Genomic DNA, 57151 nt, shown 5'->3' with positions numbered 1-57151 from the left:
TGCAGACGCCAAGGGCAAGAAGATCGGTTTCGCCGACCCAGATTCCACTTCTGGCTTCCTCGTTCCGAACGTCGCCATCCCGAAGGAAACCGGCACGCCGATCAAGGAATTTTTCGCTGAAACCGGCTTCGGCGGCGGCCATGAGAACCTCGTTCTCGCCGTTCTCGACAAGAAGTTCGACGTTGGCACCACCTTCGGTTCGGGCGTTGGCAAGTGGGAAGAAGGCTACTCGGGCGGCAACCTTCACCAGATGGTGAAGAAGGGCAACCTCGACATGGACGATATCGTCGAAGTCTGGAAGTCGCCGCTGATCCCGAACGGCCCGCTGATGGTCGCCAACAAGCTCGGCGACAGCATGAAGAAGAAGGTCGAAGACTTCTTCATGGAACTGCCCAAGAAGGACCTCGCCTGCTTCCAGGGTTACACGCAGGGCAAGAACACCGCTTACATCAAGGTTGATCCGTCCTTCTACCAGACGATCGTCGACGCCCGTAAGTCCGTTATCGGCGGCTGATCCTGACCCACCGTTCCGAAAGCGGCGGTGCCTTGCGGCATCGCCGTTTTTGCCAATAAAGGAAAGCGGCATGGCGACCACACTGCACCATGGTATCCTCACGCCCGAGGGATTGAGCGCATCGTCCCAGACGGTCATGCGCCACTATCAACAGCAGCTTGCGACGCGGCGGATTTATACTGCCATTTCGCTCGTGATCTTTCTCGTCATCCTCGCCGCCTCGCTGAATTTCGCCAATGCGGCCAATTCAGGCAAGTTCTTCGAGCGCCTGCCGTATTTTTTCGATTTCATGAAAACCTTTGTGCCCGATAGTCCGATGGAAATCGTCCGGGCGATGTTCGACCTGCCGTCGCCCTATGACAACGGCTCGATGAAATATAATTATATTGCGGATCGTGTTTACATCACCGACAGTTTCTACATACCGCATTTCATCTACCAGCTGATCATTACCCTCAACATCGCACTCGTCTCGACCATCATCGGTACAGGCTTCGCCTTCGTGCTCTGCTTCTTCGCCTCCACCAACCTCGTCGGCGCCGGCCTCGTGCGCTGGGTGGTGCGCCGGGTGATGGAAGTGCTGCGCGCCTTTCCGGAAATCGTCGTTGCCGGGCTGCTCACCGCCATCCTGTCGATCGGTCCGATCGCGGCGATCATCGCGATTTCGGTCCACACGATCGGTGCGCTAGGCAAGCTCTTCTTCGAAGTGGTGGAAAATGCCGACATGAAGCCGGATGAAGGTCTGCGCGCCGCCGGCGCCAACTGGCTGGAGCGGGTGCGTTTCGCCATCGTGCCGCAGGTTCTGCCCAATTTCGTTTCCTACGCCTTGCTGCGCGCCGAAATCAACGTACGCGCCTCCACCATCATCGGTGCGGTCGGCGGCGGCGGCATCGGTGAGGTCTTTCGGCTGTCGATTGGCAACGATCATGCGTCGAAAACCTATGCCATCATCATCCTTCTGCTGATCACCATCATCGCCGTAGACCAGTTTTCCAGCTGGCTGCGCCGCAGGCTGATCGGCCAGCAATCCTTCGAATTCGGACGGGGAGCGGCCTGATGTCGTCCAGCTTCATTCTCAACACCGCCGACCGCGAAAGATTGACGGCTGCACATCCGCAGGTGTTCAACCGCAGTTTCATGCAGCGATATGGTCTGCTCGTCGGCCTTCTCGCCGTCACTGCCTATCTCATCGGCTGCTTTTTCTTTTTCAATGTCGGTCCGGCTTTCATGCAGGGCCGCTGGGATCGCGCCTCGAGCTATATTCAGGACTGGTACTCCTGGCGCGCCCAGCCACGCCTTCGTTTCGAAGACGGCAAGGTTCAGCCGCAATGGTCGAGCCGCGGTCAATATCCGACAAATGCAAAGATCGACTGGCTGCAGCCTTTGCCGGATGGCGGCTATAGCGTCGTTTATGCGGGCTCGGACAACCGCCTCGACGTGACGCCGACACGGGTGGATGTTTATGTCGACGGCAAGAGCTACCCTGTTGTCATCAACGACGATGCAGCGGTCGCACCACAGGGCCTGCCCGACGAAATCCAGCAGGACGGCAAGAAGGTCCTCGTGCATTACGGTTTTGCTGGTCAGGCGGAAATCCGCGCCAGCCAGGTCTATGTGCAGCGCCGCTTCCTCGGATGGGCGAACTTCCTGTTCGACACCAAATCGGAATTCTGGGGCAAGGGTTATGGCGAACTCGCCGCTCTCGCACTGTGGGGAGAGAGGCTCGATCCCGAGCGCTCCAATATCGGCCACATGGTCGATGATTTCCTCGACAACAGCGTCTGGCAACATGCCGATATTCTTTCCAAGCTGATGCAGACGCTGGTCATGGCCTTTGTCGGCACGCTGTTCGGTACAGTCGTCGCCCTGCCGCTCGCCTTTATCGCCGCGCGCAACATTACCGCCAACAAGGCCGCAAACTGGGGCATGAAGCGCCTGTTCGACTTCCTGCGCTCGATCGACATGCTGATCTGGGCGCTGTTCTTCACTCGCAGTTTCGGCCCCGGACCGATCCCCGGCATTGCCGCGATCTTCTTCACCGATACAGGAGCGTTGGGCAAGGTCTATGCTGAGGCGCTGGAGAATGTCGATGACAAGCAGCGCGAGGGCGTCAAATCGGTCGGCGCATCCCCGATTGCCGTCAATCGTTTCGGTGTGCTGCCGCAGGTTCTGCCGGTCTTCATTTCGCAATCGCTTTATTTCTGGGAAAGCAACACGCGCTCCGCCACCATCATCGGTGCGGTGGGTGCGGGCGGCATTGGTCTTAAACTACTGGAAGCGATGGGCACCAATGCCGACTGGGACAAGGTCGCCTATATGGTTCTGCTTATCCTCCTGGTCGTTTTCCTGTTCGACCATATCTCTAACTCACTGCGTTCGCGCCTGATCGGCAAAACACAGCACTGAGCTTTGATGGGGTGGGATGACGAAAGTCGCAACGACGTTCGTCATCCCATCAGGACACTCGCGCAGTCCTTATTTCTGCCAGCCGCACCGCCTCGTCAGGTCCTTCTGTGTCTTCGGCATATTCTGAAGATTTGCCGCATTTCGAATGCGCTTTTTTCCTTCCGCATCATCATTCTGTCACGGAAACCGATTACCTCGCACTCCTGACCTTGCGGGAAGCGGGCGAGTCACGCCAAATAGCTTCTCATCCCTGGTTTCCCATGACACTGAAGAGTGCTTGCCGTGCGCTACGCCATCTATTTTTCTCCGGCTAAAGATCATCCGTTGACCGAGGCAGCGTCACGATGGCTGGGCCGCAATGCATTTTCCGGCACATTGCATGACGACCACGACGACTATGCCGAGATGACGGAGGAGCCTCGCCGCTACGGTTTCCACGCGACGCTGAAGGCTCCTTTCGAACTTGCCGAAAAATACAGCGAAGCGGAGCTGCTCTCGGCGTTTGAAGATTTCGCAGCCAGCCAGTCCGTCTTCGAGATTCCGCGCGTCGTTGTCGGTGCGCTAGGGCCTTTTTACGCACTGGTCCCCGACCGCATCTATCAGCCGCTGCAGGATTTTGCCGCCGAGATCGTCGACCATTTCGACCGGTTTCGTGCACCCCTCTCGGAGACCGATATTGCCCGTCGGCGGCCACAGATGCTGACGGAAAGCCAGCGGCAAAATCTGTCGCTCTGGGGTTATCCGCATGTCATGGATGATTTTCGTTTTCACATGACGCTGACCGGCCGCATCGATGAAACCGAACAGCCCGCCATGCAAGAGGTGCTTTCGGCGCGGTTTTCCGAATTCGTTGACAAGCCTCTCACTATTTCCGGCCTCGCTTTGTTCATTGAAGAAACGCGCGGCGCACCCTTTACCGTTCATAGCTGGCACCCCCTTGGCCAGCCACCAAAGAAAGATGCGAACCCATGACCGAGCACGCCCTTTCCAATGCCCGTATCGTTCTGGAAGACGATATTATTCTGGGATCCGTCCTGATCCGTGACGGCAAGATTGCCGATATCAGCGAGGGCGCTTCCAAAACCGGCGAAGACCTTGAAGGTGACTTTCTGATCCCCGGTCTGGTGGAACTGCATACCGACCATCTGGAACAGCATTATTCGCCGCGTCCCGGCGTGATCTGGGACAAGATTGCCGCCATTCAGGCGCATGACGCGCAGGTGGCCGCCTCCGGCATCACCACCGTGTTCGACTGCCTGCGGCTTGGTTCGGATGAGGATGGCGGCTTCGAGAAGGGCGAAATGCGGGAGATGGCTGACGCCATCGAGGCGGCAGCCGATCAGAACCGCCTGCGCGCAGACCACCTGCTGCATCTGCGCTGCGAAGTGGCGTCCGCCGACGTACTGGACCATTTCGAAGACTTCGAAACGGATCCGCGCGTACGGCTGATTTCGTTGATGGACCACTCCCCGGGTCAGCGCCAGTTCCAGTCCATGGATCAGTATATCTTCTATTATCAGAAGAAGCGCGGATTGAGCGACGAGGCTTTCGCCGAATTCGTGCGGCGCCGGCAGGCCGCGTCAGCGGAATATTCCACCAAGCACCGCGATTATCTGGCCGCCCGCTGCGCCGAACGCGGCATCACCGTTGCGAGCCATGACGACGCCACCGAAGCACATGTAGGCGAAGCGATCGGCCACGGCGTGAAGCTGGCGGAATTCCCGACCAGCGTCGAAGCCGCAAAAGCCTCACACAGCGCCGGCATGAGCGTACTGATGGGTGCGCCGAACATCGTTCGCGGCAAGTCCCATTCCGGCAATATCGCCGCCCGCGATCTCGCCGAGATCGGCGTGCTGGATGTTCTTTCTTCCGACTACGTGCCGTTCAGCCTGCTCTTCGCACCGTTCCTGCTTGCCGACCAGGTGGAAGCCATCACCCTGCCGGAAGCGCTGCGCATGGTCACCGCCACGCCCGCCCGGACTGTTGGCCTACTTGATCGCGGTCGTATTGCGACGGGATTGCGGGCCGATCTGGTCCGGGTTCACCGCGAGGATGGCGTGCCGGTCGCCCGTTCCGTCTGGCGTCAGGGCAAGCGCGTGGCATGACCGACGATGGGCATGATAGCCGGCGCGAACAATCGCCCGGTACGATGATCGTGGTTGTCGGCCCGAGCGGGGCCGGCAAGGACACGCTGATGGATTATGCGGCGACCCAGCTTTCCGGCCGGCCGGGTTTCCACTTCACGCGTCGCGTCATTACCCGCAGCGGCGACGCGGGCGGTGAAAATCACGATGCCGTTTCGATGCACGAATTCAACCGCCTGAAAGATGCAGGCGCCTTCGCGGTTTCCTGGGAGGCACATGGGCTGAAATACGGCATTCCAGCTGCCGTCTATCATCATCTCGACGCGGGAGACGTGGTCATCGCCAACGGGTCACGTTCCGCCCTGCCCCATTTCGGCACCGCCTTTTCCCGTCTCAAGGTCGTGAACATCGTCGCACAGCCGGACGTGCTGGCAAGGCGGCTGGAGCAGCGCGGACGGGAAAGCCGGGAAGATATTCTCCGACGGCTGGAACGCAGTTCCCTGACGGTCGTCGGCGACTTCGACGTGACGACCGTCGATAATAGCGGCGCAATCGAAGACGCCGGCAAAACCATCCTGCGGCTATTGCAGCAGAGTGTCGGCTCCAGCCGTACTTAGAATCCCGCAGCCGGGCTGCTCGACAAACGCTGTCTCAGGGCTTACCATCAGGCGACAATTTCCAAACATGGTACGCCAAGGCGAGGGATGCCTGAAAAAAGGGTCAGTGACGAGATAAGTGTGGTGGCCGGTCTGGCTGCCGGCGTCAGCAATTATGCCCGGTCACGGGGCATCGATATCACTCCCATCTGCAAGGCTCTTGATATTGATCCCGCCACATTCAGCAGCCTGACGGAACGCATCAGCCTCGATAGATTTTCCCGTCTGCTCGAAACCTGCGCACTGATTTCCGGTGACGACGCCTTTGGCCTGCAATGCGCCTCCGCCTTTCCAGCGGGTGCATCCGGCGCGTTCGGATATGGCCTGATCAGCGCGCCGACGGTACGGGCCTTCCTGCGCTTTCTTCAGGACCATGTCTATTACGCCACCAACAACAGCAATTTCACCATGGTAACGGATGCCACGCAAGTAACCCTGTCATGGTCCTTCGCACCGGTGATTGCCAAACGCGATCAATATGTGGATTTGTCGCTCGCCGTCCTGGTACAGCGCCTCCGTGATATTCTCGGAGATCGTATCAACCAGATCGAGATCGGTCTGGAGCGGCCGAAACCGAATAATATTCAGCTATTTAAAGAAAAAATGACCAGACGCGTCAGTTTTTCCCAGCCGATCCATACCATGCGTCTTCCGGTATCGCTTCTCGATGTGGTCAATCCGAATACGGATGAGCGGCTGTTCGAACTGATGAATCTGCAATGCCGCATGTTGCGACCGGAGACATCGGCGGATGCGACCCATTTCATCGACCAGGTGAAGCGGTATATGCAGATGCGGCTCTCGGATGCCGAGCTTTCGCTCAGCGAGATCGCTCCCTATTTCAACCTGTCGGAACGGAGTTTTCAACGGCGGCTCGCTGAGCTCGGCACCAATCTCAACGAGATAAAGGATGCCATTCGCAAAAACGCCGGTTTTAAACTCCTCGTGGAAAGCGATCTTCCGGTATCCGACATCAGTTACAGGCTCGGCTATTCGACGCCAGGTGCGTTTTCGCGTTCCGTTTCCCGCTGGTTCGGGGCAACACCGACGGACATTCGCAAGAAACACGCGCATCATTCCATCGGATGATACATGTTTACGGTATCAATATTTCGGAATGACGCATTTAATTTGAGAAATATGTCGCCTCTCATCGCAATATGTGCCGAAACATAACAATAAAACGAAAAACTTGGCGCGAGATGTTATTCTATCGGCGTAGTACATCGCCTATTAGAGCGCCGCATATCCCTAGGGTGTGGCCAAAAACATTCAGAGCTTGGAAGCTCCGCGCCGCGGCCTTTTACTGCATAATTCCCGATGCCAGATGAAACCTATTGGCGAAACTAACGTTTCTGTTCGCGTCTAGACAGAGCGGTTAGCGAGCTGGTTTCGGGGAATGAATCATTGCCTGATCGTGCCCCGGGAAGGTCAATCTCTTTTGAGGCTGAAAGAAATGTCTTCAAATACGCCGCATGAACATCGCCAGACACGCGAAATCATCCTTTCGGAGCGTGAGCGGCAATATCTCGGGCTGGTGGCGAGAGGCAAGCATCCCTCCCACGTCGCCTTGATTACAGGTGCGGACGAAGCAGACGTGAAGGATACTCTTGAACGCGTGCGCCAAAGGCTGGGCGCGGCCAATCTGCTGAATGCCGTCAGCATCGCACTGCTGCGCGGCCTGATCGAACAGGAAGCGTAGTCACCACCTGCTCAAGTCCAAGCTTACGCGAACGTCCCCTCCCGTAAGCTGAAAACCGAATGAGCGGCTTTCTGCGTCAAAATCCTTCCATATCAATGGCGGGATGGCGGACCAAAGGTGGGCTGGACATGATGTCCCGCCCTATCGACGCAGATGCAAAGCAGCCATTTACGGTTTGCCCGGCGGGTCCTATTCGACCCGCCGGGTTTTATTATTGTGGGGACTTTAGAGCGATTGAATTTCGGCCAGAATATCGCTTTCGATCACGATGCCGCTTTCCAGCGCCTGTTTGCGAATACCCTGACTGCGACGACCGGGCAGACGCACATTTTCCTGTTTTTCGATCTCGCCGGCGATAAGCGCCAGCCGCTCGGTAAAGGCCGCGCCGCCCGACGATACCGGGTCAATGGCGATGATCGTGTGGCCGAGGGAGGGCGGAGCGCCCTTGTCGTCCAGAAGCGAAGAAGCCTGGAATGCGAAATTCCCGCCGGTAATCGCGGCGGCCATGATCTCTACCATCAACGCCAGCGCAGCACCCTTGGCCTCACCTGCGGGCACCATAGTACCCTCTATGGCCTCTTCGGGATCGGTCGTCGGCCGGCCGTTTCTGTCGAGCGCCCAGTCGCCGGGGATCGTTTCACCCTTCTGGCGGGCGGCCATGATCTTCCCGCGCGCGACCTTTGAGAGCGCGAGATCGATGACCAGCGGATCGGCGCCGCCGACGGGGGTGGCGAAGGCGATTGGATTGGTTCCATAAAGCGGTTTACTGCCGCCCCAGGGCGCCATGGATGCGGGCGCGTTGGCGAACATGAGCGCTACAAGACCCATTTCGGCGAGCCGCTCGACGGTCAGCGCCATAACACCGGCATGATGGGAGCGGTGGATCGCGGCGAGCGCGATGCCCTGCTGCCGGGCCATTTCAGGCAACTCCCCAAGGGCGCAATCGATCGCCGGATAGGCATAACCGTGATTGGCGTCGATGGAGAGCACACCCGGCTTCACGCGCGTCGCCACCGGACGCGCCTTGCCATCAACCTTTCCAACCCGCGCCTGGCGGACATAGACGGGGATGCGACGAAAACCGTGTCCGCTCTGGCCAGCCGCCTCGGAGGCGACAAGTGCCTTCGCCACCGAACGGGCGTTTTGCGGCAGAACGCCGTTGCGCTCAAAGATAGAGGATACGAGATCCTCCGCCTCTGCGATTGAGAATTTCATTCCGGAATGCCTCTGCTTGTGAAGTCGACAAGACCTACACCATCAAAAACATTCGCGAAATGTTATTCACGCCCAAACCGGGCCGCGCGCGAGGAATAGTGAACATACCCAAGGGGTGACTTAAGCGGGCGGCCTAGCGGATGCTGATCGGCAATGTGATCGTTTTGTTTGCGTCCGGAGGCGGAGCAGGCACGGGTGAGGCGCTCTGAATCCATGCCGTAATCTGCTGGTCGATCGAGGAATCGCCTGTGGACTGCACAACGCTGACCCCGCTGATGGCGCCAGCATCATTGACCCTGAAGCGAACCGTCGCAGTCATAGCATCACTGCGCAGCGACCGGGGCTTGCGCCGTTGAATATGCGAACGGACCTTCGATCCCCATTTCGCCGGCGAGGCGGACGAGGACGAGAAAAAGCCGGCATTGCTGCGCGATGCCGCCGTCCGGTCGGACTGCTGGGCTTCTGCTTTCGCCGTTTCACGCAGTTCCGATGCCTGTTGCGGTTTGGGACGCTGGCGCTCGACCTTCTTTTTCTCTTCCGGCTCTTTCTTTTCCACCTTCTTTTCGACAGGTGGCGGCGGAGGCCGTATGACGGGCAAGGGAACCTCGACATTTTCGAGTTCCGCCATCATCTGCTCCTGGACGGGATCGATCGGCTCCACCGGCTCGGGAATTTCCTGCGGTTCGACGATCTCCTCGACCGGCGGTTCCGGTGGCTGCACGGGCTCTGGCGGCGGCGTTTCCGCCACCGGCTCCGGTGGCGGCGGCTCTTCGGGGGCTGCTTCCTCCACCGGTTCGCTGCTGTCGCTCTTTACCTCTTCGGCGTCTTCGACATCCTGCGCCTGCGTCGTTTCTTCGGTGTTGACGGCTTCCGGTATCGCCGCCATTTCGATCATGATCGCGGCAGGCGGCGGCCCGCCAGCATCCAGCTCCTCCGGCTCCTGCATCAGATAATAGGCAAACCCGGCATGAACGCTCAGCATGAGCACCGCCGCGGCGGACCACAGCGTCACTTCCCCGAGACGGGAATGCCGGGCCTGCGGATAGCCGTTTTCACTCATGGCGCGGTTCCCTGCCCCGCCGGCGCTGCTGGTTGGCCAGCGGCAGCGGGCTGCGATGCGGCAGCCGCGTTTTCCAGCCCTACAAGGGCGATCTTCAGATAGCCGGCATCTCTCAGCAGGTTCATGATTTCCATGAAGTGACCATAATCAACCGCTTTATCGGCGCGCAGGAAGATGCGCGTATCCTTCTTGCCACCCGTCTGCCGGTCGATAGCTGCCGCCAATGCTTCGCGGGCAACCGCATCATTGCCGAGATTGAGCGACAGATCGTCCTTGAAAGTCAGATAGAGCGGCTCTTCCGGGCGCTCCGCCGGTTTGGCGGTGGATGCCGGCAGATCGACATTCACATCAACGGTGGCGAGCGGTGCGGCCACCATGAAGATGATGAGCAGAACAAGCATCACGTCGATGAAGGGCGTGACGTTGATCTCGTGGTTTTCGGAGAGATCGTCTCCGCTATTTTCGCGAATGCCGCCAGCCATGACCGATCACCGTCCAACCAGCGACACGGCGGGCTTGCTGGCGCTGCCCGGCGGAATGCGGCGGAAATCGAGGTCGCGGCTGACAAGGCGTTCCACGCCGGCTGCGGCATCCGCCAGCAGATGGCGGTATCCGGTGATGGAGCGGGCGAAGACGTTGTAGATTACAACGGCCGGAATAGCGGCGACGAGACCGATGGCGGTAGCGAGCAGCGCCTCGGCAATACCCGGCGCGACAACGGCGAGATTGGTGGTCTGCGATTCCGAAATGCTGATGAAAGAGTTCATGATGCCCCAGACGGTGCCGAACAGGCCGACAAAGGGGGCGGTGGAACCGATGGTCGCCAGAACACCCGTTCCGCGCGACATACGGCGACCCGCATGGGTTTCGATACGCGACAGCGCCGAAGAGACACGTTCCTTGATGCCGCCGCCATCCGTGTGTTCGACCACCGCGTCGGAAAGCTGCATTTCATGGGTCGCCATACGCAACATCAGCGCTGCCGGGCCGCCCTTCTTCTCGACGGCCTCGGTGGCCTCGTTCAAGGTTTTTGCCCTGCGAATGACCTTGAGCGTCGCGCCGGCGCGCACCCGCGCACCCGCAAGCTCAACTGATTTTGCTACCCAGACCGTCCAGGTGACCAGTGATGCGAAGGCAAGACCGATCATCACGCCCTTCACGACCCAGTCCGCCGCCATGAACATGCCCCAGGGAGACAGGTTATGCGGGATATCCGCACGATGTTCGGCGCTTGCGGGCACAGCGCTGACAGGCTCTATCGGGGTCGCGGCTTCATTCGGCGCGGCCGTCTGGTTCGTCTGCACGGGCTGCGTCGGCTGCGGCGCGGTATCTGTCGCTGGCTGTGTGGGTGCAGGCTGGGCCTGTGCGGGTTCAGTTGACGAGGGCTGCGACGGTGCGCTAGCGGCCGGCTGTTCCGGCGCTGTCGCGGAAGGCTGAACGGGCGCGGTGGCCGGAGCACTCGGTGTTGCAGGCTGAACCGCTTGCGTTTGCGGTGCCGGCTGTATCTGGGTTTCCGATGCCGTCTGAGCGAAAACCGCGCCGGCGCTTAAGCCGGCCAGCAAGGTGACAGCCATGGCAAGGGAGAGATGCCGTGTTGTATTTGCCCTGTTGAAAGATGCGGAGGAAGTTGAGGTCTCAGCTGACATAATTTTTATCCCGGATTTCCGTCGATGAACTCATCCGCAGATTGACCGGTTCCTTAAAACCGGGGTCATGAACGGATGCCGTCGTGAAAGCTTGACGTTCCGATAATAAACCTGAGTTCTTTTGACAACTATTATATTGTCAAAAGACGACCCGTAAACTCTTCTTTACAAAAAATTGACCGTCCGGGCGGCCTCAGGCGTTTTGCGAAGGTGAAAACTGCGCCACCAGGGCATGCCGGTCTCCGGGATAGGTCACCCGGACGCTGGTGATGTAATCCGCACCATGCCAGGTGCGGCGATGGATGACGAGGCAGGCCGCACCGGACACAATGCCCAGCGCCGCCGCATTTTTACGGTCGGCGGAAACGGCGCTGATGCGATGTTCGGCGGCGCTCCAGGGCACCATTTTCAGCAGCCAAGTACCCGGCCCGATCTGTGAAAAATCCGCTGCCTCCGCCTCCGCAACGGCGGTGACATTGATGATGCGTTCCTCGAGGCAAAAGGGAACGCCGCCGGCAAAATGCGTGCAGGTGAGTTCCAGAACCGGGGCATCCGTGGCAAGCGCCATGGCCGCGCCATCTTCTTGCCCCGCAGGGCGCAGCCGCCGTCTGTCGAGACGGTAGCCGTAAACGAGGCCGAGGGCCTGCACCTCCCGCTCGATATCGTGGATTTCCAGCACAGCCGATTGCGCATGGGGCTGGCGAACGAAAGTGCCGAGACGACGGCGTCTTTCAATCAGGCCACGCTGCACCAATTCGCTGAGAGCCTTGTTCACCGTCATGCGCGAACAGGCATATTGCCGGGTCATCTCGTGTTCGAAGGGAATACGGTATCCCGGCGGCCATTCGCCCGACATGATGTGGCGCTCGACATCATTGCGGATGCGCTCGTGTAGCGATTTCTCCTGAAGATCGGCGCCTGTGCTCCTCATTCCGATGCTTCCATCCTCCCCTTTTGATGGATCAACTATCCATGGGCAGCGGCGGCAATCGCCTCGCTGCGTATTTCCTCCGTAAGCTTGGCGCGCAGCTCAGAAAATTCCGGGCTGGCCTTCACGGTGTAGTGGCGCGGATGCGGCAGGTCGACCGGAGTGATGGACTTGATACGGCCCGGCCTTGCGGACATGGTCACCACACGCGACGCCATGAAGACCGCCTCCTCGATATCATGGGTGACGAAAATGACCGTCTTCTGCTCCCGCTCCCAGATACCGAGCAACAATTCCTGCATCAGCCCGCGCGTCTGGTTGTCGAGAGCGCCGAAAGGCTCATCGAGCAGCAGGATTTTCGGGCCGTTCGCCAGAGCGCGGGCAATCGCCGTTCTCTGCTGCATGCCGCCGGACAATTGTTTCGGCCAATGGTTTTCGAAGCCGCGCAGGCCGACCTTGTCGATATAGCTATCGACGACCTCCCACTTCTCCTTCTCGGCCACGCCGCGCTCGCGAAGGCCGAAAGCAACGTTTTCGCGGATCGTCAGCCAGGGAAACAGCGTGTAGGACTGGAACACCATGCCGCGATCCGCCCCCGGGCCCGTCACCGCCTTGCCCGACAACAATACCTCGCCCGTCGTCGGACGGTCGAGACCGGCGATGATGCGCAGCAGGGTTGATTTCCCGCATCCCGACGGGCCGAGAACGGTCACGAAATCATTGCGGGGAATATCCAGATCAGTCGGCTGCAAGGCCAGCGTCGGCTGCCCGCCCTGAACGCCGGGAAAGGTGCGGCTGACGCCCTTGATAACGAGTTCGCTCATCAGGCAAGCCTCCAGGCGAAAAGCTTCCGGTTCAGCGATTTGAATGCAAAATCCGAAATAAGGCCGATAATGCCGATGACGATGATGCCGAAGATGATCTGGCCGGTCGCCATCAGCGCTTGGCTGTTGATGATCATATAACCGATGCCCGAGGAGGCGCCGATCAGTTCCGCCACGATGACATAGGTCCAGGCCCAGCCAAGGACGAGGCGGAGGATTTCGGCAATATCGGGCGCATTGGCGGGAATGAGGACACGACGCACCACGCCCCGGTCCTTCGCGCCCAGCGTATAGGCTGCCTCCACCAGATCCCGTCGCGTGCCGGCGACAGCCACGGCCACCATCAGGATGATCTGGAACACTGCACCGATGAAAATCACCAGCAGCTTCTGCATCTCGCCGATACCGGCCCAGAGAATGAGGAGCGGCACGAAGGCGGAAGCCGGCAGATAGCGCGCGAAGGAGACGAAGGGTTCAAGCAGCGCCTCGATGGGCTTATAAGCTCCCATGGCGATGCCAACCGGCACGGCGATGAGCGACGCCAGCACGAAACCACCCACCACGCGCCAGATCGTCATGCCGATATCGCTGGCAAACCCCTGATCGGTCAGAAGATAGATGCCGTCCTTCAGCATGGTAATGGGGTCGGCCAGAAAGGTTGGCGACACGAAGCCGCCCAGCGTGGCAAAGCCCCAGGCGGAGAAAAACAGCACGAAAAACAGGATGCCGAGAAAAATTCTCGTGCTGTTCCTGATGGGTTGAAGAGGTTGCATCTGTCGCCTGTCCGGAAAACCGGCGCGGCACTTTCGCCGCGCCATCAGAACGCCCTGCGCCTTTCGTGACACACAATCGACGCTCTCACTTATCTTTGGCCGCAATATTCCCCGCAGGGAATGCGGCCGCCTTTTTCTGTCACTTGATGAAGGAGGTATCCGCGAGTGTCGAAAGATCGGGTTTCGACTTTATCACGCCGATTTCCAGCAGCAGATCGGCCGATTTTTCAGAGAAGGTCTTAAATTCACCCTCGAAAAATTTCTGGTTGGCGGCCTTGTCCTGCCATTCGAGGAATTTTGCCGATGCGGCAAAGGCCTCGCCCGCCTGCTTCACATCCGCTCCCATCGTCTCATAGGACTTTTCGGGGTCGGACTTGATGAGGTCGAGAGCCTGGAAATAGCTGTCCGCCAGGGCTTTCGCCGCCTGCGGATTGGCCTTCAGGAAATCCGGCGTGCAGCCGAACGTATCCATGACGGCGGGGTAATCCAGCGTCGTCGCAAGGATTTTGCCCTTGTCGGGCGCGGCGCGCACTGTGGAGAGATAGGGCTCATAGGTCATGGCTGCATCGTTCTGACCGGCGACAAATGCCTGCGCGGCCGGTCCCGGCTCAAGGTTGACGACTTTAACGTCTTTGAGCGTCAGACCATTCTCCTTGAGAATCCAGGCAAGGAAGAAATAAGGGGACGTGCCCGGCGCAGACGCTGCAACCGTCTTGCCCTTGAGATCCGTGATCTTCGAGACATCGCTGCGCACCGCAATGCCATCGGCGCCGTGAGACTTGTCCATCTGGAAAATCTGCGTGGATTTCACACCATTGGCATTCCACGCGATCCATGTCTCCACCGTGGTGGCGGCACACTGGATATCACCAGAAGCAAGGGCCAGATGCCGGCTGGCCTGCGGTATCTTCTTGATATCGACCTTCAGGCCATTCTTTTCGAAAATGCCGGCCTGCTTGGCAAGCGTCAGCGGCGCAAAACCAGTCCAGCCGGACATGCCGATCGTTACCGACGTCTCGGCATAGGCTGAAGCGGATGAGACGAGCGCTGCAATGGCGGCGAGAACCCACGTTTTTTTCATGATCTGAACCCCTTTTGATTTATTTTTGTGCGATGTTGTTTTTCGCTTTATTTGAGGCATGGTAGGCAGGGATTTTATATTTGTCTAGACAAAATAGAAGCTTCCGAGCGCCTCCAGAACGATTGCAAACGCACCGCCCGGCATTCTAGACATAGGATAACACGGCCCTCTGCACGGGCATGCTGTTTTTCCATATCGAGCTCTTACCATGACCAGACAAAGACGTCGCAGTATCATCAGGGCAAGGCGAACCGGAACCGGAATTGCGCTGGTTGCCGCCATTTCCTTCATCGCCGGCATGACGGATGCGGTGGGCCTGCATATTTCAGGCGACTTCGTGTCCTTCATGACCGGCAACACCACCCGCGCCGCAGTCTCGATGGAGGCGGGCCTCTATTCCCATGCCGCAAAACTGCTTTTCGCGATCATCGCCTTCGTGGCGGGCAATGCCGGCGGCATCGTGGTGGCGCATAAGTTCGACCGGCGCATCTTTGCCGTCCTGATGGCGGTGGGATCGCTGGTGGTCATTGCCGCGCTGCTCGGCGGCGAGGCTTCCGCTCTCGCGCAATTTTATCTCGTCGTTTTCGCCATGGGAATGGTCAACGCCGCCGTCGAACATATAGAGGGACTACCGATCGGGCTTACCTATGTGACAGGCGCTCTTTCCCGCTTCGGCCGCGGCATTGGCCGTTTTCTTCTGGGCGAACGGAGCCTAGACTGGGGCATTCAGATCGTGCCCTGGCTCGGGATGATCAGCGGCGCGATCTGCGGCGCCATTCTGGGCGCCACGCTGCAGTCCAATGCCCTGTGGGTGGTTGCGGCCACGGTTTTCGCCGTCGCCATCGCCACCTTCATCATTCCGCGCTCGCTTCGGCAGCGCTACAATCAAAGGGTCAAAATACGGCGGATTACGCCATGACAATCGTCGCCGTCACTTTCGCGAGATGGTGACGAATTTCGTGCCGCGCACCCGCACCGTCATCAGGCAGGGCTCCTTGTCGGTCCGCTCGCAATAACGCGGGTGCATCTTCAGCACGAAAACCATGTTGCCGAAACGCTTGATGAAATCATAACCGTAAATCCGGGCGGTAGCGATCATCAGATAACCGCCCTCTTTCACCTGGACGTAGAAATTATAGGGGCATCCCTCTTCGTCGCAGGCACGGCCTTTTTCGCCATCGCAATCGAGAACGCCATGATTGACGACGGCATCCATCAGCCCGTCATTGTTGATATCCAGCCGCGTGACGAAATCGTCGCCGAACGCCGCCACCTTGCACTCGTTGCGGAAATGGTCCTTTTCATAAATCTCGGGATCACTCACCAGCTGCTGCTGCGCCGAGAGTGTCACCGGAAACATCAAGAGAACCAGCACCTGAAGCGCGGCAACGAGAGCGATTCGCACGGCATTTTCCTTTGCATCCGTTTCGGTTATGGATGTTGCGATCATCCGGGCGGCCAGCCTAGAGTTTAGTGCTTGCGCGACACTGACGTGTTCGCAGCCCGTGTTTCCGGGGGGAACCTTTTCATGACGCTTCTAGGTTTTCTCGATTATGCCGGCGTCGCCGTCTTTGCCGCAACCGGCGCGCTCGCCGCCTCGCGCAAGCAGCTCGACCTGATCGGCTTCCTGTTTTTCGCAGCCGCGACCGGCATTGGCGGCGGCACGGTGCGTGATCTCGTACTGGGCAGGACGCCGGTGTTCTGGGTGATAAACCCCACCTATATTCTCGTCTGCGTCTCGGTCGCGGTGCTGCTGTTCTTCACCGCCCATCTTTTCGAATCCCGTTACCGGGTGCTGATCTGGCTCGATGCGCTCGGCCTGTCCGCCTATTGCGTCATGGGAGCAGCCAAGGGTCTTGCCGCCAGCGGCTCCGCAACCGTCGCCATCGTCACCGGCATTCTGACGGCGACATTCGGTGGTGTACTGCGCGATATTCTCGCCGGGGAACCTTCCGTGCTCCTGCGGCCGGAGATCTATATCACCTGCGCGCTTTTGGGCTCCTCCACCTTCATTGTCGTCTATTTTTTCGGCGCACCGCTTTATGCCGCATCAGCGGCGGGTTTTCTGACGGCATTTGGCATCCGGTCCGGAGCGCTGATCTTCGGCTGGACTTTCCCGCCCTACAAGGCCAAGCCAGGCAGGCGGCCAGAAGATGTCATGAAGTGACATAAAACGACCGGTGAAAACAGAAATGGCGCCCATGGGCGCCATTTTCACATCCGTTATCGGACAAAGGGCTTCAGCCACGCTTGCGGCGAAGGCGGATGACCACGTCCACATGGGCGATTTCCATGCCTTCGGGTGCTTCCGGCAGATTGTCGATCTGGAGGTTATTGACGGGAATATCGAGAACCTCGTTCTCGCCCTCCACGAAGAAGTGGTGGTGATCCGAAACGTTGGTGTCGAAATAGGTACGGGCGCCTTCCACAGCGAGAACGCGGATGAGACCGGCTTCGGTGAACTGGTGCAGCGTATTGTAGACCGTGGCGAGAGAAACGGGCACGCCGGCGGTGACCGCCTCATCATGCAGTTCCTCGACCGTCAGGTGGCGATCACCCTTTGCGAAGAGAAGATCGCCCAAAGCCACACGCTGTCGCGTGGGGCGCAGCCCCGAGCGCCGCAGCCTTGTTCCGATATCCAATGTGGCGTCAAATGCCATGCAATCCCATTCCGAGCACAGGAGTAAAACTCATCAATTGCATTAGCATATATCTTTTGCAGCGAGCGCTTTCAATAGTTTCAGCGCCGTCAGGCGCGGCAAATGGCGGCAAACCGGCCATTCTTGCAAATTTCCTCTGGTTCCAGCCGGATGGTTCCTGTATGCGGACGGCATATTGAGGTAATGACTTCTGCAAAGAAGGTTCGAAGACAAAGAATGACGCCCGAGCGGCCTCTGCCCTTGCAGCGCTTCATTTTGAACCTAACTTGCTCTAGTGAAGTCGATCAACACCAGTAACTGGGGAAGTGAAAGCGGTATGGCAACGAGGCAATCAAGTTACAATTATGAGGAGATCCTGTCCTGCGGTCGCGGCGAATTGTTCGGCCCGGGAAATGCACAGCTCCCATTGCCCCCCATGCTCATGGTCCATCGCATTACTGAAATTTCCGAAACCGGCGGCGCCTTCGACAAGGGTTTCATCCGTGCCGAATATGATGTCAGCCCCGACGACTGGTATTTCCCCTGCCACTTCCAGGGCAACCCGATCATGCCGGGGTGCCTCGGCCTTGACGGCATGTGGCAGCTGACGGGTTTCTTCCTTGGCTGGCTGGGCGAAGAAGGCCGCGGCATGGCGCTTTCCACCGGCGAAGTGAAATTCAAGGGCATGGTTCGCCCTCACACGAAGCTCCTTCAATATGGTATTGATTTCAAGCGCGTGATGCGCGGCCGTCTGGTGCTCGGCACCGCCGACGGCTGGCTGAAGGCGGACGGCGAAACCATTTATCAGGCGACGGACCTGCGCGTAGGCCTGTCGAAGGAAAAGGCTGCCTGAGGCAGACGGAATAGTCCTGACAAACGCCGGGCGGCTTCGGTCGTCCAGCCGAAATCTTAAGAAAAGGTCCCTTTCATGAGACGAGTTGTTGTCACCGGCCTCGGTATTGTTTCTTCCATCGGCGGTGATGCCGCTGAAGTCACCGCATCCCTGCGCAATGCCAAATCCGGCATTTCATTTTCGCCGGATTTTGCCGAACACGGTTTCAAATGCCAGGTCTGGGGCAAGCCGTCTCTCGACCCGACCGATCTGGTCGACCGCCGCGCCATGCGCTTCCTGTCGCAGGGCGGCGCGTGGAACCATGTGGCCATGAAGCAGGCGATCGCCGATTCCGGTCTCGAAGAGAGCGATATCAGCGGTAATGAGCGTACCGGCATCATCATGGGTTCGGGCGGTCCTTCCACCCGTACCATCGTCGAAGCCGCCGATATCACGCTGAAGAACAACAGCCCGAAGCGCATCGGCCCCTTCGCCGTGCCGAAGGCCATGTCCTCCACCGCTTCGGCCACGCTCGCCACCTGGTTCAAGATCCACGGCGTCAACTATTCCATCTCGTCGGCCTGCTCCACCTCGGCGCATTGTATCGGCAACGCGGCTGAAATGATCCAGTGGGGCAAGCAGGACGTGATGTTCGCAGGCGGCCATGAGGATCTCGACTGGTCCATGTCCAACCTTTTCGACGCCATGGGCGCCATGTCGTCCAAATATAACGAGACGCCGGACGTTGCCTCGCGCGCCTATGACGTCAATCGCGACGGTTTCGTGATTGCCGGCGGTGCGGGCGTTCTGGTTCTCGAAGAGCTGGAACATGCAAAGGCGCGCGGCGCCAAGATTTATGCCGAAATCGTCGGTTACGGCGCGACCTCCGACGGTTACGACATGGTGGCTCCCTCAGGCGAAGGCGCGATCCGCTGCATGCGGCAGGCGCTTTCCACCGTCAAGGGCGATATCGACTACATCAATACCCACGGCACCTCGACGCCGGTTGGCGACAGCAAGGAAATCGGCGCGATCCGGGAAGTCTTCGGCGACAGGATCCCGCATATCCAGTCGACCAAGTCGCTCACCGGCCATTCTCTGGGTGCCGCCGGCGTTCAGGAATCGATCTACGGCCTGTTGATGATGCAGGAACGCTTCATCGGCGAAAGCGCGCATATTTCCGAGCTCGATCCGGAATTTGCAGGCGTCCCGATCGTTCGCAGCCGCATCGACAACGCCAAGATCGACACCATCCTTTCCAATTCCTTCGGCTTCGGCGGCACCAACGCCACGCTCGTCTTCCAGCGTCATAACGGATAATTGCCAATGAACGGCATCATGCAGGGTAAACGCGGCCTCATCATGGGCGTCGCAAACAATCACTCCATCGCCTGGGGTATCTCCAAGGCGCTTGCGGCACAGGGCGCGGAACTCGCCTTCACCTATCAGGGAGAGGCGCTCGGCAAGCGTGTGAAGCCGCTCGCCGCCGAACTCGGTTCCGATTTCATCGTGCCGTGCGATGTCGAGGATGTTGCCTCGGTCGACGCGCTTTTTGCGGCGATCCGCGAAAAATGGGGTGTACTGGATTTCGTCGTGCACGCCATCGGCTTTTCCGACAAGAACGAGCTGAAGGGTCTCTATGCGGATACGACGCGGGAGAATTTCAGCCGCACCATGGTCATTTCCTGTTTCTCCTTCACGGAAATCGCCAAGCGCGCCGCCGAACTGATGACAAACGGCGGCTCCATGCTGACGCTGACCTATAATGGTTCACAGCGCGTCATTCCGAACTACAATGTCATGGGCGTCGCCAAGGCGGCCCTTGAGGCATCGGTTCGCTATCTCGCCGCCGATTACGGCCCGCGCGATATTCGCGTCAACGCCATCTCGGCCGGTCCGGTCCGCACGCTGGCGGGCGCCGGCATCTCGGATGCGCGGGCGATCTACGCATGGAACCAGAAAAACGCGCCGCTTCGGCGGACGGCGGATATCGATGATATCGGCGGATCGGCACTTTACCTGCTGTCCAGTCTGTCGCGTGGTGTTACCGGCGAGTGCCACTATGTGGACTGCGGTTATAACATCACCTCCACGCCGACGCTGGAGGTTCTCTCCAGAGCGGATGCGGAATAATCGCCCATTTCAATTTCGACAAAAGCCCGGCCGTGCGCCGGGCTTTTATATTGCGGGTCGTATCAATTTCGGAATTCACTAAAGTATAATTCATCGGAGTAACTGAATTTAAACATCGGGTGGTTATGGTCCGCAACAAATTCAACGGTTGCGCTTGCCGCATATTCTTAGAGATAGACACCACCTCATGCGACTGGCCAGACTGAAGCCATTGCTGGAAAAATTCGGAGTCTCGCGCGACGGGACCGCAGCCATCGAATTTGCGATCCTCGCCATTCCCTATTTCCTTGTTGTTTTTGCGATCATCGAAACCTTCATCGCCATGATGGCAGAACAGGTGGTCGTCAATGCCACTGAAAACATGGCCCGGCGTCTGAGGACCGGGCAGATAAGCAGTTCGATTTCGAAAGAGGATTTTCGCAAGAGTTTCTGTAATGAAGTTTCAGTGATGATTACCTGCTCGGCGGATGAGATCAAAAAGGAACAGAAACTCTATATCGATCTTCGCTCCTTCACCGCCTTCAAGGATATTCCGACCAAGATACCGCTCAAAGCCTTTGGCGAATATTACGATCTTGATACGGCCCAATTCGGCTTCAAGCCGGGTGGACCGGAAACCATCAACATGTTGCGCGTCTATTATCGCTGGCGTGTGATCGCCGATATCATCCGGCCGTATCTGACCAAGATCCGACCGGCCGACGGGTCGATGCCCTCGCATTTCCTCATTGTCGCGACCGGTGCTTTCATGAACGAGAAATACATCACAAGCGGGGGCTCATGATGGCAGGGATGGTGTCCGTCGCGACGAAGTGCAAACGACGCCTGATGGCGCTCGCCTCAAGCTTTGCAAAAGACAAGCGCGGCGTGGGCGCGGTGGAGTTTGCGATCCTCTTCCCTATATTGCTCGCGCTTTATGTGACCTCTTTCGAGTTGACGATCGGCTATAATACCTACAAACGCGCAAGCAGTGCCGCCGCCACTATCAACGACCTGATATCGAAGACGGGTTCCGTCGACAAAACCTATCTTGCGGGCATGCAAGATGTCGCATCCGCCGTCTTTGCGCCCTACAGCACAAAGGGTCTGCAACTGAAGATCAGCGGCATCAAGATCGACGCGCAGAAGCAGGCCAAAATTGTCTGGTCCTGGAATGAGAAAAACCAGAGACCCTACGCGGTAGGATCAGCGGTCGCGGTTCCCACACGGCTGCTCGCGGAAAACAGCTTCCTCATCCATGTCGAGCTTTCCATCCCGCATGAATTGCTGATGTTCATGACAGATATTTCCTCATCCGGGGTAAAGTCGATCACCATCGGCCGTGATTATTTTTTCAAGCAGCGCGATACGGAGACCACCTGCACCAATTGCTGACGCAGTTGGGCGCAGACGGTATCTTTCATCCAGAGGAAATCTCTAATAGACATCGCGCAGATAGCGTTTTTCGCGCTTCAGCCGGTTCACATAATCGCTTGCCGCTTCGGCAGAAATGCCGACCTCATCGCTGACGATACTATGCAGGGCATCATCGACATCTTTCGCCATGCGGGTCGCATCACCGCAGACGTAGAAATAACCGCCCTCTTCAAGCCATTGATAGAGCGCCTTGCCGTTCTGCCGCATGCGGGTCTGGACATAGATCTTCTCCGCCTGATCCCGTGAAAAGGCGAGGTCGAGACGGGTCAGCACGCCGTCGCGGCTCATGTCGGCAAGTTCGTTTTCATAAATGAAGTCCGACTGCCGGTGCTGATCACCGAAAAACAGCCAGTTCTTGCCCTTGGCGCCGCGCGCCTGCCGTTCCTGCAAAAATGCCCGGAAGGGCGCGATGCCCGTTCCCGGTCCCACCATGATAACAGGCGCATCATTGTCCTGCGGCACACGGAATGACTTGTTCGGCGAGACGAAAATTCCGGCATTCCGTCCAGCCTCCACCCGGTCGGCCAGATAGGTGGAGCACACGCCGCCGCGCTCACGGCCCTCGGCGCGATAACGAACGCTGGCAATCGTCAGATGTACGCTGTCTTTCGCAACCAGAGGGCTGGAGGATATGGAATAAGCCCGGTGCTGCAGCGGCTTCAGCAATGTCACGAATTCAGCGACATCAAATAGCGGCTTTCCGCCGAGATTGATGAGGTCGAGAATATCCTTGCCCCAGAGAAAGGCGGCCATCTGCTCCTTGTCTCCGTTTGCGATGATGTGGCTGAGTTCCTCATGCCCCGCACGCTTGCCGATTTCGGCGACGAGTTCGCGCGAGGGAGTCGATATCTCGAACATGTTGAGAAGCGCATCACCAACGGGCCGGTCCAGCCCGCTGATTTGGCTGTCCGCGGCCGCTCCGAAGTGTTCCAGCAGCGCGCCCGCCAGTCTCGGATCGTTCAGGGGCACGACGCCAAGAGCATCACCCGCTTCATAGTCGAGCCCGCTTTCGCCGAGACCGAATTCGTAGTGACGAATCTCCTTGGACGATCCGGGACCGGACAGGCGGCGATTGACGCTCACCTCAGCCGAATAGGGATTCTTGCGGTTCCAGCCCTGCTTTGTCGGCACAGTAGGTTCGGCGACATCGGGCATGACAGCTGCCGCATTGCCGCCGTCGACAGCAAGCGCAAGCGGCAGGGTCTCGCCGATCCATGCGGCGGCCGCATCCTCGAAGTCGATATCGCAGTCGATACGCGTCTTCATCCGCTTGCCGCCAAGTTGCTCGAACCGCGTATCGATGAGCTTGCCTGCCTGGCAGAAACCGTCATAACCGGTATCGCCAAGCGCAAGCACGGCAAAATTCATCTCGTCCAGACGCGGCGCGGCGTCGGTGGAAAGTGCTTCCCAGAAAAGCTGGGCATTGTCAGGCATTTCACCTTCGCCGTAAGTCGAGGTGACGACGATGACCCGCTTCATGGCACCGAGACCGTCCATCGAGACATCATCCAGCGCAGCCACCACCGGCCGCATGCCCTGCGCACGGGCGGCGGCGGCGATATCCATGGCTAAGGCCTCGGCATTGCCGGTCTGTGTGCCGAAGAGAATATTCAGCACACTGGCCGCCGCCTTTGGGGCGGCGGCGGCAACAGAAGTCTCCATACCTATGGCGGCGCGGGAATGGAGCCCGGCCAGAAAACCGGAAAGCCATGCGCGCTGATCACCATTGAAGGGCGCGTCTTCGGGAATATAAGGTATCTTCATCATGCTGCCCTGTGGCTGGATGCGGTGGCGAGATCTGGAATGGCACGCACCGCGAAAAGCTCCTCGAAGCCCGGCAGACGGCCGATCCTCTCGATGTTTTTCCGGTTCTGCTGAATGATCCAGCCATAGGTGCCGGGGCTGTCCACCGACCAGATGTTGCGGCGCGCCAGCGCCTGCTTGTAGTCGTCGAGACGCTTGGCGGCGATCATCACCGCAAGCTGTTCATCGCTATGATCGGAGAGCGCCTCGCGGGCGTATTTCAGCAAACGCTGCATCAATGCGTAGTCTTCCGTGAGGATGAGATTGCGTACGGCTTTTTCGATTGCGGGATCGGAAGGGCCCGCCGCCATCGGCAGCCGCTGCAGGGCGATTGCCTGCGCCATGCTCAACACCGTGTAGTTGTTGAGAAGCGCATACATGTCCTCCGTGTCCGTCTCGCCATAACCCGGTACGGTTCCGTTCAAAACGGCCTTACGATCGCGGTAAGCGAGCTTGAACTTCCGCACCTGATGGGCGGCAAGCGCAGATGCCAGTTCCTCCAGCAGCTCCTTGCGGGGCTTCGCCTTCAGAATTTCATCGCTGTCCTGATAAAGCAGCAGGGCGCGCGGCATGCCATAGACGAAATTGTGCTGTTCGCTCTCCCAGTTTTCCAGAAGCCATGCGGCCTTGGCCGAGCCGGTCTCCGCGACATGCCAGGTCAAAAGCTGGTGGACGGCCTGATTGTGGATCGCGGCCTGTTCGTCCTCACCGGTGATCGAACCGAGCAGGATGGAATCGTGGCTGACCTTCTTCGGCAGATCGCCATAGGGATCATACTGATAGACGAAACCGCCGCTCATGCCGTTGCCGAAACCCTTGCCGAAACTGCCAAGGTTGAGAACGGCACCGTTGGTCATGTATTCGCAGGCGAAATCGCCCACGCCTTCGACCACGGCGGTCGCGCCGGAGTTACGCACCGCGAAACGGTCGCCCGCCTGACCCTCGACGAAAGTGCGGCCGCCAGTGGCGCCGAACAGCGCGAAATTGCCGACCAGCACATTGCCGCCAGCCTCTTGCGAACCGCCGCCCGGAGAGCGTACGACGATGGTGCCCCCGCAGGCGCTTTTGCCAACGCCGTCATTGCAGGTGCCGGTATGGACCATGACCATGCCGTCATTGCAGAAAGCGCCGAAGGACTGCCCGGCCGACCCTGAAGTATCGATGCGCACCGACCCAGCCTCGAGGAACCGGCGGCCACGGCTGTCCTGCTTCACTGCCGGCAGCGCATCCGCCTCTTCGTCGGAAAGCTCGTGGTTCAGCATGCGCTCGATATCGACGGCGAGCTGGCCGCCGACGCTCTTGTTGCAATTGTTGAGGAAACGATTGCCGCCAAGCTCGATGTTTTCCCGTCTGCTGTCGATCAGTGCCGAGCGGACGAGTTCGATGAAGGCATCGTCCAGCGCGAAGTCCTTTTCCATATAGACGGGGTTGTCGATCTTCACTTCCTCGACCACGGCAAGCATCGCCCGGAGGTCAAGCTGGCCGACGCTGGCCGGATGATCGAGAAGGTGAAGAAGATCGGAACGGCCCCGTGCTTCGCGCAGCGAGCGCAGCCCGAGTGCTGCCAGGATCTCGCGGGTCTCATGGGCGATGTTCATGAGATATTGCGCCAGCGCGCGCGGATCACCGTTGAAAGCTTCCTGATTGGTAGTGAGACCCGCTGGGCACTTGATGTTGCAGTTCTTCGCCATCACGCATTTCAGCATCATCAGCGCCGTGGTGCCGAACTCGAAACTGTCACCGCCGAGAAGTGCTGATTTCACCACGTCGCTCGCCGTCTGGTGCGCACCGGAGCAACGCAGCAGCACCTTGGCGCGCAGGCCGGTGGCGCAAAGCGCCTGATGCACCTCGGCAATGCCGATTTCCGCCGCACGGCCGGTATATTTGAGGCTGGTCACGGCGGCTGCACCCGTGCCGCCGGTATTGCCGGCGACGTTGATGACATCTGCTCCGGCCTTGGCGACGCCGACCGCAATCGTGCCGATGCCTTCCGAAGAGACGAGCTTGACGATGACGCGCACACGCGCCGCCTTTGCGTCATGGATGAGCTGGGCCAAATCCTCGATCGAATAAGTGTCGTGATGCGGTGGCGGCGAGACAAGCTCGACGCCCGGCGTGCCGCCGCGCGCGGCGGCAATTTCGACCGTCACCTTGGGAGACGGTAATTGCCCGCCCTCGCCTGGCTTTGCACCCTGGCCGATCTTGATCTCGATTTCCTCCAGCATCGGATCGGCAAGATAACCGGCCCAGACGCCGAAACGGCCGGAGGCGAACTGCTTGATGCGCGAGGCGCGGATGGTGCCGTAACGGGAAATATGCTCGCCGCCCTCACCCGAATTGGACATGCCGCCGACCATGTTGGTGCCATGCGCCACCGCCTCATGGGCGGCAGCGACCAGCGCGCCATGGCTCATGGCGCCCGATGCTAGGGTCTTGGTGATCTCGCTGGCCTTCTGCACGGCATCAAGCGGAATGCCTGCCGGCGCGGTACGGATGAGAGACAGGTAGGTGAATGCCTCGCCCTTTGCCTGAACCAGCAGCGCGCCGCCTTCCAGCCAATGGCCGGGGATATCCGTTCCGAAGCGGTCGAGCAATGACTGGCCGAGTGCGGCAAGCCGGGCAAGTTCATGACCGTGCGAGCCGGTCAATTGTAGCCGGAACGCACCGTCTCCCGCGCTCTCGCAAAGCAATCCGCGCACCATGAAGCTGTTATTGCCATGCCGGGAAAAGCGACCCATTTCCCGACGGAACTCTTCTGCCGAACCGGCGAATGTCACATCGGCCGGCAACTCCAGAACATCGCGCAGGGCAGCAGGACGGCGCGACCTTTCTTCCGCCATCATGCGGGCGAAGGCGCGATAGCCGGGCGTTACCTCGAAGGCGTCGATCGCCTCCGGGGTCAGCCGGTCGAAGCTATTGTGATAATAGGCCGCATCGTTGAGACCGAAGGCATCCTCCAGCCGGTTGAGCGGCAGGAGGCGTAGCGCCTCTTCATTATCGGTTCCCTTGTCGAAACCGATCTTTTCCTCCGTCATGTCCACGAAGCCGCGCACGGCCGTCGTGCCATAGGAATGGCCGGCCCCTTCGGCGCGCTCCTTGAAAAGACCGAGCAGGGGAATGTCATTTTCACCCTTCACGGACAGCGCCTTCCGGTGCCAGTCAGCCACCGCCTGCGCAATGACGGCGAAATTGACGCCGCCGACCGGCGTCTTCACATTCGGGAAATAACGCTTCAGCACCACGTCGTCGGTATCGAGGAAGTTCGGCTCGAAGAACTCGCCGCCAATATAGCTTTCCGCCGTACACAGCCCGACCTTGCCCATGGTCTTCATCAGCGACTTTTCGGCCGCCTTGGCGAAGCGCTTGAAGGCCTTGTCGGCATCAGCACCGAATTTCTCCTCGGCGCGGAATTGCACGCCGAGCGGATAGACGGCCGAAGCGCCGAAGCCGAGGCTCGCCGCAATGTGATGCGAAGAGGAAAACTGCCCGCTTTCAACGATCAGCGAAACACGCAGCCGCAGACCTTCCTCGATCAGTCGCTGATTGATGGCGGAGACGACCATGATCATAGGCAAAGCCGCGCGGCCTGCCGAGACATGCCGATCGGTGATGACGGCAATCCCGCCTTCCTGCGCCGCGAAAGCCACGACCTCGTCGCAGAGACCGTCGATCGCCTGCCGCAAGGCCGCTTCGTTGGCATCCGCGACATCGAGGACTGGCGTATAGAGCATCTCGAAACGGCGAACCGGCGTCTCGGGCTGTTCACGAATGCGCAGCATATCGAGGTGGGTCAGGATCGGCGAGCGCACGACGATCTGGCGAGCCTTCTTCGCGCCGCTGTTCGGCTTTGCACCAAGAGCGACGCGCAGCGTCATGCCGTCAGCCTCGCGAATGCTGTCGAGCGGCGGGTTGGTGACCTGCGCAAAACGTTGCGAGAAATATTTGGCAACCCCGCCTTCCTGATCGGAGAGCGCGTTGATGGCGTTGCCATAACCCATGGCCGAGATTTTTTCCGCGCCCGACGCCAGCATCGGGTCCATCAGGAACTTGAAGCTTTCCTGATTGTGCGAATAGGCGACGTAGCGCTGATGCCGTTCCAGATCGCCATTGTAACGAAGCGGCGAGCCCTGCTTTTCGGCGGACACTTCTGGTAAATCATCAAGCATTACCCGGGATTCGGACAGCAGCGCCGGATAGTCCCTCCGCGCTGCCAGAAGCTCCAACGCCTCGACGGTGGAAAAGGCGCGACGTTCGGCGTGATCGTAATAAAGCATGCCGCCCGCCTCGATGCGGCCGCGACGGATGACGCTTTCGGCCGGAAAGGCGATCTGCCCCGCCTCCGACATGACACAGAGATAATCCTCCGTCTCGACGGTGCGCAGCGGGCGCAGGCCGAGGCGGTCGAGCCGGGCACCGATGATGGTGCCGTCGCCGAAAATCAGCGCGGCCGGGCCGTCATTCTTCTCCTCATAGAGCGAGAAATATTCCAGCATCGCCTTGACGCCGGGCGACAGGGTGTCGTCGTTTTCCCATGCCGGCGGCATCATCGAGACCACGGCGGTGACGAGGTCGAGACCATCCTCCATCACCCGCGCCTGCAAGGTCTGGTCCAGCCGGCAGCTGTCCGACTGGCCCTTGGGCCTGACGATGCTGGCATTCTTCGCCAGCGCCACGGCCGCTTCCGACAACCGGTTCTTCTTGTCGGTGTTGAGCTCACCATTATGCGCCATCAGGCGGAAAGGCTGCGCCATGGAGGGGTGTGGATCGGTATTGGTTGAAAACCGCGTGTGGAAATACATCGTATGCACTTCATGGCGCGGATCGGTGAGGTCGCAGAAATAGGGCATGACCTCGTGCGAGTTCAGACGCCCTTTGAGCACCTGCGTACGCGCGCTGAGCGACAGCGGATAAAAGCCGGCGAGTTCCGGCACGGTATAAGCAAGTGCTTCGATGGCAAGCAGCGCCTTGTGGATGCGCCAGTCGAATTCGACGAGAGTTGCGCATTCCACTGGCGACGAAAAGACCCATTGCCGGATCGGCAACTGGTAAGGGATGGCAGCGGGGCGGATGGCCGCGTCATTCACCGGCACGTCACGGACGATGAGGATCGAAAACCCCTGCTCCTGCAGCGCGCTGCCGATAATGCCAACCGCCTGATCGTGGAATGCGGGGTTCTGCGGCAGGAAAAAATTGCCGACGCCGAACCGGCCAGTCTGCAAGGCGTCGTTCCCCGTCAGCTTCTGGAAAAAGGAGAGTGAGAGATCAAGCGAAACGCCGGCACCGTCACCGACACCTTCCGCCGACATGCCGCCGCGATGCGGCACGGCACAGAGCGCCTCGTGACCGCGCTTGAGCACATCATGCGTCTGCACGCCGTCCTTGCGGGTGATGAAACCGACGCCACAGCTGCTTTTTTCAAAAGCGGCATCGTAAAGGCCGAATTTTTGCTCCGTCACACTCAAGGCACTCTCCTCTCATTGCGCATTTCGCGCGGCATCACCCTCTTTTCCCGAAATCCGGCGCGGCAACCGGCACTCTGCGGGCGGAGCCGCAGGCGACCTGGCTGCTCCTCTTCTTTTCTGCTTATCGGCGTTTAATGGCGCGAACGGTCGTTTTGCGGCCGTCAAACGGCGTGGCGGCACTGGCCGCTTTTTCGCAAATAATGATCGTCGTCGTTCGCATCGCGTTCCCTGATGGCCGGCTTTCCGGCGATGAGACACACTCAATTATGTCAGTAGTACTTACATAATATTTCATGATCGACCGAGTCAAGATTAAAATCGGCCTTGCGCAATAAAAAAACAAAAACGCCGCGAAATCCGACAGGATTCCGCGGCGCGATGGCTGCAGGGATTTTTAAATTGCCGAAATCACTCCGACGGCATATCCAGCGTACGGCTGAACCAGAGGGCAATCAGGGTACAAAGAGCGCCCGACATCAGATAGATGCCAACCGCGAAAAGGCCGAATTTGGACGAAAATCCGAGTGCGACCAGCGGTGCGAAACCGGCCCCGATCAGCCAGGAAATATCCGAGGTGAGCGATGCGCCGGTATAACGGTACTCGCGACTGAAGCGGGAGGCGAGTGCGCCGCCCGCCTGACCGAAGGACAGGCCAAGCAACGAGAAGCCGATCAGCACGAACAGATAGCGACCGATATCGCCCGAACTCAGGAGAACGGGGGCCACGAGGCTGAAGAGGCCGATCAGCACCGCCGCGACAGCCAGAAGCTTCCGCCGGCCGATCCTGTCGGCCAGTATGCCTGAAACCACGATCATGCCGCCGGCGATGATGGCGCTGACGAATTGCACGAACAGGAAGTCCGAGACACGCTGGCTGGTGTTGAGCGAAACCCAGCTCAGCGGAAAGACCGTGACGAGATGGAAGAGCGCAAAGCTCGCCAGCGGCACGAAGGCACCGGTGGCGACCACCGGAAACTGCGAACGCAGCATCTTGAACATCGGGCGCGGTTCCAGCTCATGCTGCTCCAGCATGGCCTGGAATTCCGGCGTCACGATCATGCGAAGACGGGCAAACAGTGCGAGAACATTGAGCGCCAGCGCCACGAAGAAGGGGAAACGCCAGCCCCAGGCGAGGAATTCCGCATTGGAAAGCTGCGTGACGAAGACGATGAAGAAGGCGCTGGCGAGGCCAAAGCCCATGGCCGCACCGATCTGCGGCATCATGGCGTACCAGCCGCGCTGCTTCGGCGGCGCATTCATGGCGAGCAGCGAGACTAGACCGTCCCAAGCGCCGCCAAGGCCAAGACCCTGGCCGATGCGGAATACCGCCAGAAGACAGGGAGCAAGCACGCCTGCTTCCGCATAGGACGGAAGAAAGCTGATCGCCATGGTGGAACCACAGAGCGTGAAGAGGGCGGCCATCAGCTTCACGGCGCGCCCGAATTTTCGGTCGATCTGGAGGAAGATCAGCGAGCCGATCGGCCTTGCGATAAAGGCCAATGAGAAAACCGCGAAGGAATAGAGCGTGGCCGTCAGCGGATCGACGAAAGAAAAGAAGACATGCGGGAAAACGAGCGCGGAGGCGATGGCATAGATGAAAAAGTCGAAAAACTCCGTCATTCTCGCGAGAATGACTGCAATCGTAATGCGATCCGGATCGACCTTGACGGGACCGGCCCCATGTCCGTTCGCTTCCGGCGCCTGCCCAAAGGATGGAGCAGCATTCGTATAACTCATAATATCCCTCCTGCGTCATGGACGAACCATTTCCTGTAACGCGCCGGCTCCTCTTCCGTTGCGTTACGATGCGACGGATTGTCACACGCACCCTACGTAACGTCAATTGAAGTTTGGCAATAAAGGGTTGCCCAGTCGGTCGACCATGCGATAATGCACGCGCTCCGCCTTCAAACGCAGCTCTGCCCGAGACATGGTGCATCGCGAAGGTTTCGCTGCACCGCGACAATATACCTCATTTGAAAAATGATGTTCGGCAATTATTCGCGGCATAATCCAAACTGTACGAGTTCAAAGAACGTGCGCACGATCAAAAAAATCCTATCCGCCCTTCTGGCAATCCCGGCTCTGCTGCTGCTCAGCGGCTGTAACCTCGTGGTGATGAACCCTTCGGGCGACGTCGCCATCCAGCAGCGCGACCTTATCATCACGTCCACGGTTCTGATGCTGCTCATCATCGTCCCGGTCATTGCCCTGACACTGTTCTTCGCATGGAAGTATCGCGAATCGGGGAAAGCCGAAGACTACGATCCCGAGTGGCACCACTCCACGCGCCTTGAAATGGTTATCTGGTCGGCTCCGGTCGCCATCATCCTGATGCTCGGCACCGTGACCTGGATTTCCACCCACCGTCTCGACCCCTATCGCCCGCTGGAGCGTATCGACGAGACCCGCCAGGTAACCGCCGAGACCAAGCCGATCACCGTCGAAGTGGTGGCCATGGACTGGAAGTGGCTGTTCTTCTATCCCGAACTCGGCATTGGCAGCGTCAATGAATTCGCCGCTCCGGTTGATGTTCCGATCAATTTCAAGATCACCGGTACGACCGCGATGAACTCCTTCTTCGTTCCAGCGCTTGCGGGCCAGATCTATGCCATGGGCGGCATGCAGACCAAGCTGCATGCGGTCATCAACAAGGAAGGCGTCTACGACGGCTTCTCGGCCAACTTCTCCGGCCCGGGCTTCTCCCATATGCGATTCAAGTTCCATGGTCTGAGTCAGCAGGGCTTCGACCAGTGGGTTGCGAAGGCGAAGGAAGGCGGCAAGGGCTTTGGCCGGCAGGAATATCTGGAATTCGCCAAGCCTTCCGAGCGTGAGCCGGTGCAATATTTCGCTTCGGTCGATCCGGAGCTCTACAGCGCCATCCTCAACCGCTGCGTTGAGCCGAACAAGCTCTGCATGCGCGACATGATGCATATCGACGCCAATGGCGGCGGCGGCAAGGAAGGCATCGACATCGCCAAGGCGCTGAACTCCGTCGTCTGTACACCGCTTGCGCCTTACGGCGTCGCCAGCGGCCCCCAATCCACTCCGGCTGCGATCGAAGGTCAGACTTTCGAGCCTGCGGCGCTGCCGGAAAAGAAACAAGTCGCTGGCTGACGATACGTCCCGGCATTCTGCGGCGCGGCCTGTCCGCGCCGAATTTACGTTTTCGAATCGCAAGAGGCTAAAATGATCGTCAATTCCGATCAAACGTCGTTCCTGTTCGGGAAGCTGACATGGGAGTCCATCCCGCTTCACGAGCCCATTCTTGTCGCGACCTTCGCGGCCGTGGCTCTGGGCGGCATCGCCGTCGTCGGCGCGCTTACCTATTTCCGCCTATGGGGTTATCTCTGGAACGAATGGTTCACGAGCATCGATCACAAGAAGATCGGTATCATGTACATCATTCTGGCGCTGGTCATGCTGTTGCGCGGTTTCGCAGATGCCATCATGATGCGCGTCCAGCAGGCGATCGCCTCCGGCGGATCGGAAGGCTATCTTCCGCCGCACCATTACGACCAGATTTTCACGGCCCATGGCGTCATCATGATCTTCTTCATGGCCATGCCGATGATCACCGGTCTCATGAACTTCGTCGTGCCGCTGCAAATCGGCGCCCGCGACGTTTCGTTCCCCTTCCTCAACAACTTCTCGTTCTGGATGACCACGGCCGGCGCCGTCATCACCATGATCTCGCTGTTCATCGGTGAATATGCGCAGACTGGCTGGCTTGCCTATCCGCCGCTTTCCGGCATTGATGGAAGTCCGGGCGTGGGTGTGGATTATTACATCTGGGGTCTGCAGATCGCCGGTGTGGGCACGACGCTCTCTGGTATCAACCTGATCGTCACGATCATCAAGATGCGCGCACCTGGCATGACCATGATGCGCCTGCCGATCTTCGTCTGGACGTCGCTGTGTTCGAACATCCTGATCGTGGCATCCTTCCCGATCCTGACCGGCACGCTCGCCCTTCTGACCCTTGACCGTTACGTTGGCACGAATTTCTTCACCAACGATCTCGGCGGCAACCCGATGATGTATGTCAACCTCATCTGGATCTGGGGCCATCCCGAAGTTTACATCCTGGTGCTGCCGGCCTTCGGCGTCTTCTCGGAAATCGTCTCGACCTTCTCCAACAAGCGTCTTTTCGGTTATGCCTCGATGGTCTATGCGACGGGTGTCATCACCATCCTCGCCTACATCGTTTGGCTGCACCACTTCTTCACCATGGGTTCCGGCGCAAGCGTCAACGCTTTCTTCGGCATCACCACGATGATCATATCGATCCCGACCGGTGCGAAGATCTTCAACTGGCTCTTCACCATGTACAAGGGCCGCATCAAGTTCGACGTTCCGATGCTGTGGACGATCGGTTTCATGATCACCTTCGTCATCGGCGGCATGACCGGCGTTCTTCTCGCTGTTCCGCCGGCGGACTTCGTGCTCCACAACTCGCTGTTCCTCATCGCCCACTTCCACAACACCATCATCGGTGGCGTGGTGTTCGGTGTGCTTGCGGGTATCGTTTACTGGTTCCCGAAGGCGTTCGGCTACCGCCTGGATCCGTTCTGGGGCAAACTGTCCTTCTGGTTCTGGTTCATCGGCTTCTACTTCGCCTTCATGCCGCTCTACATTCTCGGCCTGATGGGTGTGACCCGCCGTATCAGCCAGTTCGAAGACAATTCGCTCCAGATCTGGTTCCTGATCGCAGCCTTCGGCGCCTTCCTGATCGCGCTTGGCATCGCTTCCTTCGTCATCCAGCTCATCGTCAGCTTCTTGAAGCGCGATCAGCTCCGTGACGTGACAGGCGATCCCTATCATGGGCGTACGCTGGAGTGGTCGACCTCGTCGCCTCCGCCTGCCTACAACTTCGCTTTCACGCCGGTTGTGCATGATGTCGACGCCTGGGCGGACATGAAGAAGCGCGGTTACGACCGTCCCAAGGAAGGCTTCATCCCGATCCATATGCCGAAGAACACCGGTGCGGGCGTAATCATCAGCGCCATCAGCGTCGTGCTTGGCTTTGCATTGGTGTGGCACATCTGGTGGCTGGCGGCTCTGTCCATGCTCGCCATCATCGCGGTCTCCATCGCCCATACCTTCAACTACAATCGCGATTACTACATTCCTGCCTCCGACGTTTCGACGGTCGAGGCGGAACGTACGAAGCTGCTTGCTGAACAGGCGTAACGAATATGGCTCATACACCTGCACAAAGCGTCGACGGCGCTGAACCGGTCTTCTACCTGAAGGAAGACCACCACCCGGAGAACGGCACCTCGCTGGGCTTCTGGCTCTATCTGATGAGCGACTGCCTCATCTTCGCAACGCTGTTTGCCACCTATGCCGTTGTCGGCCGCAACTACGCGGCCGGCCCTTCGGGCGCCGACCTGTTCGATCTGAAGCTGGTGGCGATCAATACCGGCTTCCTGCTTTTCTCCTCCATCACTTATGGCTTCGCCATGCTGGAAATGGAAAAGCAGAAGGTGAAGACCACGCTGGTCTGGCTCGGCGTCACCGGTCTCTTCGGCCTCGCCTTCCTTGCCGTGGAACTTTACGAATTCCACCACCTGATCGCGGAAGGCGCCGGCCCGCAGCGCTCGGCGTTCCTGTCAGCCTTCTTCGCGCTGGTCGGTACGCACGGACTGCACGTCACCTTCGGCATCATCTGGCTCGTCACGTTGATGGTTCAGGTTACCAAGCATGGCCTGATCGCGGCAAACAAACGCCGCCTGATGTGCCTGTCGATGTTCTGGCACTTCCTTGACGTCATCTGGATCGGCGTCTTCTCCTTCGTTTACCTCATGGGAGTTCTTTGATGAGTTCCGAAGCACACGCACATCACGACGCGCATGGCGACGACCATCATCATGATGGCGCCAGCCACGGCACGTTCAAGAGCTACATGATCGGCTTTATCCTGTCGGTTATCCTGACGGCGATCCCCTTCTGGCTGGTCATGGGCGACGTTCTTGAAAACAAGACCCTGCTGGTCATCGCGATCATGGGTCTCGGCGTCATCCAGATCTTCGTGCATATGATCTACTTCCTGCACATGGACACCAAGTCCGAAGGCGGCTGGACCTTCATGGCGCTGATCTTCACCGTCGTGGTGCTCCTGATCACGCTCTCCGGCTCGCTCTGGGTCATGTACAACATGAACAAGAACATGATGCCGCTGCACATCGAGGATGTGAAGAACCTGCCCTGAGCAGCAGATATCAGCGGCCTGCCGGTTTTCCGGCGGGCCGCGTTCCGCGCCAACACATAACCCCATGAATCCCGGTGCGATTTATGGGGTTATTTGCTGGAGGAAGCCCCCGGTGGACGCCAAAGCAGATGGCCTTTCCCGCCAGCCGCCCTTCGCAAGGACCGTGACATGAGTGACACCACACCCCACAACCGGCGTATCCGCCCCGCCGCGATCATCGTTCTGTTTCTGACCGTTGTCCTGACGGGTCTGCTGCTGGTGCTCGGCACATGGCAGGTCAAACGCCTTTCCTGGAAGCTCGATCTTATCGAGCGCATCGAAGCCCGCGCCCATGCCGACCCCGTCGATGCCCCTGCCGCCGGCGAATGGCCAGCCCTCAAAGACCCCGCGGAATACGAATATCGCCGTGTGAAACTGTCCGGCACCTTCCTCAACGACAGGGAGGTTCAGGTCTATACGGTCACAGACCTCGGTCCCGGCTATTGGGTGATGACGCCGCTCAAGCGCGACGATGGCTCCAGCATCATCGTCAATCGAGGCTTCGTGCCGTCCGACAGGCGTGACCCGTCCTCCCGCCGGGAAGGCGAACCAGCCGGCAACGTCGAGATCACCGGGCTGATGCGCGCGCCCGAAACCGGCGGGCTTTTCCTGCGCACCAACGATCCGGCAAATGGCCGCTGGTATTCCCGCAATATTCCTCAGATTTCGCAGGCATCCGGCCTTTCCGATGTCGCGCCGTTCTATGTCGACGCCGACGCAACACCCAATCCGGACGGCCTGCCGGTCGGCGGCAAGACCATGCTCACCTTCCCCAACAACCACCTCTCCTATGCCGTTACGTGGTATATTCTGGCGGCCATGGTGGTGGCCGCGGGCTGGTATGTCCTGCGCAATCTCAACGCTCCCAAACCGAAACGGGGCGAGGATTGAACGGCCGGTTTTACCGGATGGTTCATAAAAGCACTTCCTTCTTCACGTTTTGCTGATCTATAACGACAGTTCGGCCTGACATTGCCCGTCGGCGCATTTTGTTTCGGTGAGTTATGGCAAGAGCATTTCTTCTCGTTCTGGATTCCTTCGGTGTCGGCGGTGCACCCGATGCGGAACACTATGGCGATCTTGGCGCGAACACGCTTGGCCATATCGCGGAATTCTGTGCCGCAGGCGCTGCCGACAAAGCCGGGCTTCGCTCCGGTCCGCTGAAACTGCCGAACATGTGTTCGCTCGGCCTGCTGGAGATCGCGAAACAGGCAAGCGGCGACATTCCCGCGGGCATGGAACCGCCTGAGCGTATTTTCGGTCTTCACGGTTCCGCCAGTGAAATCTCCAAAGGCAAGGATACGCCTTCCGGCCATTGGGAGATCGCCGGCACGCCGGTAACGTTCGATTGGGGATATTTCCCGACGGAGGGCGACGCCTTTTCTCCCGATCTGGTGGAGGCCATTTGCGGGCAAGCCGATATTCCCGGCATTCTCGGCAATTGTCATGCTTCCGGCACAGAGATCATCGCGAAGCTCGGCGAGGAGCATATCAGGAGCGGCAAGCCGATCTGCTACACCTCTTCCGATTCCGTATTCCAGATAGCCGCGCATGAAACACATTTCGGGTTGCAGCGGCTCATCGCGCTCTGCGAGACGGTGCGCAAGCTGCTAGATCCGCTGAATATCGGCCGCGTCATCGCCCGCCCCTTCATCGGCGAAACGGTCGCAACCTTCGAACGCACCGGCAACCGCCGCGATTTTTCCGTTCTGCCACCGGAACCGACCCTGCTCGACAGGCTTGTGGAGGCCGGCCGCAAGGTGCACGCGATCGGCAAGATCGGCGATATCTATGCCCATCAGGGTATCTCGCGCGTCATCAAGGCAAATGGCAACAGCGCCCTGATGGACGCAACGTTGCAGGCCATCGACGAAGCTGAAAACGGCGATCTCGTCTTCACCAATTTCGTCGATTTCGACATGCTTTACGGCCATCGTCGCGACGTTGCAGGTTATGCGGCGGCGCTTGAGGCCTTCGATGCGCGCATCCCCGAAATCCATCGCAAGATGGCGCCTGGCGATATCGCCCTTCTCACCGCTGATCACGGCTGCGACCCCACATGGCGGGGCACCGACCATACGCGGGAAAGGGTGCCGATCATGGCATTCGGACCGGGTATCCGTTCCCGTGATGTCGGCATCCGTTCAAGCTACGCCGATATCGGCGAAAGCATCGCCCACCATCTTGGCATCGAGGCCGGTTCACACGGCAGGAGCTTCATTTGACATCCCATTTGCTGAAAGCGGAAATCCACTGCCATCTTGAAGGGGCGGCATCGCCCGCGCTTGTCGCACGACAGGCGGAGAAATACGGCATAGACACCAGCGGCTTTTTGCGCGATGGCCAATATGTCTGGTCGGATTTCGCCGAATTTATCCAGTGCTACGATGCGGTGGCGCAGGTGTTCAAGACGGACGAAGACTACGCGGTTCTGACGGAAACCTATCTGACTGAACTTGCCGAGGCCAACACGATCTATAGTGAACTGATCGTCTCGCCCGACCATGGTGACCGCATCGGGCTCGGTGCAGACGCCTATCTCGCCGGCATTGCCGAGGGCATCAGGATCGCCAAAGAAAAGACCGGCATCGAGACCCGCATCATCGTCACCGGCGAGCGCCACTTCGGTCCTGAACGGGTGATCGCAGCGGCGGAATATGCAGCACGCGCCCGGCATCCACTGGTGACCGGCTTCAACATGGCGGGCGAGGAGCGCATGGGTCGCGTCGCCGATTATGCGCGCGCCTTCGATATCGCCCGCGATGCGGGTCTCGGGCTGACCATTCACGCGGGCGAGGTTTGCGGCCCTGAAAGCGTTGCCGATGCGCTCGATCTCGTCAAACCAGCCCGCATCGGCCATGGCGTGCGCGCCATCGAAGATGCCGGCCTCATCGCCCGGCTGGTCGAGACGGGAACGGTTCTGGAGGTCTGCCCCGGATCGAACATCGCACTCGACGTTTATCCCGATTTCGGCAGCCATCCACTCAAAGCGTTGCACGACGCGGGGGTGCGCGTCTGCATCAGTTCCGACGATCCGCCATTCTTTTTCACCTCGCTTGCACGGGAATACGCGCTGGCCGCGGACGAGTTCGGTTTCAGCGATGCCGAGATCAACCGCATGACCCGAACCGCGCTGGAATGCGCCTTCGTGGACGAGGAAACGCGCAACCAGCTGCTCGCAAAACTCGATTGTGCGTGACGCTGCGGTTCGCGAGGTAAAACCGCGAAGAAGGCTTGCGAAAAGCGCACTTTCGGTGAATGACAAGGACACAAGATAAAAAAGGAAGGCCAGTTTCATGGACGGCGTCACAGTCATCGAACATCCGCTGGTGCGGCACAAACTTACCATCATGCGCAAGAAAGAAACCTCGACGGCCGGCTTCCGCCGCCTGCTCAGGGAAATCTCGACGCTGCTCTGCTATGAAGTGACGCGCGACCTTGAAATGACGATGGAAACCATCGATACGCCGCTCGAAACCATCGAGGCTCCGGTGCTGGAGGGCAAGAAGCTGGTTTTCGCCTCCATCCTGCGCGCCGGCAACGGCTTGCTGGAAGGCATGCTGGAACTCGTGCCTTCGGCGCGTGTTGCCCATATCGGTGTGTATCGCGATCACGATACGCTGGAGGCCGTCGAATATTACTTCAAGGCCCCCGAAAGTCTCGATGCGCGCCTTATCATCGTTGTCGATCCGATGCTGGCAACCGGAAACTCCTCGATTGCCGCCGTGGAAAAGCTGAAGGAACGTGGTGCGAAGAACATTCGCTTCCTGTGTCTGCTGGCCGCCCCCGAGGGCATCAAGAATTTCCGTGAAGCGCATCCCGATGTGCCGATCTACACCGCCGCAATCGACAAGCAGCTGAACGAAAAGGGTTACATCGTTCCTGGCCTCGGCGATGCCGGCGACCGCATGTACGGCACCAAGTAATACCGTTCATCATTGCTTAACCGCTTGAGCCATTCGCCGCACGCAACGCGGCGGATGGCTTTTTCTTTTAAGATTTCAGCATATTTTGCGCCTATGCTGCATGTGGATAAACCTTGCGATTAGGAGCAATCACTTGCTGGCGCGTGCGATTTTTCTGCTTGTCGGTCTTTCGGTCAGCGCCACGCAGATCCCGGCGCTGATGGAAAAATTTCAGCCACGCCCGGAAACCGGCGCGGCAAAATCCGATGCCACCACCGAACTTGCCAAACCGCAGCCGGTGTCACTGGGCAGCGTCAGTCTGAAGGCGGATGCGCGCGGTCATTTCAATGCCACCTTCCGTATCAACGGCAAATCTTTCGACGGGCTTGTCGACACAGGCGCCTCCACGGTCGCCATCAACGAAACGATCGCCCGGCGGCTCGGTTTCGGCGTCAACAGCCTCGATTTCAAATATCCGATCTCGACCGCCAACGGCCAGACCATGGCGGCCTATGTGAAGCTCGACCGGGTAGAAATCGGCACGATCCGTGTCCAGAATGTCGATGCCATGGTGCTCAAAGACAATGCGCTGAGCAACATGCTGATCGGCATGAGCTTTTTGAAGCAATTGTCGTCATTCAAGGTGTCGAACGGCGAAATGCGGCTGGTCAGATAATCCGCTCAAGAACCACGTTGCCGGTCTCTGTCACAGAGTCCCCAATCCCGTAACAGGCCGCAATCCTTTCGGCGGCGCGTTCCGCTTCTTCTTTCGAAGCCGCGTGGACGAGGGCGATAGGTTCGCCCTTTTCTACTTTTGTGCCGAGCGGCAGGATGTCCGAAATACCGACCGCAGCGTCGATGGTATCCGACGGTTTTCTTCTGCCGCCGCCAAGCTCCACGACGACCATACCGAGATCGCGCGTCGCGCAGGATGAGAGCCAGCCGCTGTGCGGAGCCGGAACAGGGAGAATGACCGGAGCGGACGGCAGGTAATGAGACGCGCGCTCAACGAAATCCGAAGGCCCGCCGAGTGCTGAAACCATCCGCGCAAAGACCTCCATCGCCCGGCCGGACGAAAGAGCGGCCACAGCGAGCGCCTCGCCTTCATCCAGCGTAGTCGCGCTTCCGGCCTGCACCAGCATTTCTGCAGCGAAAGCGAGTACGACCTTTTCGAGACGGGTTCCCGCCTTGCGACCAGCCAGAAAATCCAGGCAATTGACGATTTCGACCGCATTGCCTGCGGCATCGCCAAGCGGCTGGTTCATGTCGGTTATCAGGGCCGTCGTCGGCAAGCCCGCACCATTCGCCACATCGACCAGCGCGCGGGCGAGATTGCGGGCATCCTCCACGCTCTGCATGAAAGCGCCGTTGCCGACCTTCACATCCAGAACCAGCGTTTGCAGCCCGGCTGCAAGCTTCTTCGACAGGATGGAGGCGGTGATCAGCGGTATGGAATCCACCGTCGCGGTCACGTCGCGGATGGCATAGAGGCGCTTGTCGGCGGGGGCCAGATCGCCCGTCTGGCCGATGATGGCGCAGCCGACCGTTTTCACCGTCTGGCGAAACAGCGCCTCGTCCGGCATGACGTTATAACCGGGGATCGCCTCCAGCTTGTCCAGCGTGCCGCCGGTATGGCTGAGACCCCTGCCGGAGATCATAGGCACGGCGAGACCGCAGGCGGCAACGATGGGAGCAAGCATCAGGGAGACATTGTCGCCGACACCGCCGGTCGAGTGCTTGTCCGCCACCGGCCTGCCGATATCGCTCCAGGACAGAACATCGCCGCTGTCGCGCATGGCGAGCGTCAGCGCCACCATCTCGTCCCGGTTCATGCCGCGGAAAAACACCGCCATGGCAAAGGCCGCCGCCTGGCCTTCCGATATGCCGTCTTTCGAAAGCGCGCTTATGAAAGCGGCGATCTCCTGCGGTTCCAGAGACAGGCCATCGCGTTTGCGGCGGATGATTTCCTGCGGGATCAAGCTCAATACCCGCTGGCAGCCTTGGCCGGCTCACCGCCAGCCAGCACGTTCAATACGTCGTCGAGGACGCCGGAAGCGCCGAAACGGAAGGTGGACGGCATGGCCCAGTTGGGCGCCATGATGGTTTCCGCCAGCCGCAGATAAAGCGTGGCGTCTTCCACCGTACCGATGCCGCCAGCGGGCTTGAAGCCAACCTTTTGCCTGCTGTCGCGGATCGCCTGCAACATGATGTCGGCGGCTTCCAGCGTGGCGTTGATGGCGACCTTACCTGTTGAGGTCTTGATGAAATCGGCACCTTCGGCAATGGCGAGTTCGGAAGCACGACGAATGAGAGCCTTGTCCTTCAGCTCGCCGGTTTCAAGAATGACCTTGAGAAGAACGGGTGCGACACAGACCTTGCGTACGGCAGCCACCATCTCGGAAACAGCCGTTTCATCGCCTGCTATGAACTTACGATAGGGGATGACCAGATCGATTTCGTCGGCACCGTCGCGGATAGCCGCCTCGGTCTCCGCCACCACGGTCGCAACATCCAGATCGCCCGACGGAAAATTGACGACCGTGGCGATACGGATCGCATGGTCTTTTCCGAAAGCGGCACGCGCCTGGGCGACGAAACGCGGCCAGATGCAGATCGCGGCGGTATTGCCGTATTCGGTATGAGCCCTCTGGCACAAAGCAGCAATCTGCTCGGGCGTGCAGTCTTCCTTGAGGTTGGTCAGGTCCAGCAAGGATAGTGTCAGGGCAGCCGCTTCGCGCGGACGCTGGAGTTCCATGGTCACGCTCCTCCTGCGATCATTTCTTTCAAGATGGCGGCAAGCCTCTTGCCGCCTACCGGAGCCATGTCCTTGGTTTCCTCATGGCTCAGTTCAGCGCCAGTCATGCCGGCACCGTAATTGGTAATAACCGATGCGGCGGCAACGCGCATCCCGAAAAAGCGGGCGAGGATGACTTCCGGCACGGTGGACATGCCGACGGCATCCGCACCCAGCAGCCGCGCCATGCGGATTTCCGCCGGCGTTTCGAAGCTCGGGCCGGAAAACCACATATAGACGCCGCCGAACAAGGGCACCGTCGCGCGGATCGCGGCATTACGCATGGCGAGCATCAGGTCCGGATCATAAGCCGTGGTCATGCCGACGAAGCGGTTGTCGCTCTCTTCGCCAATCAGCGGGTTCATGCCGGAATAATTGATATGATCGGTGATCTGCATGACCGAGCCGGGCGGTATGTCCTGCCTGACCGAGCCTGCAGAATTGGTGAGGATGAGCGACTGCACGCCAAGACCGGCGAGCGCCTCAATGACCGCGCGCATGGCGGCCGGATCGCCTTTTTCGTAATAGTGCACCCGGCCGGACAGCATCATCACCGGCTCGCCACCAAGATATCCGGCCACCAACTCGCCCGCATGGCCAGAAACGCCGCTTGCAGGGAAACCGGGAAGTTCGGCATAGGGCACGCGGATCGCATCGCTGACCTCGTCCACAAGCGACCCCAGGCCTGAGCCCAGCACGATGGCGATGCGCGGCATCAGGCCATTCAGACGCTCCACCAGAATATCGATCAGCGTATCCGGCATCAGGGCAGCTCGGTCTTGAAGCTGAAGGGCAAAAGTTCATCCATGGTCATGACCTTCTGAACACCGGTTTCGTCACAGAGATAGACCTTGGTGTCTGGCGAGGCGAATTCGGCGATCTTCTGCCGGCAGCCGCCGCAGGGCGGGCAAAGAGCAAGCTTTTCCGCGATGACGGCGATCTCGCTTATCTTCTTTGCTCCACCCATGATCATGGCGCTGATGGCCGAAGGCTCGGCGCACCAGCCTTGAGGGAAGGAGAGGTTCTCGATATTGGCGCCCTTGTAGATCTTACCGTCTTCAGCGCGGATTGCCGCACCGACAGGGAATTTCGAATAGGGCGCATGGGCAAAGGCCATGGCCTCCACCGCTGCCTCGAACAACTGATGGGACATTGGTTCACGGGACATGGATTTAACGCTCCTTCGCATAGGCAACGCCACCGGCCTTGGGGGGCTTGGCGACGCCGATGAAACCGGCAAGCAGGATGCAGGTCAGAATATAGGGCATGGCCTGGAAAATCTGCACCGGCACCTCGCCGATGCCGGGCACGGATTTGCCCTGCATGAAGTTGGCGAAAGCATCCAGGAAACCGAAGAGCAGGCATGCGAACATGACCGGCACCGGCTTCCATTTCGCGAAGATCAGCGCGGCTAGTGCGATATAGCCCTTGCCGGCCGACATGTTGGCGATGAAGGCCGCCGATTGCGCAACGGCGAGATAGGCGCCCGAAAAACCGCAGAGGAAGCCGGCAACGATGACGGCGCGGTAACGCATCCATGTCACCGAAATGCCCGCCGTATCGACCGCGCCCGGATTTTCACCCACCGCGCGCAGGCGAAGGCCGAAACGGGTGCGGTAAAGCACCCACCAGGACAGCGGCACCGCCAGAAAGGCGAGATAGGTCAGGATATTGTTGCCGGAAATGACATTGGCGTAGAGCGGGCCGATGAAAGGCACTTCGCGCATCGCATCCGCACCGGGCAGGATGATCGGTGCGAAACGGCCTTCGCCCGGCAATTGCGGCGTGCGCCCGCCCTGCCCGAACCACGCCTGCCCCAGAACCACCGTCAGACCGGCGGCAATGAAGTTGAGCGCCACGCCCGACACGATCTGGTTGCCGCGATTTGTGATGACGGCAAAGCCGTGGATCAGCGAAAACAGGATGGAGACGGCAATGCCCGCAAGCAGGCCGGCCCAGGGATTTGCGGTGAGATAGGCGACACAAGCCGAAGCAAAGGCTGCCGCCAGCATCTTGCCTTCAAGGCCGATATCGAACACGCCCGCGCGTTCGGAAAAAAGCCCGGCAAGCGCCGTGAACAGAAGCGGGATGGTGAGACGGACGGTCGAGCCGAGAATGCTGACCAGCATATCGAAGAAATCCATATCAGCTCACCCCTTTGCCAAGCGCTGGTAGATGCGGACGATAGCCGGCCGGTACATGTATTCGAGCGCGCCGGCAAACAGGATAACCAGACCCTGGATGACCACGATCATCTCGCGGGTAATGTTCGGCATCTCGAAAGAGAGGTCTGCGCCGCCCTGATAGAGAATGCCGAACAGCAATGCCGCGAAGATGATGCCGAGCGGATGGCTTCGCCCCATCAGCGACACGGCGATGCCGACGAAACCTGCGCCACCGACGAATTCCACCTGCAGGCGGGCGGAAGCGCCCATGACAGGGTTCAGCGCCATCATGCCCGCCAGACCACCAGAAATGAGCATGGCGATGATGACGGTGCGCGCATAGGGAATGCCGGCATAAACGGCCGCTGAAGGGCTGACGCCGAGCGTGCGCATCTCGTATCCGAGCTTGGTGCGCCAGATCAGCACCCAGACGAGGAAACACATGACCAGCGCGATGATGAAGGAGACGTTGAACGGCGCCGGCCCGAGCTTGAGGCCGAACAGCGCCATCAGCCAGTCCAGCTTCGGTAATTGGCCACCGGCCAAGAAAGTGCGCGTTTCCGGGGCCATCTTGCCCGGCACGATCAGCACATTCACCAGCAGATAGACCATCAAGGCCGCGGCGATGAAGTTGAACATGATGGTGGTGATGACGACGTGGCTGCCGCGTTTTGCCTGCAGCCATGCCGGAATGAAGGCCCAGGCCGCGCCGAAAAGTGCAGCACCGATGACGGCGAAGGGCATCGTCACATACCAGGGCACATAACGGTCGAGCGCAAGCGCCACCAGTGCGGCACCCAGCCCGCCAATATAGGCCTGACCTTCGGAGCCGATATTGAACAGGCCGGCATGGAAGGCGACCGCAACGGAGAGGCCGGTGAAGATGAAGCTAGTCGTGTAAAACAGCGTGAAGCCGATGGCGTCGCCACGACCGAGGGCGCCTTCGATGAGCAGGCGAAGCGCCGCGAGCGGATTTTCACCGATGGACCAGACGACGAGGCCGGAAATCAGAAAGGCGGTGACGACGTTCAGCAGCGGCAACAGGCCGTAGCTGATCCAGTTTGGCAGGGGAGTGGAAGCGGTGCTCATTCATGCCTCATGCGGCGATGCCGGCCATCATCAGGCCCAGCGTCTGTTCTTCGGCTTCCGCCGTTTTTTCTCCAACGACACGCCCGGCGAACATGACCATGATCCGGTCCGAAAGGGAACGGATTTCATCGAGTTCAACCGAAACCAGCAAGATCGCCTTGCCGGCATCGCGCATTTCGATGATGCGGCGATGGATGAATTCGATGGCGCCGATATCCACACCGCGGGTCGGCTGACCGATGATCAGCATCTTGGGGTCACGCTCGATTTCGCGGGCAACGACGATCTTCTGCTGGTTGCCGCCGGAAAAATTGGCGGTCTTCAGCTGCGGGTTCGGCGGGCGGATATCGTATTTCTCGATTTTTTCGACCGCATCCTTGCGGATGGCTTCGGGATTGAGGAACGGTCCCTTGCCGTAACGCTCATCGTGGTGATAGCCGAGGATGGAGTTTTCATATTCCTCGAATTTCAGCACCAGCCCCATATGGTGCCGGTCTTCCGGAATATGCGCGAGACCGAGCTCGCGCAAAATGGCCGGATCGGGACGGTCGACCTTCTGCCCGGCCACCCATATCTCACCCGAGTAAGGCTTGCGGATGCCGGCGATCGCCTCAAGGAGTTCGGACTGGCCATTGCCGGCCACACCGGCGATACCGACGATTTCACCGGCGCGGACATCGAGAGAGACATCATCCACCATGGTGACGCCACGGCTGTCCTTGACGGTGAGATTGCGGATGGAGAGGAGAACTTCGCCCGGCGTCGTCTCGCCCTTTTCCACCCTGAGCAGCACCCGGCGGCCGACCATCAGCTCGGCCAGTTCCTCGACGCTGGTTTCGGAAGTCTTGCGGGTCGCCACCATTTCGCCACGGCGCATGACGGAGACGGAATCCGTGATCGCCATGATCTCGCGCAGCTTGTGGGTGATCAGGATGACGGTCTTGCCCTGCTCTCGCAAGACACCCAAAATCTTGAAAAGGTGATCGGCCTCAGCCGGTGTGAGAACGCCGGTCGGCTCATCGAGGATCAGGATTTCGGCGCCACGATACATGGCTTTGAGGATTTCGACGCGCTGCTGCAGGCCAACGGGCAATTCCTCGATCACCGCATCGGGATCGACTTCCAGCCCGTAATCGTCCTCGAGGCGCTGCAGCTCCTTGCGCGCGGCTGCCCGACCCTTGGCGAGCGATGCTCCGCCTTCCGCGCCCAGCATGACGTTTTCAAGCACGGTGAAATTTTCCACCAGCATGAAGTGCTGATGCACCATACCGATGCCCGAACTGATCGCGGCCTGACTGTCACGGATCGAGACCGGCGCACCATTCACCCGGATTTCGCCAGCATCGGCCTGATAAAAACCGTAGAGGATCGACATCAGGGTCGATTTTCCGGCGCCGTTTTCCCCGATGATGCCGTGGATCGTACCCTTGGCAACGGTCAGGTTGATATTCTTATTGGCGTGAACGGCACCGAATTTTTTATCGATGCCCACGAGTTCGATTGCTGGGTCCATACTCAAACCGAAACCTCTCCGAAGGCTGGATATGAAAAGGGCGCAAGGTGAAAAATCACCATGCGCCCCAGACACATATCATATCATATCATTTCGGGCAGGAATTGTCCGCCATATAGTCATGAACCTTGATGGTGCCGGCAATGATGTCGGCCTTCGCCTTGTCCACGGCGGCGGTCATTTCCGGCGTGATCAGGGCCTTGTTGTTGTCGTCGAGAGCATAGGCAACGCCGTCTTCCTTGACGCCGAGAGCAACGATGCCGGGGGTGAACTTGTCGTCCTTGGCATCCTTGTAGGCGTTGTAGACGGCCAGATCGACGCGCTTGACCATCGAGGTCAGAACCGAGCCGGGGTGCAGGTGGTTCTGGTTGGAATCGACGCCGATCGAGAATTTCTTGTTGTCGGCAGCGGTCTGCAACACGCCGATACCGGTCGCACCGGCTGCCGCGTAGATCACGTCAGCGCCCTGGTCGATCTGGTTCTTGGTCAGTTCGCCACCGCGCACCGGATCATTCCAGGCCGCACCGGTGGTGCCGGTCATGTTCTGGAAGACTTCGATCTTGTCGTTGGCAGCCTTGGCGCCCTGCGCATAACCACAGGCGAATTTGCGGATCAGCGGAATATCCATGCCGCCGATGAAGCCGACCTTACCGGTCTTGGAGGCCATGCCTGCCAGAAGACCGACGAGATAAGAGCCTTCGTGCTCCTTGTAAACGACTGAGCGGACATTCGGCAGCTCGACGACGGAATCGACGATGACGAACTTGGTGTCAGGGAATTCGGCTGCAACCTTTTCCATGGCCGACGTCCAGGCGAAGGACACGGCAACAACCGGGTTAAAGCCCTTGCTGGCGAAGTTGCGGATAGCCTGCTCACCCTGCGTATCGCTGGTCGGTTCAAAATCGCGGAACTCGATGCCCGTTTCCGCCTTGAACTTTTCAGCGCCAGCCGCGGCGGCTTCGTTGAACGACTTGTCGAACTTGCCGCCCGTACCATAAACCAATGCCGGCTTGATATCGGCAGCAAGCGCGGAAGCCGACATGGCGGCGAGCGCAAAAAGCGTCAGAAGGGATTTTTTCATTGTGCAGCCCTGTTGTTGCAATTGATATTTTAAGGGTCCTCCCGCAAACCCGTTGACCGGGAATGTCTGCGGAACCGCCAGCCGTTATCCCGGCTGTGCTTGGCTCATATCCTTGCATGGCTCAATGAAAAATTCATCCGGTTTTTTTGACCCGGTGGAAAAACTTTATTCTGGCGCTTTTTTGGTCTTTCCACCGCGCGACCTGCAAAAAATCTAGTCGATATTGCAGCTTACGCCCGTTCCCCTGAGGCCGCAGTAGCCACCCGGGTTCTTGGCAAGATATTGCTGATGATAGTCTTCAGCGTAATAAAACTTTTCAAGCGGCCCGATCTCGGTGGTGATGGTACTGCCATGGCCAGCCTCCTCCAAAGCCTGTTGAAAAGCATCGCGGGCCTTCTGCGCCTGCTGCAACTGGCCTTCCGTCGTCGCGTAGATGGCGGAACGATAGGTCGTGCCGACATCATTGCCCTGTCGCATGCCCTGCGTCGGATCGTGCTCCTCAAAAAATATCTTCAAGAGGCCCGAGAGCGAGATCACGGCCGGATCGTAGACAACCTTGACCACTTCCGCGTGGCCCGTCTGACCTGTCGTCGTCTCCTGATAGGTGGGATTGCGGGTGAAACCGCCGGCATACCCCACCGCCGTCACCCACACACCCGGCGTTTTCCAGAACAGCCGTTCCGCGCCCCAGAAGCAGCCCATGCCGAGATAGATGGTTTCAAGGCCGTCGGGATAAGGCCCCTTCAAAGGCCGGCCATTGACGAAATGGGCCTCCGGAACCGCAAGCGCCGCTTCACGGCCAGGCAAGGCGGTTTCTTGCGTCGGCATCGTCGTCTTTTTTGAAAGCGTATCGAACAGGAACATTCGGTCCTCCATGCGGCCAGCTCCGCCGCTTTTCATGGTTCACATCTGCGGGCGCGCGCAATTCGGCTGACACAAGTCAGGCTGACAAACGCCTCATCGGCCTGTGTTTCCTGTACCCCGCCATCCAGCAGAGCAGGGAAAGCGCCAGGGAAACGGCAAATGCGGGCACCGCCGTCAGGGCATTTTCAATGAAGCGCCACGCTTCAGGGTGAATATAGTGAGCCAAGGCCGCTTCCACCATGGTGCGGGAAGCAGGAAGAAGATAGTTCCAGACGGACAGGATGCCGGTGATGTCGACCGAGGATGTGGAAACCGAGCGGATCGAATCGAGCACGCCCAGAAAAACCGCCGCAACGAGGAAAAGAAAGCTCAAAAACCGCAAAAAAGCTTTCATTGGTATACCTCGCTCACGATCTGCCGGTCAGACAGCCACTTTTTGAAACCTATAATGCATCGATAAAGGTGGGAAAACCGGTTTGCAATCGCGTCGGAACACAGGAAATTGCCGACATTTCAAAAAACTGTCAGATTCGTGTTGATCCCTGCGAATTCATCGGTATATATCGCGCCGTTCCAGTGATTTGCATTCTTCATGACATGCAGACTTGAAAAAGGACAGGTGGCCGAGTGGTTTAAGGCGCACGCCTGGAACGCGTGTGTGCGTGAAAGCGTACCGTGGGTTCGAATCCCACCCTGTCCGCCATTTCACCTCATCTTCACCGACTTACATATGAACCTTGGTGTTGCCGACCGTGTTGCAAGGACGTAGCGTCAAAGTCGCGTTTTTCCGCTTCCGCATGCGTTGATGGCTATGCTTCTGCACAGACAAGGGATTCATCCGCTTTTTGCTGCTCTTACCCCTCTCTTGCGCCTTGCAGCAGGAAAAATCGCTCCTTATATACGCCGCATAACTGCAGCGAATACTGCAAATCCAAGTCAAGGAGTTGTCAATGGAATGCCTCACGGGGTTCCGACGGCTCGCTTCAAGGAGAGAAGAGCATGGCAAAAGTAATCGGTATCGACCTTGGCACGACCAATTCCTGCGTCGCAGTGATGGACGGCAAGGACACGAAAGTAATTGAAAATGCGGAAGGCGCGCGCACCACGCCGTCCATGGTGGCATTTTCCGACGATGGCGAACGCCTTGTCGGCCAGCCGGCCAAGCGCCAGGCGGTCACCAACCCGACCAATACCCTGTTTGCGGTGAAACGCCTTATCGGCCGCCGTTACGAAGACCCGACCGTCGAAAAGGACAAGGCTCTTGTCCCCTTTGAAATCGTCAAGGGCGACAATGGCGACGCATGGGTGAAGGCTCAGGACAAAAATTATTCCCCGTCGCAGATTTCCGCGATGATCCTTCAGAAGATGAAGGAAACGGCTGAATCCTATCTCGGTGAAAAGGTCGAAAAGGCCGTCATCACCGTTCCGGCCTATTTTAACGACGCCCAGCGTCAGGCAACCAAGGATGCCGGCCGCATTGCCGGTCTGGATGTTCTGCGCATCATCAACGAGCCGACCGCGGCAGCGCTTGCTTACGGCCTCGACAAGAAGGACGGCAAGACCATCGCCGTTTACGACCTTGGCGGCGGCACCTTCGATATTTCCGTTCTGGAAATCGGCGACGGCGTCTTCGAAGTGAAGTCCACCAATGGTGATACCTTCCTTGGTGGTGAAGACTTCGACATGCGTCTGGTTGAATATCTGGCCGGCGAGTTCAAGAAGGATCAGGGCATCGACCTGAAGAACGATAAGCTCGCCCTTCAGCGCCTCAAGGAAGCTGCCGAAAAGGCGAAGATCGAACTGTCGTCCTCGCAGCAGACCGAAATCAACCTGCCGTTCATCACGGCTGATGCTTCCGGTCCGAAGCACCTGACGCTGAAGCTGACCCGCGCCAAGTTCGAAAGCCTGGTCGATGACCTCGTGCAGCGCACCGTTGCGCCTTGCAAGGCAGCGCTCAAGGATGCCGGCGTTTCCGCTTCCGAGATCGATGAAGTCGTTCTCGTCGGTGGCATGAGCCGCATGCCGAAGGTGCAGGAAGTCGTCAAGCAGCTGTTCGGCAAGGAGCCGCACAAGGGCGTGAACCCGGATGAAGTGGTTGCCATGGGCGCCGCCATCCAGGCCGGCGTTCTGCAGGGCGACGTCAAGGACGTTCTGCTGCTCGACGTGACCCCGCTGTCGCTCGGCATCGAAACGCTGGGTGGCGTCTTCACCCGTCTGATCGATCGCAACACGACGATCCCGACGAAGAAGAGCCAGACCTTCTCGACCGCCGAAGACAACCAGTCGGCCGTGACCATCCGCGTTTCGCAGGGCGAGCGTGAAATGGCCCAGGACAACAAGCTGCTCGGCCAGTTCGACCTCGTCGGCCTGCCACCGTCGCCGCGCGGCGTTCCGCAGATCGAAGTCACCTTCGATATCGACGCCAACGGCATCGTGCAGGTTTCGGCGAAAGACAAGGGCACCGGCAAGGAACAGCAGATCCGCATCCAGGCCTCCGGCGGTCTTTCCGACGCCGACATCGAAAAGATGGTCAAGGACGCCGAAGCCAATGCCGAAGCCGACAAGAAGCGTCGCGCCGGTGTGGAAGCCAAAAACCAGGCCGAAAGCCTCATTCACTCCACCGAAAAGTCGGTGAAGGAATATGGTGACAAGGTTTCCGAGACCGACCGCAAGGCAATCGAAGACGCCATAGCCGCCCTGAAGACCGCTGTCGAAGCCGCCGAGCCTGACGCAGACGACATTCAGGCGAAGACCCAGACCCTCATGGAAGTTTCCATGAAGCTTGGTCAGGCCATTTACGAAGCGCAGCAGGCGGAGGCCGGTGATGCTTCTGAAGGCGGCAAGGACGACGTCGTCGACGCCGACTATGAAGAAATCAAGGACGACAAGAAGTCCGCATAATCGCGTGACTTCCCGTCTCCTGACAACATATGCAAGACATCCGGCTGCCGAGTGCAGCCGGAAATCCATTTGCGGGGCTTGTTAACTTAATGGCGAAAGCAGACTTTTACGAAACACTCGGCGTCAGCAAGACCGCGGACGAAAAAGAGCTGAAAAGCGCCTTCCGCAAACTCGCGATGAAATACCATCCGGACAAGAACCCGGATAACGCCGAATCCGAGCAGAAATTCAAGGAAATCAACGAAGCCTACGAAACGCTGAAGGACCCGCAGAAGCGCGCGGCCTATGACCGTTTCGGCCACGCCGCATTTGAAAATGGCGGCATGGGCGGCGGTGGCGGCTTTGGCGGCGGCGGTTTCGCCAATGGCGGCTTCTCCGACATCTTCGAGGACATCTTCGGCGAGATGATGGGTGGTGGCCGTGCGCGCCGCTCTTCCGGCGGGCGCGAACGCGGCGCCGATCTTCGCTACAACATGGAAATCACGCTGGAAGAAGCCTTCACCGGCAAGACGGCGCAGATCAGGGTTCCTACCTCGATCACCTGTGATGTCTGTTCGGGCTCTGGCGCCAAACCAGGTACACAGCCGAAAACCTGCGCTACCTGTCAGGGTTCCGGCCGCGTGCGCGCAGCACAGGGCTTCTTCTCGGTGGAACGCACCTGCCCCACCTGCCATGGCCGCGGGCAGACGATCTCCGATCCGTGCGGCAAGTGCCATGGTCAGGGCCGTGTAACGGAAGAGCGCTCGCTCTCGGTCAACATTCCCTCGGGTATCGAAGACGGCACCCGCATTCGCCTGCAGGGCGAAGGCGAGGCCGGCATGCGCGGCGGTCCGGCGGGCGATCTCTATATCTTCCTGTCCGTGCGTCCGCATGAGTTCTTCCAGCGCGACGGTGCCGATCTTTATTGCACCGTACCGATCTCCATGACGACGGCAGCGCTTGGCGGCACCTTCGATGTCACGACACTCGACGGCACCAAGTCACGCGTCACGGTTCCCGAGGGCACCCAGCCGGGCAAGCAATTCCGTCTGAAGGGCAAGGGCATGCCGGTGCTGCGTTCGGCGCAGACGGGCGATCTCTATATCCAGATTCAGATCGAGACGCCGCAGAAACTCAGCAAGCGTCAGCGCGAGCTGTTGCAGGAGTTCGAGCAGCTCTCCTCGAAGGAGAACAATCCGGAATCGACGGGCTTCTTTGCCCGGATGAAGGAATTCTTCGACGGCTGATTTCCGCCGGTCCCAAGCTTTTAGGACGCCGCCATCCCTTGAGACTGGCGGCGTTTTCGTTTTGGGCTCAGCCGGAAAAGCCGCCTTCTTCCAGATATTGCCGTTCTTCTGATGTCGTTTCCCGCAGCAATATGTCGTTGCGATGCGGAAAACGGCCGAAACGTTCAACGATATCGCGATGCTCTTCGGCATGATGAAGATAAAGCCCGCCGAGCGGCTGGTTCAGGTCGCAGGCACGCCGCTGGGCGGCGATATCCTCCGCATGGGAAAAGGGCAGGTAGAAGAAGACGCGCAAATCCTCGCTCACGGCCTGATCATGGCCACGGCGAATGGCCTCGTCGGCGAAAAGCCGCGCCAGGGGGTCTGTGGCATACATGTGGGCGGTGCCACGAAAACAATTGCGCGGAAACTGATCCAGCAGAAGCATCAGCGCAAGGCTGCTTTCCGCACCCTCCAGCCAGTCATCCAGTTCGCGCCGTGCTGCCGCGAAATGGGCATCGCGGAAACGGTCGTGGAAATGACTGTCGAAGGCGGCGTCCTTGTCGAACCACTTGTCCGGCCCGGCCTTCTTCCAGAAATCGACGATATCGGCGGCAAGCGCGGCTGTGTCGTTTTTCATCTGCTCTTCCCTGTCAATAATGCGGCGGCCGGGTGATCGCAGGCGCGTCCAGCGATTGCTCCTCAAGGCTCAGGAACCTCTCCGTCAAGCGGTCGAGCTTGGCGCGGGTCTGCTCCACCACCTTCCACTGTTCCGCCAGCTGGTCGGACAGTTCCTCTATCACCTTCACCTGATACGCGACCGTCTCCTCGAGCGCGATGATTCGTTTTTCGGTTTCCGACGTCATATCGACCTCTCTTTCCAGCCCTTCCTTGGGCCTAAAAGCTTGCGAGTCAACCATATGTCGCTTTCGTGAAGCGAATTCGTCATGGTGATCCGGAAACGGAAAAAGCCGGCGATGTTTCCATCGCCGGCGTCGGGAAGTTTGATATTGCTTAGTCTTCTTCTACGAAAACCTCTTCTCGTTTCTTCTTCACGCTTGGCAGGAAGACGACGATCAGCACGGCCAAAGCGATGAAAAGCAGTGTGGCGCTGATCGGCCGGGTGACGAAGGTGGTTGGATCACCGCGGGACAGGATCATCGCGCGACGCAGGTTTTCCTCCAGGAGCGGGCCAAGCACGAAACCGAGGAGCAGCGGCGCCGGCTCGCAGCGCAATTTCACCAGCACGTAGCCGATGAAGCCGAAGAAGGCGACGGCATAGAGATCAAAGACGTTGGAATTGACGCTATAAACTCCGATGGCGCAGAAAGCCATGATGATGGGGAACAGCACATAATAGGGCACCGTCAATAGCTTAACCCACAGCCCGATCAGCGGTAGGTTCAGGACGACGAGCATCAAGTTGCCGATCCACATGGAGGCAATGATGCCCCAGAACAGCGCCGGCTGCTCGATCGCAACGTTTGGACCCGGCACGATCCCCTGAATGATCATCGCCCCAATCATCAGCGCCATCACCGGATTGGCGGGGATGCCGAGCGTGAGCAGCGGGATGAAGGAGGTCTGGGCGCCGGCATTATTGGCCGATTCCGGACCGGCCACACCGGCCACCGCGCCATGCCCGAATTCCTCCGGGTTCTTGGAGACGCGTTTTTCCACCGTGTAGGACGCAAAGGCCGCGAGGATGGCGCCGCCGCCCGGCAGGATGCCGAGCGCGGAACCGATGGCCGTGCCGCGTAGCACCGGGCCGACCATTTTCCTGAAATCCTCCCGCGTGGGCATCAGCCCGCTGACCTTGGCGATCAGCACCGAACGGGTGCGCTCGTTTTCGAGGTTGCGCAGGATTTCGGCGATACCGAAGACACCCACAGCCACGGCGACGAAGTTCAGACCATCGGCATATTCGCGGATGCCAAGGGTGAAGCGCGGCGTGCCGCTGTAGATATCCGTGCCGACCAGACCGAGCAGCAGACCAAGCACGACCATGGCCAGCGCCTTGACGATGGAGCCATGGGCAAGGGCGATGGACGAAACGAGGCCGACGACCATCAGTGAGAAATATTCCGCCGCACCAAACTCCAGCGCAATTGCGGTCAGAGGCGGCGCAAAGATCGCGACGAGGAAGGTGGAAACCGTGCCGGCAAAGAACGAACCGATGGCGGCAATGGCGAGAGCAGCCCCTGCCTTGCCCTTGCGCGCCATCTGATAACCATCGATGGCGGTGACGGCAGAGGAGGATTCGCCGGGCATGTTGATCAGGATGGCCGTGGTGGAACCGCCATATTGCGCGCCATAATAAATGCCGGCGAGCATGATCAGCGACGAGACGGGCTCGAGCTGAAAGGTGATGGGCAGCAGCATGGCAATGGTCGCCGTCGCGCCGATGCCGGGCAACACGCCGATCAGGGTGCCGAGCAACACGCCGATCAGGCAGAAGAACAGGTTTGCCAGCGATGAGGCGGTGACGAAACCGAGAGCAAGATTATCAAGCAAATCCATCGCAGCACCTCAAAATTTAAGCCAGGGGCCGAAGCGCTGGAACGGCAGGCCGAGACCGTAATTGAAAACAGCGACGGAGAAGGCCGTGATGGCTGCGGAAAGAATAATCGCCATGATCGGACTCATCTTGTGCGAGGCAAAGGAGGCGATGAGCGCGCTAAAAAACAGCGCCGGCACGAAACCAAGACCCCGGACAGTAAAACCGAAGAAGATCGGCGCGGGCAGGATGAAGAATATGCCACGCCATGCGATCGCTCCGATCCCTTCCCCGGCCGGGCGGGCTGAGCGGAGGAATATGATGCCACCGAGCAGAATGAGGATAATTGCCAGAACGAGCGGGAAATAGCCCGGCCCCATACGAAAGGCGGTTCCGATCTCCAGCCCATAGGACTGCAAGGCGAAAAAGACGCCAAGTCCCATAAAAATTGCCCCGCAGACTGCCTCGGCAGGGTCATTAAATAATGACTTCATGAAAGATGCCCCTCCACCGCGGCCGGCATCACACCGGTCCGCCTGTTAAAATGATCACGGTCGACCGGCGGCGATGCCGCCGGTCCTTCCGCGTTCATCAGTCGGCATATTGGCCGGCAGCTTCGATCACCGGCTTCCAGCGGGCGATTTCGCTTTCGAGCTTGGCCTTGAGTGCCGCCGGCGTCGCATCGCTTTCCGAAGAGGGCGTGGTGCCCAGTTCTGCAAAACGAGCCGCGACATTCTTGTCCTTCAGCGCGACCTGCAGCGACTTGGAGAGCTTTTCGTTGATTTCAGCCGGCGTGCCCTTGGGCGTATAGATGCCGTGCCAGATGCCAACCTCAAGCTTCGGCAGGCCCGCCTCGACGACCGTCGGCACGTCAGGCAGCACGTCCAGCCGCTTGGCCGTGGTTACGGCATAGGCTTTCACGGTTCCGCCCTGAATCTGCTTGGTGGTGTTGGTGGTCTGGTCGCACATGATGTCGACCTGGCCGCCGAGCAGATCGGTCATGGCCGGCCCAGTCCCCTTATAGGGAACGGTGACCAGTGGCGTCTCGATGGCGCTCATGAACAGCATGCCGCAGAGATGCGAGGCAGCGCCAATGCCGGCATTGGCAACCGTGACCTTGTCCTTGTTCGCCTTGGCGTATTCGATCAGCCCCTTCAGATCCTTCGTCTCAAGGGTCTTGCGCGACAGGATCGTCATCGGCACTTCGGTGACGAGACCAACATATTCGAAGGCGTTCAGCGTGTCATAGGCGAGCTTGCGGTAGAGTGTGGCGCTGGTGGCCATGCCGATATGGTGGAGAAGGACGGTGTAACCGTCCGGATCGGACGATGCCACACGACCAGCACCCAGCGTGCCGCCTGCGCCGCCGACATTTTCGACGATGATCTGCTGGCCGAGATCCTTCGACATGGATTCAGCAACAAGACGCGCGACCGTATCCGTCGGGCCGCCGGCAGCAAAGGGCACAACCATGGTGATATTGCGCTCTGGATAGTTCTGAGCGGATGCGGACAGCGCAAAAAGGGAAACGGCAGCGGCGGCAGCAAGGCCGGTGACTGTCTTCAGTATTTTCATCGATTCCTCCCGGATGAAAATGTTCGCCACTTCAGCCGCGCATGCTCCTCCATGGCGACCGGGGTGACATATTTGCGATCCGGGATTGCCGTTCAGCAATGGCGGTCTTGCAGTGGGATGCGCTTTTATCGCTAT

General features: G+C 59.2%; 54 protein-coding genes and 1 tRNA gene (1 of these 55 running past the window's edge). 27 read left to right on the top strand and 28 right to left on the bottom strand.

Annotated elements, in window-relative coordinates:
* The 8 genes from phnD to AC5I5B_RS12220 all read left to right on the top strand — a co-directional run.
* Positions 1–514, top strand: the 3' portion of a protein-coding gene (phnD, locus tag AC5I5B_RS12255; protein WP_003507314.1) for a phosphonate ABC transporter substrate-binding protein. 392 nt of this gene lie to the left of the window's left edge; 514 of the gene's 906 nt are visible here — the last part of the coding sequence; its start codon lies beyond the left edge, outside the window; it ends in the stop codon at positions 512–514.
* A 70-nt stretch (positions 515–584) separates the two neighbouring features.
* A complete protein-coding gene (phnE, locus tag AC5I5B_RS12250) occupies positions 585–1571 on the top strand; it encodes a phosphonate ABC transporter, permease protein PhnE (protein WP_003507313.1) in 987 nt (328 codons plus the stop codon).
* The gene (gene phnE / locus AC5I5B_RS12245; protein WP_003507311.1) at positions 1571–2920 is read left to right on the top strand and encodes a phosphonate ABC transporter, permease protein PhnE; all 1350 of its coding nucleotides are present in this window, start codon (positions 1571–1573) and stop codon (positions 2918–2920) included. Before phnE (AC5I5B_RS12250) ends, phnE (AC5I5B_RS12245) begins: the two co-directional genes overlap by 1 nt.
* 273 nt (positions 2921–3193) lie before the next feature.
* Complete coding sequence (locus AC5I5B_RS12240; protein WP_162266765.1) at positions 3194–3892, top strand: DUF1045 domain-containing protein; 699 nt, start codon at positions 3194–3196, stop codon at positions 3890–3892.
* Complete coding sequence (locus tag AC5I5B_RS12235; RefSeq protein ID WP_003507308.1) at positions 3889–5025, top strand: alpha-D-ribose 1-methylphosphonate 5-triphosphate diphosphatase; 1137 nt, start codon at positions 3889–3891, stop codon at positions 5023–5025. The genes AC5I5B_RS12240 and AC5I5B_RS12235 overlap by 4 nt, the downstream gene beginning before the upstream one ends.
* Positions 5022–5621 (top strand): phosphonate metabolism protein/1,5-bisphosphokinase (PRPP-forming) PhnN, encoded by a 600-nt coding sequence (gene phnN, locus AC5I5B_RS12230; protein ID WP_003507307.1) that lies wholly within the window; start codon positions 5022–5024, stop codon positions 5619–5621. The genes AC5I5B_RS12235 and phnN overlap by 4 nt, the downstream gene beginning before the upstream one ends.
* Before the next feature lie 87 nt (positions 5622–5708).
* Entirely contained in the window at positions 5709–6749 is a 1041-nt protein-coding gene (locus AC5I5B_RS12225) for an AraC family transcriptional regulator (protein WP_111833782.1), read from the top strand.
* Positions 6750–7116: 367 nt separating this feature from the next.
* Positions 7117–7362, top strand: a complete 246-nt coding sequence (locus tag AC5I5B_RS12220) for a helix-turn-helix domain-containing protein (protein ID WP_003507304.1) — start codon at positions 7117–7119, stop codon at positions 7360–7362.
* Between the two features lie 225 nt (positions 7363–7587).
* On the opposite strand, the gene AC5I5B_RS12215 is transcribed toward AC5I5B_RS12220, so the two are convergent.
* From AC5I5B_RS12215 to AC5I5B_RS12180, 8 genes are all read right to left on the bottom strand, one after another.
* The gene (locus tag AC5I5B_RS12215; RefSeq protein WP_087743183.1) at positions 7588–8577 is read right to left on the bottom strand and encodes an Ldh family oxidoreductase; all 990 of its coding nucleotides are present in this window, start codon (positions 8575–8577) and stop codon (positions 7588–7590) included.
* 133 nt (positions 8578–8710) lie between these two features.
* On the bottom strand, positions 8711–9637 hold the full coding sequence (locus AC5I5B_RS12210) for a TonB family protein (RefSeq protein ID WP_003507301.1): 927 nt from the start codon (positions 9635–9637) through the stop codon (positions 8711–8713).
* Positions 9634–10119: a TonB system transport protein ExbD gene (gene exbD / locus AC5I5B_RS12205; RefSeq protein WP_495752733.1), complete on the bottom strand. Its 486-nt coding sequence runs from the start codon at positions 10117–10119 to the stop codon at positions 9634–9636. The genes AC5I5B_RS12210 and exbD overlap by 4 nt, the downstream gene beginning before the upstream one ends.
* Positions 10120–10125: 6 nt before the next feature.
* Complete coding sequence (exbB, locus tag AC5I5B_RS12200; RefSeq protein ID WP_162695470.1) at positions 10126–11283, bottom strand: tonB-system energizer ExbB; 1158 nt, start codon at positions 11281–11283, stop codon at positions 10126–10128.
* 193 nt (positions 11284–11476) lie between these two features.
* The gene (gene hutC, locus AC5I5B_RS12195; RefSeq protein WP_111833783.1) at positions 11477–12214 is read right to left on the bottom strand and encodes a histidine utilization transcriptional repressor HutC; all 738 of its coding nucleotides are present in this window, start codon (positions 12212–12214) and stop codon (positions 11477–11479) included.
* Positions 12215–12249: 35 nt separating this feature from the next.
* On the bottom strand, positions 12250–13035 hold the full coding sequence (locus AC5I5B_RS12190; RefSeq protein ID WP_087743178.1) for an ABC transporter ATP-binding protein: 786 nt from the start codon (positions 13033–13035) through the stop codon (positions 12250–12252).
* Positions 13035–13808 carry an ABC transporter permease gene (locus AC5I5B_RS12185; RefSeq protein ID WP_111833784.1) on the bottom strand — a complete coding sequence of 258 codons (774 nt, stop codon included), beginning with the start codon at positions 13806–13808 and terminating at the stop codon, positions 13035–13037. The genes AC5I5B_RS12190 and AC5I5B_RS12185 overlap by 1 nt, the downstream gene beginning before the upstream one ends.
* Positions 13809–13947: 139 nt before the next feature.
* Positions 13948–14889, bottom strand: a complete 942-nt coding sequence (locus AC5I5B_RS12180; RefSeq protein ID WP_111833785.1) for an ABC transporter substrate-binding protein — start codon at positions 14887–14889, stop codon at positions 13948–13950.
* A 208-nt stretch (positions 14890–15097) separates the two neighbouring features.
* Between AC5I5B_RS12180 and AC5I5B_RS12175 the strand changes: the two genes are divergently transcribed.
* Positions 15098–15808: a YoaK family protein gene (locus AC5I5B_RS12175; RefSeq protein WP_111833786.1), complete on the top strand. Its 711-nt coding sequence runs from the start codon at positions 15098–15100 to the stop codon at positions 15806–15808.
* Between the two features lie 12 nt (positions 15809–15820).
* Here AC5I5B_RS12175 and AC5I5B_RS12170 read toward each other — a convergent pair whose 3' ends face one another.
* Positions 15821–16339 carry a hypothetical protein gene (locus AC5I5B_RS12170; protein ID WP_107674770.1) on the bottom strand — a complete coding sequence of 173 codons (519 nt, stop codon included), beginning with the start codon at positions 16337–16339 and terminating at the stop codon, positions 15821–15823.
* Between the two features lie 78 nt (positions 16340–16417).
* On the opposite strand from AC5I5B_RS12170, the gene AC5I5B_RS12165 reads away from it, so the two are divergent.
* The gene (locus AC5I5B_RS12165; RefSeq protein WP_099085756.1) at positions 16418–17056 is read left to right on the top strand and encodes a trimeric intracellular cation channel family protein; all 639 of its coding nucleotides are present in this window, start codon (positions 16418–16420) and stop codon (positions 17054–17056) included.
* Positions 17057–17129: 73 nt separating this feature from the next.
* On the opposite strand, the gene irrA is transcribed toward AC5I5B_RS12165, so the two are convergent.
* Positions 17130–17549: an iron response transcriptional regulator IrrA gene (irrA, locus tag AC5I5B_RS12160; RefSeq protein ID WP_003507276.1), complete on the bottom strand. Its 420-nt coding sequence runs from the start codon at positions 17547–17549 to the stop codon at positions 17130–17132.
* A 316-nt stretch (positions 17550–17865) separates the two neighbouring features.
* Between irrA and fabA the strand changes: the two genes are divergently transcribed.
* The 5 genes from fabA to AC5I5B_RS12135 all read left to right on the top strand — a co-directional run bounded on the left by fabA (position 17866) and on the right by AC5I5B_RS12135 (position 21867).
* Positions 17866–18381 carry a 3-hydroxyacyl-[acyl-carrier-protein] dehydratase FabA gene (fabA, locus tag AC5I5B_RS12155; protein WP_003507274.1) on the top strand — a complete coding sequence of 172 codons (516 nt, stop codon included), beginning with the start codon at positions 17866–17868 and terminating at the stop codon, positions 18379–18381.
* A 75-nt stretch (positions 18382–18456) separates the two neighbouring features.
* Entirely contained in the window at positions 18457–19680 is a 1224-nt protein-coding gene (gene fabB, locus AC5I5B_RS12150) for a beta-ketoacyl-ACP synthase I (protein ID WP_003507273.1), read from the top strand.
* A 6-nt stretch (positions 19681–19686) separates the two neighbouring features.
* Complete coding sequence (gene fabI, locus AC5I5B_RS12145) at positions 19687–20493, top strand: enoyl-ACP reductase FabI (RefSeq protein WP_003507271.1); 807 nt, start codon at positions 19687–19689, stop codon at positions 20491–20493.
* 187 nt (positions 20494–20680) lie between these two features.
* Positions 20681–21277 (top strand): TadE/TadG family type IV pilus assembly protein, encoded by a 597-nt coding sequence (locus tag AC5I5B_RS12140; protein ID WP_003507270.1) that lies wholly within the window; start codon positions 20681–20683, stop codon positions 21275–21277.
* Positions 21274–21867 carry a TadE/TadG family type IV pilus assembly protein gene (locus tag AC5I5B_RS12135; protein ID WP_003507268.1) on the top strand — a complete coding sequence of 198 codons (594 nt, stop codon included), beginning with the start codon at positions 21274–21276 and terminating at the stop codon, positions 21865–21867. Before AC5I5B_RS12140 ends, AC5I5B_RS12135 begins: the two co-directional genes overlap by 4 nt.
* Before the next feature lie 42 nt (positions 21868–21909).
* On the opposite strand, the gene AC5I5B_RS12130 is transcribed toward AC5I5B_RS12135, so the two are convergent.
* From AC5I5B_RS12130 to AC5I5B_RS12120, 3 genes are all read right to left on the bottom strand, one after another.
* Positions 21910–23676, bottom strand: a complete 1767-nt coding sequence (locus AC5I5B_RS12130; protein ID WP_080570328.1) for a sulfite reductase subunit alpha — start codon at positions 23674–23676, stop codon at positions 21910–21912.
* Positions 23673–29174, bottom strand: coding sequence for a glutamate synthase-related protein (locus tag AC5I5B_RS12125; RefSeq protein WP_111833787.1), 5502 nt, complete (start codon positions 29172–29174; stop codon positions 23673–23675). The genes AC5I5B_RS12130 and AC5I5B_RS12125 overlap by 4 nt, the downstream gene beginning before the upstream one ends.
* Before the next feature lie 408 nt (positions 29175–29582).
* On the bottom strand, positions 29583–30911 hold the full coding sequence (locus AC5I5B_RS12120) for an MFS transporter (RefSeq protein WP_003507259.1): 1329 nt from the start codon (positions 30909–30911) through the stop codon (positions 29583–29585).
* Between the two features lie 249 nt (positions 30912–31160).
* Here AC5I5B_RS12120 and cyoA point away from each other — a divergent pair, with 249 nt between their 5' ends.
* The 9 genes from cyoA to AC5I5B_RS12075 all read left to right on the top strand — a co-directional run bounded on the left by cyoA (position 31161) and on the right by AC5I5B_RS12075 (position 40008).
* Entirely contained in the window at positions 31161–32291 is a 1131-nt protein-coding gene (gene cyoA / locus AC5I5B_RS12115; RefSeq protein WP_111833788.1) for a ubiquinol oxidase subunit II, read from the top strand.
* Positions 32292–32363: 72 nt separating this feature from the next.
* Positions 32364–34367: a cytochrome o ubiquinol oxidase subunit I gene (cyoB, locus tag AC5I5B_RS12110; protein WP_112958529.1), complete on the top strand. Its 2004-nt coding sequence runs from the start codon at positions 32364–32366 to the stop codon at positions 34365–34367.
* A 5-nt stretch (positions 34368–34372) separates the two neighbouring features.
* Complete coding sequence (cyoC, locus tag AC5I5B_RS12105; protein WP_111833790.1) at positions 34373–34996, top strand: cytochrome o ubiquinol oxidase subunit III; 624 nt, start codon at positions 34373–34375, stop codon at positions 34994–34996.
* Positions 34996–35388, top strand: a complete 393-nt coding sequence (gene cyoD / locus AC5I5B_RS12100) for a cytochrome o ubiquinol oxidase subunit IV (RefSeq protein WP_003507255.1) — start codon at positions 34996–34998, stop codon at positions 35386–35388. The genes cyoC and cyoD overlap by 1 nt, the downstream gene beginning before the upstream one ends.
* Before the next feature lie 168 nt (positions 35389–35556).
* Positions 35557–36318 (top strand): SURF1 family protein, encoded by a 762-nt coding sequence (locus AC5I5B_RS12095; RefSeq protein ID WP_162695471.1) that lies wholly within the window; start codon positions 35557–35559, stop codon positions 36316–36318.
* A 113-nt stretch (positions 36319–36431) separates the two neighbouring features.
* Positions 36432–37652 carry a phosphopentomutase gene (locus AC5I5B_RS12090; protein ID WP_099085759.1) on the top strand — a complete coding sequence of 407 codons (1221 nt, stop codon included), beginning with the start codon at positions 36432–36434 and terminating at the stop codon, positions 37650–37652.
* Positions 37649–38626: an adenosine deaminase gene (locus AC5I5B_RS12085; RefSeq protein WP_111784749.1), complete on the top strand. Its 978-nt coding sequence runs from the start codon at positions 37649–37651 to the stop codon at positions 38624–38626. Before AC5I5B_RS12090 ends, AC5I5B_RS12085 begins: the two co-directional genes overlap by 4 nt.
* A 97-nt stretch (positions 38627–38723) precedes the next feature.
* Positions 38724–39353 carry a uracil phosphoribosyltransferase gene (gene upp, locus AC5I5B_RS12080; RefSeq protein WP_003493096.1) on the top strand — a complete coding sequence of 210 codons (630 nt, stop codon included), beginning with the start codon at positions 38724–38726 and terminating at the stop codon, positions 39351–39353.
* Between the two features lie 133 nt (positions 39354–39486).
* Positions 39487–40008: a TIGR02281 family clan AA aspartic protease gene (locus AC5I5B_RS12075; RefSeq protein ID WP_162687137.1), complete on the top strand. Its 522-nt coding sequence runs from the start codon at positions 39487–39489 to the stop codon at positions 40006–40008.
* Here AC5I5B_RS12075 and deoA read toward each other — a convergent pair.
* The 10 genes from deoA to AC5I5B_RS12025 form a co-directional block, all read right to left on the bottom strand.
* Positions 40001–41317, bottom strand: coding sequence for a thymidine phosphorylase (gene deoA / locus AC5I5B_RS12070; RefSeq protein WP_111833791.1), 1317 nt, complete (start codon positions 41315–41317; stop codon positions 40001–40003). The two genes, AC5I5B_RS12075 and deoA, sit on opposite strands and share 8 nt — an antisense overlap.
* Entirely contained in the window at positions 41314–42087 is a 774-nt protein-coding gene (gene deoC, locus AC5I5B_RS12065) for a deoxyribose-phosphate aldolase (protein ID WP_087743167.1), read from the bottom strand. Before deoC ends, deoA begins: the two co-directional genes overlap by 4 nt.
* Before the next feature lie 2 nt (positions 42088–42089).
* On the bottom strand, positions 42090–42890 hold the full coding sequence (locus AC5I5B_RS12060; RefSeq protein WP_003514406.1) for a purine-nucleoside phosphorylase: 801 nt from the start codon (positions 42888–42890) through the stop codon (positions 42090–42092).
* Positions 42890–43279 (bottom strand): cytidine deaminase, encoded by a 390-nt coding sequence (locus AC5I5B_RS12055; RefSeq protein ID WP_019564546.1) that lies wholly within the window; start codon positions 43277–43279, stop codon positions 42890–42892. The genes AC5I5B_RS12060 and AC5I5B_RS12055 overlap by 1 nt, the downstream gene beginning before the upstream one ends.
* Before the next feature lie 19 nt (positions 43280–43298).
* On the bottom strand, positions 43299–44270 hold the full coding sequence (locus tag AC5I5B_RS12050) for an ABC transporter permease (RefSeq protein ID WP_003514401.1): 972 nt from the start codon (positions 44268–44270) through the stop codon (positions 43299–43301).
* Between the two features lie 6 nt (positions 44271–44276).
* On the bottom strand, positions 44277–45380 hold the full coding sequence (locus AC5I5B_RS12045) for an ABC transporter permease (RefSeq protein WP_111833792.1): 1104 nt from the start codon (positions 45378–45380) through the stop codon (positions 44277–44279).
* Positions 45381–45387: 7 nt separating this feature from the next.
* Complete coding sequence (locus AC5I5B_RS12040; RefSeq protein ID WP_080865699.1) at positions 45388–46893, bottom strand: ABC transporter ATP-binding protein; 1506 nt, start codon at positions 46891–46893, stop codon at positions 45388–45390.
* An 88-nt stretch (positions 46894–46981) separates the two neighbouring features.
* On the bottom strand, positions 46982–47974 hold the full coding sequence (locus AC5I5B_RS12035) for a BMP family lipoprotein (protein WP_003514392.1): 993 nt from the start codon (positions 47972–47974) through the stop codon (positions 46982–46984).
* A gap of 213 nt (positions 47975–48187) precedes the next feature.
* Positions 48188–48838 carry a peptide-methionine (S)-S-oxide reductase MsrA gene (gene msrA / locus AC5I5B_RS12030; RefSeq protein ID WP_087743158.1) on the bottom strand — a complete coding sequence of 217 codons (651 nt, stop codon included), beginning with the start codon at positions 48836–48838 and terminating at the stop codon, positions 48188–48190.
* Positions 48839–48914: 76 nt separating this feature from the next.
* On the bottom strand, positions 48915–49232 hold the full coding sequence (locus tag AC5I5B_RS12025) for a hypothetical protein (RefSeq protein WP_060722723.1): 318 nt from the start codon (positions 49230–49232) through the stop codon (positions 48915–48917).
* A 219-nt stretch (positions 49233–49451) separates the two neighbouring features.
* On the opposite strand from AC5I5B_RS12025, the gene AC5I5B_RS12020 reads away from it, so the two are divergent.
* From AC5I5B_RS12020 to dnaJ, 3 genes are all read left to right on the top strand, one after another.
* A tRNA-Ser gene (locus tag AC5I5B_RS12020) sits at positions 49452–49541 on the top strand.
* Between the two features lie 296 nt (positions 49542–49837).
* Complete coding sequence (gene dnaK, locus AC5I5B_RS12015) at positions 49838–51739, top strand: molecular chaperone DnaK (RefSeq protein ID WP_003507226.1); 1902 nt, start codon at positions 49838–49840, stop codon at positions 51737–51739.
* An 89-nt stretch (positions 51740–51828) separates the two neighbouring features.
* Complete coding sequence (dnaJ, locus tag AC5I5B_RS12010) at positions 51829–52965, top strand: molecular chaperone DnaJ (RefSeq protein WP_003507223.1); 1137 nt, start codon at positions 51829–51831, stop codon at positions 52963–52965.
* 67 nt (positions 52966–53032) lie between these two features.
* On the opposite strand, the gene AC5I5B_RS12005 is transcribed toward dnaJ, so the two are convergent.
* The 5 genes from AC5I5B_RS12005 to AC5I5B_RS11985 all read right to left on the bottom strand — a co-directional run bounded on the left by AC5I5B_RS12005 (position 53033) and on the right by AC5I5B_RS11985 (position 57016).
* Positions 53033–53584 (bottom strand): DUF924 family protein, encoded by a 552-nt coding sequence (locus AC5I5B_RS12005; protein WP_087743156.1) that lies wholly within the window; start codon positions 53582–53584, stop codon positions 53033–53035.
* A gap of 13 nt (positions 53585–53597) precedes the next feature.
* Positions 53598–53810, bottom strand: a complete 213-nt coding sequence (locus AC5I5B_RS12000) for a SlyX family protein (RefSeq protein ID WP_087744208.1) — start codon at positions 53808–53810, stop codon at positions 53598–53600.
* A 148-nt stretch (positions 53811–53958) separates the two neighbouring features.
* Positions 53959–55464 carry a tripartite tricarboxylate transporter permease gene (locus tag AC5I5B_RS11995; protein ID WP_003507211.1) on the bottom strand — a complete coding sequence of 502 codons (1506 nt, stop codon included), beginning with the start codon at positions 55462–55464 and terminating at the stop codon, positions 53959–53961.
* A 9-nt stretch (positions 55465–55473) separates the two neighbouring features.
* On the bottom strand, positions 55474–55935 hold the full coding sequence (locus tag AC5I5B_RS11990; protein WP_035213079.1) for a tripartite tricarboxylate transporter TctB family protein: 462 nt from the start codon (positions 55933–55935) through the stop codon (positions 55474–55476).
* Positions 55936–56032: 97 nt separating this feature from the next.
* Positions 56033–57016: a tripartite tricarboxylate transporter substrate-binding protein gene (locus AC5I5B_RS11985; RefSeq protein ID WP_060723017.1), complete on the bottom strand. Its 984-nt coding sequence runs from the start codon at positions 57014–57016 to the stop codon at positions 56033–56035.
* Positions 57017–57151: the final 135 nt, after the last annotated feature.

The sequence above is a fragment of the Agrobacterium sp. genome (assembly GCF_059499945.1).
Note: the sequence above shows the minus strand (reverse complement) of the source record. Positions and strands in the feature narration are given on the sequence as shown.

Excerpts from the sequence above, each read along its gene's own strand:
- phnE (WP_003507313.1), top strand. The coding sequence starts at position 585 with ATGGCGACCACACTGCACCATGGTATCCTCACGCCCGAGGGATTGAGC.
- phnE (WP_003507311.1), top strand. The coding sequence starts at position 1,571 with ATGTCGTCCAGCTTCATTCTCAACACCGCCGACCGCGAAAGATTGACG.
- AC5I5B_RS12235 (WP_003507308.1), top strand. The coding sequence starts at position 3,889 with ATGACCGAGCACGCCCTTTCCAATGCCCGTATCGTTCTGGAAGACGAT.
- phnN (WP_003507307.1), top strand. The coding sequence starts at position 5,022 with ATGACCGACGATGGGCATGATAGCCGGCGCGAACAATCGCCCGGTACG.
- AC5I5B_RS12225 (WP_111833782.1), top strand. The coding sequence starts at position 5,709 with ATGCCTGAAAAAAGGGTCAGTGACGAGATAAGTGTGGTGGCCGGTCTG.
- AC5I5B_RS12220 (WP_003507304.1), top strand. The coding sequence starts at position 7,117 with ATGTCTTCAAATACGCCGCATGAACATCGCCAGACACGCGAAATCATC.
- AC5I5B_RS12215 (WP_087743183.1), bottom strand. The coding sequence starts at position 8,577 with ATGAAATTCTCAATCGCAGAGGCGGAGGATCTCGTATCCTCTATCTTT.
- AC5I5B_RS12210 (WP_003507301.1), bottom strand. The coding sequence starts at position 9,637 with ATGAGTGAAAACGGCTATCCGCAGGCCCGGCATTCCCGTCTCGGGGAA.
- exbD (WP_495752733.1), bottom strand. The coding sequence starts at position 10,119 with ATGGCTGGCGGCATTCGCGAAAATAGCGGAGACGATCTCTCCGAAAAC.
- exbB (WP_162695470.1), bottom strand. The coding sequence starts at position 11,283 with ATGTCAGCTGAGACCTCAACTTCCTCCGCATCTTTCAACAGGGCAAAT.
- hutC (WP_111833783.1), bottom strand. The coding sequence starts at position 12,214 with ATGAGGAGCACAGGCGCCGATCTTCAGGAGAAATCGCTACACGAGCGC.
- AC5I5B_RS12190 (WP_087743178.1), bottom strand. The coding sequence starts at position 13,035 with ATGAGCGAACTCGTTATCAAGGGCGTCAGCCGCACCTTTCCCGGCGTT.
- AC5I5B_RS12185 (WP_111833784.1), bottom strand. The coding sequence starts at position 13,808 with ATGCAACCTCTTCAACCCATCAGGAACAGCACGAGAATTTTTCTCGGC.
- AC5I5B_RS12180 (WP_111833785.1), bottom strand. The coding sequence starts at position 14,889 with ATGAAAAAAACGTGGGTTCTCGCCGCCATTGCAGCGCTCGTCTCATCC.
- AC5I5B_RS12175 (WP_111833786.1), top strand. The coding sequence starts at position 15,098 with ATGACCAGACAAAGACGTCGCAGTATCATCAGGGCAAGGCGAACCGGA.
- AC5I5B_RS12170 (WP_107674770.1), bottom strand. The coding sequence starts at position 16,339 with ATGATCGCAACATCCATAACCGAAACGGATGCAAAGGAAAATGCCGTG.
- AC5I5B_RS12165 (WP_099085756.1), top strand. The coding sequence starts at position 16,418 with ATGACGCTTCTAGGTTTTCTCGATTATGCCGGCGTCGCCGTCTTTGCC.
- irrA (WP_003507276.1), bottom strand. The coding sequence starts at position 17,549 with ATGGCATTTGACGCCACATTGGATATCGGAACAAGGCTGCGGCGCTCG.
- fabA (WP_003507274.1), top strand. The coding sequence starts at position 17,866 with ATGGCAACGAGGCAATCAAGTTACAATTATGAGGAGATCCTGTCCTGC.
- fabB (WP_003507273.1), top strand. The coding sequence starts at position 18,457 with ATGAGACGAGTTGTTGTCACCGGCCTCGGTATTGTTTCTTCCATCGGC.
- fabI (WP_003507271.1), top strand. The coding sequence starts at position 19,687 with ATGAACGGCATCATGCAGGGTAAACGCGGCCTCATCATGGGCGTCGCA.
- AC5I5B_RS12140 (WP_003507270.1), top strand. The coding sequence starts at position 20,681 with ATGCGACTGGCCAGACTGAAGCCATTGCTGGAAAAATTCGGAGTCTCG.
- AC5I5B_RS12135 (WP_003507268.1), top strand. The coding sequence starts at position 21,274 with ATGATGGCAGGGATGGTGTCCGTCGCGACGAAGTGCAAACGACGCCTG.
- AC5I5B_RS12130 (WP_080570328.1), bottom strand. The coding sequence starts at position 23,676 with ATGATGAAGATACCTTATATTCCCGAAGACGCGCCCTTCAATGGTGAT.
- AC5I5B_RS12120 (WP_003507259.1), bottom strand. The coding sequence starts at position 30,911 with ATGAGTTATACGAATGCTGCTCCATCCTTTGGGCAGGCGCCGGAAGCG.
- cyoA (WP_111833788.1), top strand. The coding sequence starts at position 31,161 with ATGTTCGGCAATTATTCGCGGCATAATCCAAACTGTACGAGTTCAAAG.
- cyoB (WP_112958529.1), top strand. The coding sequence starts at position 32,364 with ATGATCGTCAATTCCGATCAAACGTCGTTCCTGTTCGGGAAGCTGACA.
- cyoC (WP_111833790.1), top strand. The coding sequence starts at position 34,373 with ATGGCTCATACACCTGCACAAAGCGTCGACGGCGCTGAACCGGTCTTC.
- cyoD (WP_003507255.1), top strand. The coding sequence starts at position 34,996 with ATGAGTTCCGAAGCACACGCACATCACGACGCGCATGGCGACGACCAT.
- AC5I5B_RS12095 (WP_162695471.1), top strand. The coding sequence starts at position 35,557 with ATGAGTGACACCACACCCCACAACCGGCGTATCCGCCCCGCCGCGATC.
- AC5I5B_RS12090 (WP_099085759.1), top strand. The coding sequence starts at position 36,432 with ATGGCAAGAGCATTTCTTCTCGTTCTGGATTCCTTCGGTGTCGGCGGT.
- upp (WP_003493096.1), top strand. The coding sequence starts at position 38,724 with ATGGACGGCGTCACAGTCATCGAACATCCGCTGGTGCGGCACAAACTT.
- deoC (WP_087743167.1), bottom strand. The coding sequence starts at position 42,087 with ATGGAACTCCAGCGTCCGCGCGAAGCGGCTGCCCTGACACTATCCTTG.
- AC5I5B_RS12060 (WP_003514406.1), bottom strand. The coding sequence starts at position 42,890 with ATGCCGGATACGCTGATCGATATTCTGGTGGAGCGTCTGAATGGCCTG.
- AC5I5B_RS12055 (WP_019564546.1), bottom strand. The coding sequence starts at position 43,279 with ATGTCCCATCAGTTGTTCGAGGCAGCGGTGGAGGCCATGGCCTTTGCC.
- AC5I5B_RS12050 (WP_003514401.1), bottom strand. The coding sequence starts at position 44,270 with ATGGATTTCTTCGATATGCTGGTCAGCATTCTCGGCTCGACCGTCCGT.
- AC5I5B_RS12045 (WP_111833792.1), bottom strand. The coding sequence starts at position 45,380 with ATGAGCACCGCTTCCACTCCCCTGCCAAACTGGATCAGCTACGGCCTG.
- AC5I5B_RS12040 (WP_080865699.1), bottom strand. The coding sequence starts at position 46,893 with ATGGACCCAGCAATCGAACTCGTGGGCATCGATAAAAAATTCGGTGCC.
- AC5I5B_RS12035 (WP_003514392.1), bottom strand. The coding sequence starts at position 47,974 with ATGAAAAAATCCCTTCTGACGCTTTTTGCGCTCGCCGCCATGTCGGCT.
- msrA (WP_087743158.1), bottom strand. The coding sequence starts at position 48,838 with ATGTTCCTGTTCGATACGCTTTCAAAAAAGACGACGATGCCGACGCAA.
- AC5I5B_RS12025 (WP_060722723.1), bottom strand. The coding sequence starts at position 49,232 with ATGAAAGCTTTTTTGCGGTTTTTGAGCTTTCTTTTCCTCGTTGCGGCG.
- dnaK (WP_003507226.1), top strand. The coding sequence starts at position 49,838 with ATGGCAAAAGTAATCGGTATCGACCTTGGCACGACCAATTCCTGCGTC.
- dnaJ (WP_003507223.1), top strand. The coding sequence starts at position 51,829 with ATGGCGAAAGCAGACTTTTACGAAACACTCGGCGTCAGCAAGACCGCG.
- AC5I5B_RS12005 (WP_087743156.1), bottom strand. The coding sequence starts at position 53,584 with ATGAAAAACGACACAGCCGCGCTTGCCGCCGATATCGTCGATTTCTGG.
- AC5I5B_RS12000 (WP_087744208.1), bottom strand. The coding sequence starts at position 53,810 with ATGACGTCGGAAACCGAAAAACGAATCATCGCGCTCGAGGAGACGGTC.
- AC5I5B_RS11995 (WP_003507211.1), bottom strand. The coding sequence starts at position 55,464 with ATGGATTTGCTTGATAATCTTGCTCTCGGTTTCGTCACCGCCTCATCG.
- AC5I5B_RS11990 (WP_035213079.1), bottom strand. The coding sequence starts at position 55,935 with ATGAAGTCATTATTTAATGACCCTGCCGAGGCAGTCTGCGGGGCAATT.
- AC5I5B_RS11985 (WP_060723017.1), bottom strand. The coding sequence starts at position 57,016 with ATGAAAATACTGAAGACAGTCACCGGCCTTGCTGCCGCCGCTGCCGTT.